Consider the following 57137-nt stretch of genomic DNA (forward strand, 5'->3'; position numbering starts at 1 on the left):
GCCCGGCATTTTGCTGCAACCACTGCTTATAGGGCACCTCAAGATACACAATCTTCACTTTTGCCCGATAAGCCGTAAACAGTTCAACTAATTGACTACGCAATTGCCGGGTGATATTGGTTGCATTCCATACAAAAGGTTCGCCTCGGCGTAACAGCGCTTTTGCCTGCTGTTTGGCCTGCTGCACCACCCACCCCGTGGCGTTTTTATCCGCTGGAGACAACCGATGCTGGCGGCGGATATCGTCTAGGCCGATCGCCGTCATCCCTAAAGCATGCTGCGCGATGTAGCGATCCTTCCCCATCCCCGGCAACCCACACAGCAGGATCACTTCGCTGCGAAATTGTTCGTAAGGCGCAAAATCAACGCTGGCCTGCGGGTGCGTCAGATAGTGATAACGCTGGTAATCACTGGCAAAAGGACGCGCCTGCCCCCAACATTGCTGCTCTTGGCAAAACAGTTCGAACAGCTCGATATTATCCAGCAAACTGGCCTGATCTGCACAGTCACGCCCCATTACATCCGCCCGTGCCAACATTGCCAACAGCCGCGTATCCAGCCGTAATGCGGCTGATAATAGCGCCCGTTCAGGCGCAGGGCGTGCCATAATCCACAACGGCAAACCATGAAATCGCACCAAAGCCGCAATCTGTTCACGCAGTTGAAACGGCGTGACGATGTCGCGATACAGAATCGAGCGCGTAGTCAGTTCACCGCGCTTGGCATGATTCGGGGAGGTGACTGAACCGTCGGCCTCGACGCGCGTGGTGCTACGCTTTTCTACATCGTGCAGCAATGCGGCGGCCCAGAGCAGTTCCTGTTGCTGCGAAGGCAACGCGGCGAACTCCTTCGCCCCGGTCAGTGCAGCCAGTACGCGTTGGGTATGGATCGCAACATCCCCTTCGGCATGGTGCCGGGGATCCTGCGGCACCTGATGCATATCGGCCACCCAGCGAAACTTTTCCGCCAGCCTGGCCCACTGTTTATCCTCACTTAAGCACCACATGGCCTTCCTCCTGACGGTACTCATGCGCCATGCGGGCTCGTTGCCAGTTCACTCTCCAGTGACGATCCGTCTTCACATGGTTTTTACGCACGTATTTAAAGACCTGATGGGGAAATTGAACAACCGGGAATTCTGCCGCATTACGTGTGACGATCCCTTCCATGCTACAGGGCAAACCAGTATGAACATCATGCGGTGCAAAACAGCCCATCTCTTTTGCCTGTTCAATGATAGCCAATCGGTATTCTGCCTCTGTCTGGTTTTGAGTATTCAGCGGCAGCTCAGGCACACAGGCAAAATCAAATAACGCAGCATAGAACTTCACTTCCTCCCAGCTCAGCCACATATCTTTGCAGCGTACCGCAAATAAGTAGAAGTCCTGTTCCAAAGCTCGATATTCAATAGAGTGAGTGGCATATAAGTTCTCGCCAAACAGCTCAATATCGCCAAGATCGTTTTTGATCTGTTGCCAACGCTGGCGGATCTGACGCGTCCAGGCAGAAACCGTCGGCGTCGCATGAGATCGCGCGAACACACCGTATTGATTCAGGCAGTTATTTTCACCATCGAGTTTTTCAGTGTGTATTAATCGCTTAATTAACTGAATGTCTTGCCAGTATTCTTTGTTGATCCGATCGTCACTGGTGGTTCCCGGTGAGAAAGGATAATGGTACGTTCGACCATATTTTCTTTGCATATCCATGATTTTTCTTCTTGTTATTAGCCTATCGGGTTATTCCATCAGCCGATAGGCTATTTATTACTACTCGCCGTTAACGCGCTGATTATTGCGATGGCGTAAAGTCATTCCCTTTAAAAATGCGCACTGGCGCCCCTCGAACATTTTGATGATGAAACAGACGCCGTTGTGCACGTTGTTCATCCAACCGCTGTTGCTTGAGTTGTTCCAGCCGGTGCGCAATCAGTAAACACGCCAAGCGTTTGTTCGCATGCTGGCTACGTTCCGTCTGCACCTTAACGCTAATTCCACTGGCCAGATGGGTGGCACGAATCGCCGATTCCGTTTTATTCACGTGTTGCCCGCCAGGGCCGGATGACTTCAAGGTTTCAAACCGAATTTCGCTTTCTTTTGGCATGGCTGCCGGAGAAAAACGTGCGGCACCGATAAACCAGTTCTTTCTGGCACGTCCTTTACGCCACGGGCTTTCGCAGATCCATTGCAATGTTCCGCACCAGCGCTCGGCCAATTGCTCAGCCGATTCACCGTTAAGCGCCAGCAGCACCGAGCGCAATGTGCCCGCCAGGCGGCCACTTTCCCGCTCAATTTCGTGCAGTTCTACCTGCAGAGCATCGGCCTCTTGGTAAAACTGCCGCAGCGCCAGGCTGACTGCCAGACAACATTCATCGGGCCCATGGGCAGCAGAAATCTGTAATAGAATCATTCCCGCCCTCCGCTGGTTTTGTACGTCAGCACCGGCTTCAGACGCGCCAGCAGGGTGACTAATCCAGCCTGCTGCAACGCCCCGACTACGCTATCAATAGGTTTGTAAGCTTCTGGCGCTTCCTGATAGATCAGTTGCCGATCGCGGCAAATCACCCTGCTGCCGAAACGCGTTCTGGCCAGTTGTTCTACGCTAAAACGTGCAGAAAGACGCTCTTTACACTCTGCTCGCATCCATTTGCGCCCGGCACCATGCGCCAGTGAGAACAGACTGCTGGCTGCCGGCAGTGGCTGAACCACATAGCTGTAATCACCGCGCGAACCCGGGATCACCACCAGCCCTTCATCTGAAGGCGTGGCACCTTTACGATGCAGCCAGCCCTGTACACCTTCAATATTGGCGGGTGCCAACAGATTGTGATGAATATCCAGCAGACAATTGCCCGCAGTGCGCAAACGCTTCAGTATCCGCCCGGCAATCAATTGCCGATTGAAAGCGGCAAACTCCAGCGCCTGCTGATGCTGTTGCAGATAATCCCCAGCCTCTTCGCTACTTTCCAACAGGCCATGGTGCCCATGAGCACGAACATGCTGTTCCAATATCATCTGGCCCAGCCCCCGCGAACCGCTGTGCACCAGCAGCATCAGGCGTTTTTTATCAAGGGCGATATCGGGTTGGTATATTTCATCGGCCTGTAAAAGCTCGGCAAAATGGTTACCGCCACCGATGGTTCCCAAGCTGTGTGCATAAGGTGCCAGCGCCGGTGGAATAGCGCCTAGGCTGTCTTCATCCAATGGGCCATCAATATTGCCCAGATTTTTTTCTAATTTATCCAACGACTGTTTCATCGCGGTTAAATCTGTTTGCCATAACGACATACCGCAACCGATATCATTACCGATTAACGCTGGATAAAAACGATGTTGTGAAAAGAAAGCGGCGCCAACGGGATAACCGCGGCCCGGATGTAAATCAGGCATCCCGACAACGCGTACCATATCTGGCAGCTTGGCCGTAATTTCTAATTGCTGGATTGCATTTCCTTCAATCCAGGTGTGTTGCGACGCGATCAATGAAACGCGCGGCGCAACGGAGCGTATAATATTGCCCATAACCAATCCTGATGATTAATTAATATAATTTGGATGTGGCAGGCCGGAGCCAGGGCAATACCTGTACGGCTACGCGGAAAACAGGAAATTAAGCCTGAGGATACGACCTGCAAAGGGTAAACAGTGCTTGATAATTCATGATGTACCTCCTTTGCATAATGTGAATGGAAAAAAACGCCGCGATAGTAGCGATAAATTTTCCAGATAGCAAGCCAATAAAAAACGGGGCCCCAAAGGCCCCCGCGAATATTAAAACCGTTTACTGAATTACACCGCAGTCTGGAAAATCACACCGTCGGCTTTTTCAGTATACTGGCTCAGTTGATCGAAGTTCAGGTAGCGATAGGTATCCGCTGCCGTTTTGTCGACCTGCGCCATGTAAGTTTGGTACTCATCAGGTGTTGGCAAGCGGCCCAGCAGCGATGCCACTGCCGCCAGCTCTGCGGATGCCAGATAAACGTTAGCACCATTCCCCAAACGGTTCGGGAAGTTACGCGTGGAGGTAGAAACCACCGTGGCACCATCGGCTACGCGTGCCTGGTTACCCATGCACAGTGAACAGCCTGGGATCTCGATACGCGCCCCGCTCTTGCCAAAGACGCTGTAATAGCCCTCTTCGGTCAGTTGAGCCGCATCCATCTTGGTCGGTGGCGCAACCCACAAGCGGGTTGGCAGTTGGCCTTTGTGCTGATCCAGCAGTTTACCCGCCGCGCGGAAGTGGCCGATATTGGTCATGCAGGAACCGATGAACACTTCATCGATCTTGCTGTTGGCCACATCGGACAACAGGCGAGCGTCGTCCGGATCGTTAGGCGCACAGAGGATCGGTTGCTTGATATCGGCCAGATCGATTTCGATCACTGCCGCATATTCGGCATCCGCATCGCCTTCCAGCAGTTGCGGATCCGCCAACCATTTTTCCATACCCTGAATACGGCGTTCCAGCGTACGGCGATCGCCATAACCTTCAGCGATCATCCACTTCAGCATCACGATATTGGAGCTCAGATACTCCTGGATCGGTGCTTTATCCAGTTTGATGGTACAACCGGCGGCAGAACGCTCAGCAGAGGCGTCCGCCAGTTCGAATGCCTGTTCGACTTTCAGCTCTGGTAAGCCTTCGATCTCCAGAATGCGGCCAGAGAAGATGTTTTTCTTGCCTTTCTTCTCAACGGTCAGCAGCCCCTGCTGGATCGCATAGTAAGGAATAGCATGCACCAGATCGCGCAGGGTGATACCCGGCTGCATTTTACCTTTGAAGCGCACCAGAACTGACTCTGGCATATCCAGCGGCATCACGCCGGTCGCGGCAGCAAATGCCACCAGGCCGGAACCTGCCGGGAAGGAAATCCCAATGGGGAAGCGGGTATGAGAATCACCACCGGTGCCCACGGTATCCGGCAACAGCATGCGGTTCAGCCAGGAATGAATAATGCCGTCGCCCGGGCGCAGCGAAACGCCGCCACGGTTCATGATAAAGTCCGGCAAAGTGTGGTGCGTGGTCACGTCAACCGGCTTAGGATAAGCGGCGGTATGGCAGAAGGACTGCATCACCAGATCGGCAGAGAAGCCCAAGCAAGCCAGATCTTTCAGCTCATCGCGGGTCATCGGGCCGGTGGTATCCTGTGAACCCACAGAGGTCATCTTCGGCTCACAGTATTCACCAGGGCGCACGCCCGCCACGCCACAGGCGCGGCCAACCATTTTCTGCGCCAGTGAGAAACCTTTGTTGCTTGCCGCAACCGGCTTGGCAATACGGAAGACTTCGCTGTGCGGCAAGCCCAGCGCTTCACGCGCTTTGGTGGTCAGGCCACGGCCGATAATCAGTGGAATACGGCCACCGGCACGCACTTCGTCCAGCAGCACGTCGGTTTTCAGTTCAAAGCTGGCCAGCAGTTCGCCGGTGTGGTGGTTACGCACTTCGCCTTTGTACGGGAAGATGTCAATGACATCGCCCATGTTCAGATTGGATACGTCCACTTCGATCGGCAATGCACCGGCATCTTCCATGGTGTTGAAGAAGATTGGCGCAATTTTACCACCCAGCACTACGCCGCCAGCGCGCTTGTTCGGTACGTAAGGAATGTCGTCCCCCATAAACCACAGCACCGAGTTGGTGGCGGATTTACGAGAAGAACCGGTACCGACCACATCACCAACGTAGGCCAGCGGGAAACCCTTCTTGTTCAACTGTTCGATCTGCTTGATCGGGCCCACGCTGCCCGGCTGATCGGGGGTAATACCGTCACGCTCGTTTTTCAGCATCGCCAGCGCGTGCAGTGGGATGTCCGGGCGCGACCAGGCGTCCTGGGCTGGTGACAGATCGTCAGTGTTGGTTTCACCGGTCACTTTGAACACGGTAACGGTGAGCTTTTCTGCCAGCGGCGGGCGTGACAGATACCATTCGGCATCCGCCCAAGACTGCATGACCTGCTTGGCATGCGGGTTGCCCGCTTTGGCTTTCTCTTCCACGTCGTAGAAGTTATCAAACATCAGCAGCGTGTGGGACAAGGCTTTGGCAGCGATCGGTGCCAGTTTGGCGTTATCCAGCGCGTCGATCAGTGGATGAATGTTATAACCACCCTGCATGGTGCCTAACAGTTCAACGGCTTTTTCGGGGGTAACCAGGGGAGAAGTGGCATCACCTTTGGCGATAGCAGCCAGAAAACCTGCTTTGACATAGGCGGCTTCATCGACGCCCGGTGGTACACGGTTAATCAGCAGGTCTAACAGAAATTCTTCTTCGCCTTTTGGCGGATTTTTTAATGATTCAACCAGCGCTGCCATTTGTGTCGCATCTAATGGCTTAGGGACGATGCCCTCTGCAGCACGCTCGGCCACGTGCTTACGGTATTCTTCTAGCACGACTTTCTCCTCGCTCTCATTGTCATTTATGGTGCCTGGCGTTTTATACCCTTCATCGTTCGAGTTGCGCTGTTTTGGCTGCAAAATATGAAAGGCATAAATCTGACGGGGCACTGCTGTCGATATCCTGGACTGTAAGGTACAGTGCCCGGTTCCGCTCGGCCAGCATATCAGGATCTGAAACGCTTGTTAATTCGTTCACATAAAAGCAACATTAAATCTTTGCTGAATCGTTGAGCGCAGCGTAATCGGCTGCAACGCAGGCGGGACGTTCGTTACGGTCCAAAAGCTCAGCCAGATGAGCACAACACAACATCCATACTTTTACAATGGTTATTGATTGCATCGAGGGGAGATTTGCAAGCAGCAGATACAAAAAAACCGCCAATTACGACGGTTCTTTTGTATCCATACGGTGTTAGCAGGCACCGAACGGATTTTTTACATCGTCAGAAACGATACAAGCACTACCAAGCAACAACATTGTGCGTAAAATTGGTTAAAAAATCAACCAACCGGATGTAAAGAATCTGTCTTTTATGTACCCTGATTTCGGGTCTGTTCTGTTGGTTTAGCAGCCGATCATCGGGCTTGAGAGCAGTGCTGCAACTACTGCGATACTAGCACTACCAAGTGCTTGTTCCACCGGAGCTTTCCCGGTGAAGTCGCGGTGGTCATGGTCCCACAAGGAACGCGCAATGAAAAGGAGTTCTTTCTTTATCCTGCTCATTGTACTGGGTTTAGCGTTTGGGGTCAGTAATGGCGGCTGGTCAGTTTCCGGCAACCATCTCAACTTCAACGTTATAATCCAGAACAAGTAAGCTACTGGCCGCTTTTCGAAGCGGCCTTTTACTGGAACGAATCCAATAAAAACGGCCCCTCAACAGGAGCCGCTTTATCAACCGCTCAAACCATACCCTTCATACTTCAAGTTGCTTGGGTGTTGGCTGCGTTACTCGGCCCATGCTGGGCCTCGCCCCTTCGGGGCCGCTGCAAGCAGCGTTCAAATATGCTTTCGCAGATTTGTCACTCACCCCAGTCACTTACTTAAGTAAGCTCCCGGGGATTCATTCAGTTGCCGCCTACAAGCAACTCGAATTATTTTGGGTACAGAAGAATTACTTCTTTTTGGCTTTCGGGTTTGGCAGATCGGTGATGCTGCCTTCGTAGATCTCCGCGGCCAAGCCGACGGATTCGTGCAAGGTCGGGTGAGCGTGGATGGTCAACGCGATATCTTCTGCGTCGCAACCCATCTCAATTGCCAGGCCGATCTCACCCAGCAGTTCACCGCCGTTGGTGCCGACAATTGCGCCACCGATAATACGGTGAGTTTCTTTGTCGAAGATCAGTTTGGTCATGCCGTCTGCACAGTCAGAGGCGATCGCACGGCCAGAAGCCGCCCACGGGAAGGTGGAGGTTTCGTAGCTGATGCCTTTCTCTTTCGCTTCTTTCTCGGTCAAGCCAACCCACGCCACTTCCGGCTCGGTGTAAGCGATGGATGGGATCACTTTCGGATCGAAGTAGTGCTTCATGCCAGCGATAACTTCTGCCGCAACGTGGCCTTCATGCACGCCTTTGTGTGCCAGCATTGGCTGGCCGACGATGTCACCGATAGCAAAGATGTGCGGCATGTTGGTGCGCAGCTGTTTGTCGACGTGGATAAAGCCACGTTCGTCAACCTCTACACCGGCTTTGCCTGCATCCAGCAGTTTACCGTTTGGCACACGGCCAATCGCCACCAGCACGGCGTCGTAACGCTGTGGTTCTGCCGGAGCCTTTTTGCCTTCCATCGTAACGTAGATGCCGTCTTCTTTGGCTTCTACCGCCGTCACTTTGGTTTCCAGCATCAGGTTGAACTGCTTGCTGATGCGCTTGGTGAAGACTTTCACCACGTCTTTATCAGCGGCTGGAATCACCTGATCGGCCATTTCAACCACGTCGATCTTAGAGCCCAGCGCATGGTATACGGTACCCATTTCCAGGCCGATGATACCGCCACCCATCACCAGCAAACGCTCTGGAACGGTTTTCAGCGCCAGCGCATCGGTGGAGTCCCACACGCGTGGATCTTCATGAGGAATAAAGGGCAGTTGAATCGGACGGGAACCTGCAGCAATGATGGCATTGTCGAAGTTGATGGTAGTCGCACCATTTTCGCCTTCAACAACCAGGGTGTTAGCGCCGGTGAACTTACCTTGGCCGTTAACCACTTTCACTTTACGGCCTTTCGCCATACCAGCCAGGCCACCGGTCAGCTGATTGATGACTTTTTCTTTCCAGATGCGAACTTTGTCGATATCGGTTTTCGGCTCACCGAAAACGATGCCGTGCTCAGCCAGCGCTTTGGCTTCTTCGATCACTTTAGCAACGTGCAGCAGTGCTTTGGAAGGGATACAGCCCACGTTCAGGCATACCCCACCCAAAGTGGAATAACGCTCTACCAGAACGGTTTCAAGACCTAAGTCAGCGCAACGAAAGGCAGCAGAGTAACCTGCTGGGCCCGCCCCAAGTACCACGACCTGAGTTTTAATTTCAGTACTCATCATGACCTCTTAATTGTTTGTCCGGCGGGTCAGACGTCATTTTTATACCCTTCGTCTTTCACCTTGCAGCGTTGTTGGCTTCACTCGCTCACCCCAGTCACTTACTTGTGTAAGCTCCTCGGGATTATAAGCCTCATGACTGAGGCTCCCCCTTCGGGCCAGCGCTAGCGCTGTTCAAATCGGTCAGCAACCGATTTGCCACGAACTTGCCGCCTAGCTGCAACGTGAAATCCATTGGGTATATTATTAATCAATCTCATAACGCCCTTCATCCACCGGGACGCTTACACCGCGAGCAGTTTACAGAATTGTTAATAGTCTGCAAAGCGCGTTCAGGTGACCCGTGTCTCAACAATTCTGTCGAGTCATGCAACAACCCGACAAAACCGGTAGTAGGATTGACAGGGGCGCTACCAGAGCACCCCTAAACAGTTACATCACCAGACGGCGGATATCAGCCAGCATATTGTTGATAATGGTGATAAAGCGCGCACCATCAGCACCGTCAATCACACGGTGGTCGAAGGAGAGCGACATCGGCATCATCAGACGCGGCGTGAACTCCTTACCGTTCCAGACCGGCTCGATAGCAGACTTGGAAACGCCCAAGATCGCCACTTCCGGTGCGTTAACGATCGGTGCAAAATGGGTTGTCCCGATCCCACCCAGGCTGGAGATGGTAAAGCAACCGCCCTGCATTTCGCCTGCGGTCAGCTTGCCGTCACGCGCTTTTTTGGAGATCGTCATCAGTTCGCGCGACAGCTCGGTGATGCTCTTCTTGTTCACATCTTTGAACACCGGAACCACCAGACCATTTGGCGTATCAACCGCCACGCCGATGTTGATGTATTTTTTCAGCGTCAGCTTCTGGCCATCTTCAGACAGCGAGCTGTTGAAGCGCGGCATCTGCTCCAAAGCGGCAGCAACGGCTTTCATGATGAACACCACCGGGGTGAACTTCACGTCCAGCTTACGCTTGGCGGCTTCTTCGTTCTGCTGCTTACGGAACGCTTCCAGATCGGTGATATCCGTTTTGTCGAAGTGAGTCACGTGCGGGATCATCACCCAGTTACGGCTCAGGTTGGCACCCGAGATTTTCTGGATGCGGCCCATTTCGACTTCTTCGATCTCACCAAACTTGCTGAAGTCCACCTTCGGCCATGGCAGCATGCCCGGCAGACCACCGCCGGTTGCCGCAGGAGCAGCTTCGGCACGTTTAACCGCGTCTTTCACATAAGCCTGAACGTCTTCGCGCAGGATACGGCCTTTACGACCGGTACCTTTCACTTTCGCCAGGTTTACGCCGAATTCACGCGCCAGGCGGCGAATGACCGGTGTAGCGTGAACGTAAGCATCGTTCTCAGCGAACTCGTTCTTGCCTGCGGCAGCGGCCGGAGCTGCGGCCGGTGCCTCCTGCTTGGCCGGAGCCGGTGCAGCCTCTGCTTTTGGCGCTGGAGCGGCGGCAGGTGCTGCCCCTTCTACTTCAAACACCATAATCAGTGAGCCGGTTTTCACCTTAGCGCCAGTGCTGATTTTGATCTCTTTCACGGTACCCGCGAAAGGTGCCGGCACTTCCATCGAAGCCTTGTCGCCTTCAACGGTGATCAGCGACTGCTCAGCGGCAACTTTGTCGCCCACTTTCACCATCACTTCGGTCACTTCAACTTCGTCGCCACCGATATCTGGCACTTCAACGTTTTTAACTGCGCTGGCGGCCGGTGCAGCGGCAGGCGCTGCTGATGCTGCCACAGCCACCGGGGCCGAGCCAGCCACGTCGAACACCATGATCAGCGAGCCGGTTTTCACTTTAGCGCCGGTGTTGATTTTGATCTCTTTCACGGTACCGGCGAACGGCGCTGGCACTTCCATAGAGGCTTTATCGCCCTCGACGGTGATCAGCGACTGCTCGGCAGCAACGGTATCGCCGACTTTCACCAGGATCTCGGTGACTTCAACTTCGTCAGCACCGATATCCGGTACGGCAACGTCTTTGGCGGCGCTGGCGGCAGCGGCTACCGGAGCCGCCGCAGGTTTTTCTTCTGCCTTGGCCGCCGGTGCTGCTGCACCTTCTGCTTCAAAAATCATCAGCAGCTTGCCGGTTTCGGTTTTATCACCCACGGCAACCTTGATCTCTTTCACCACACCCGCCTGCGGGGATGGCACTTCCATAGAGGCCTTGTCGCCTTCCACGGTGATCAGCGATTGCTCAACGGCCACTTTATCGCCAACCTTCACCAGGATCTCGGTGATTTCAACTTCGTCTGCACCGATGTCCGGCACTTTGATTTCGATAGACATTCTATTTACCTCTTATGCCAGACGTGGGTTGACTTTTTCTGGGTTGATGCCGAATTTCTTAATTGCATCAGCGACCACAGAAGCGTCAATCTCACCGCGTTTAGCCAGTTCGCCCAGTGCAGCAACCACCACGTAAGAAGCATCAACTTCAAAGTGGTGACGCAGATTTTCGCGGCTGTCAGAACGGCCGAAACCGTCAGTGCCCAGAACGCGATAATCGCTGGCAGGAACGTAAGTGCGAACCTGTTCTGCGAACAGCTTCATGTAGTCGGTAGACGCCACCGCTGGCGCATCGTTCATCACCTGAGCGATGTAAGGCACGCGCGGAGTTTCGGTTGGGTGCAGCATGTTCCAACGCTCACAGTCCTGGCCATCACGCGCCAGTTCGGTGAAGGAAGTCACGCTGTAGGTGTCAGAACCCACGCCGTAGTCTTTCGCCAGGATCTGCGCTGCTTCACGCACATGACGCAGAATCGCACCGGAACCCAGCAACTGCACTTTACCTTTGCTACCCGCCAAGGTTTCCAGCTTGTAGATACCTTTACGGATACCCTCTTCTGCGCCCTGCGGCATCGCTGGCATATGGTAGTTTTCGTTCAGCGTGGTCAGGTAGTAGTAGACGTTTTCCTGCGCGTCGCCGTACATACGCACCAGGCCGTCATGCATGATCACCGCCACTTCATAGGCATAAGCCGGATCGTAGGAGATACAGTTAGGAATAGTCAGCGACTGAATGTGGCTGTGGCCATCTTCGTGCTGCAGACCTTCGCCGTTCAGGGTAGTACGGCCTGAAGTCCCACCGATCAGGAAGCCGCGCGCCTGTTGGTCACCGGCTAACCAGCACAGATCGCCGATACGCTGGAACCCGAACATCGAGTAATAGATGTAGAACGGGATCATTGGCAGATCGTTGGTGCTGTAGGAAGTCGCTGCCGCCAGCCAGGAAGAGGCCGCGCCCAGTTCGTTGATCCCTTCCTGCAGGATCTGACCTTTTTCGTCTTCTTTGTAGTACGCCACCTGCTCACGATCCTGCGGGGTGTACTGCTGGCCGTTCGGGCTGTAGATGCCGATCTGGCGGAACAGGCCTTCCATCCCGAAGGTACGCGCTTCGTCGGCGATGATGGGCACCAGACGATCTTTGATCGACGGGTTCTTCAGCATCACGTTCAGGGCACGCACGAAGGCGATGGTGGTAGAGATTTCTTTGTTCTGCTCTTCCAACAGGGAGTTGAAGTCAGACAGCGCTGGCATTTCCAGCTTCTGGGTGAACGCAGGCAGGCGGCTTGGCACATAGCCGTGCAGCGCCTGACGGCGTTCGTGCAGATACTTGTATTCTTCGGAGTCTTTATCGAAGGTGATAAATGGCAGTTTTTCGATATCAGCATCAGCAACCGGCACATTGAAACGATCGCGGAAGTGGTGAACCCCTTCCATGTTCATTTTCTTCACCTGGTGAGCGATGTTTTTACCTTCCGCCGTTTCACCCATGCCGTAACCTTTGATGGTATGAGCCAGAATGACGGTGGCTTTACCTTTGGTTTCGCGCGCTTTTTTCAGTGCAGCATAGATCTTCTTCGGATCGTGGCCACCACGGTTCAGTGCCCAGATCTCGTCGTCGGTCATGTCTTTCACCAACGCAGCGGTTTCCGGGTAGCGACCGAAGAAGTGCTCACGCACGTAAGCGCCGTCTTTGGATTTGAAGGTCTGATAGTCGCCGTCCAACGTTTCGCCCATCAGTTGCACCAGCTTACCGCTGGTGTCTTTACGCAGCAGTTCATCCCAACGGCCACCCCAGATCACTTTCAGCACTTGCCAGCCAGCACCGGCGAAGATGCCTTCCAGCTCGTTGATGATCTTGCCATTACCGGTAACCGGGCCGTCCAGGCGCTGCAGGTTACAGTTGATGACGAATACCAGGTTGTCCAGCTTCTCGCGGGTCGCGATAGTGATCGCCCCTTTGGATTCCGGCTCGTCCATCTCGCCGTCGCCCAGGAAGGCATAAACGGTTTGGCCAGAGGTGTCTTTCAGGCCACGGTGCTCCAGATACTTGAGGAATTTAGCCTGATAGATGGCGCTGATTGGGCCCAGACCCATGGAAACGGTCGGGAACTGCCAGAATTCTGGCATCAGCTTTGGATGCGGATAAGAAGACAGGCCTTTGCCATGCACTTCCTGGCGGAAGTTATTCATTTGCTCTTCGGTCAGGCGGCCTTCAAGGAAGGCACGTGCATAAACGCCCGGAGAGATGTGGCCCTGGAAGTACACCAGATCGCCGCCGTCTTTCTCGTTGCGCGCACGGAAGAAGTGGTTAAAGCAGACTTCATAGAAGGTCGCGGAAGACTGGAAAGAAGCCATGTGGCCGCCCAGTTCCAGATCTTTTTTGGAGGCACGCAGAACGGTCATTACGGCGTTCCAGCGGATCGCTGAACGAATGCGGCGTTCCAGATCCAGGTTACCCGGGTATTCAGGTTCGTCTTCTACCGCGATGGTGTTGACATAGTGGTTGGCTGCCGAGCCTGCCGCAACCTTCACGCCGCCTTTGCGCGCTTCTCCCAGCACCTGATCAATCAGAAACTGAGCTCGCTCAACACCCTCTTCACGGATGACCGATTCGATCGCCTGCAGCCAGTCGCGGGTTTCGATCGGATCCACGTCATTGTTTAAACGTTCTGACATGGTGGTATTCCTTATCTGTCTAATGGTTTGTTTGGAGCCTGTCTTCCTGCGTTCTGCAGCAAAACACACGAAGACAGGCTCATCAGTTTAGTTGCCGCTTAAGTACTTAACTAAGTACCACGAGCTTTATCTCGGCAGACTGGTGTTACCCTGCCGAGAACCACTCTTAATCTTTACGTTGCTGGAGCCGCCGAAGCGATCTCTCGCGCCGGGTATGTTCTCTGCTGAGATCCAGCAAAACTTCCTCGATAAACGCCAAATGGCGGTGCGAGGCTTCACGGGCCTTTTCCGGCTCGCGTGCCACAATCGCCTCAAAAATCCCGGCGCGATGGCTGCTCACCGTTGCCAACATCTCACGGCGCGAGTAGAGCAATTCAAAGTTCTGACGCACGTTCTGTTCCAGCATCGGCCCCATACAGCGCAGCAGGTGCAGTAACACAACGTTATGGGCAGCTTCGGTCACGGCGATTTGATACTGCATGACCGCATCGGCTTCGGCGTCGAGATCGCCGCTGTCCTGAGCCTGCTGAATCACATGGTGACAATCGCGAATGCGCGCCAGATCTTCGTCGGTGCCGCGCAGCGCTGCGTAATAGGCGGCGATACCTTCAAGGGCATGACGGGTTTCGAGCAGATCGAATTGTGATTCTGGATGGTCAGCCAGCAGTTCAGCCAGCGGATCGCTGAAGCTCTGCCACAGATTAGTTTGTACAAAGGTGCCGCCGCCCTGACGGCGTAAGAGCAGCCCTTTAGCTTCAAGGCGCTGAATCGCCTCTCTCAGAGAAGGGCGGGAAACATCAAATTGTTTCGCCAGTTCGCGCTCCGGAGGCAATTTTTCACCTGGATGCAACGTCCCCTCAAGGATCAGATATTCAAGCTGCTGCTCGATGACGTCTGACAACTTGGGTTGGCGGATTTTGCTGTAGGCCATGAGTGATTTCTTCTCTGCGAATGGCGCGTAGTCAATTGGTAATACCAATTTCAAAAACGTGACGGTAAAGTAACAAAGTATTCACCTGCTGTCCATATCGGCCTTGATTGAAATCATAGTTTCCCGCACATTTTAACAACTCAGACCATAGGCCGTCGCAAGCTGATAACGCTGTCTTGGTAATACCATTTACGAGGTAGATAGCGGATTTAACGTTTATGAAACGTTTGGTTAGGGATATTGTGTCCCCTCGCCAGGCGGTTATCCGACGATAGCCGGGCAATAAAGCCTAGCCACTTTCAATGGCGGCTGTTCGCTCATTATTTCGGCAGAGGAAATGTGTATTTTTGCGCATTCTGTGATTTATTGCTTACTTCATGCACAAAGTTCCTTCTCTTGTCACACAACCCGCATTTTGTTGCCTAAACTGCTGCAATCTTAATCATTCATACAATAAAGCAGGTGCAAACTTTTTCGCTTAACATTATTCTTTGCCGAGCGGTAGCGGCCACGCGTAATTAATCCCCACAAGACCGTAAACAAAATATAACACATATCGTAATCACAGCTTTACAGCTGTGAAGTTATGCACCAACAGAGGGTTTATTGATGGATGGTCAACAACATGGCGATCAGCTAAAGCGCGGCCTGAAAAACCGCCATATTCAGCTGATTGCCTTAGGTGGCGCTATCGGTACCGGGCTATTCCTCGGTATCGCTCAAACAATAAAAATGGCCGGTCCGTCGGTCATTCTTGGCTATGCGATTGGTGGTTTTATTGCCTTCTTGATCATGCGTCAGCTGGGTGAAATGGTCGTGGAAGAGCCGGTTGCCGGTTCCTTCAGCCACTTTGCCTATAAATACTGGGGGAGTTTTGCCGGTTTCGCATCAGGCTGGAACTATTGGGTGCTGTATGTGCTGGTCGCGATGGCAGAACTGACCGCCGTCGGCATTTATGTGCAGTACTGGTGGCCAGAAATCCCGACCTGGGTTTCTGCCGCGGTATTTTTCCTCGCCATTAACGCCATTAATCTGTCCAACGTAAAAGTGTATGGCGAGATGGAATTCTGGTTTGCCATCATCAAAGTGATCGCCATCATCGGTATGATCGTGTTTGGCGCCTACCTGCTGTTCAGCGGCCTGGGCGGGCCAGAAGCCAGCATCACCAACCTGTGGGCACAAGGCGGGTTCTTCCCGAATGGCACCATGGGGCTGCTGATGGCGATGGCGGTGATCATGTTCTCCTTCGGCGGACTGGAGCTGGTGGGTATCACCGCCGCCGAAGCCGATCACCCGGAAACCAGCATCCCAAAAGCCACTAACCAGGTGATTTACCGTATTCTGCTGTTTTATATCGGTTCCCTGACCATTCTGCTGTCACTCTACCCGTGGGGCAAAGTGGTTGAAGGCGGCAGTCCGTTTGTGCTGATCTTCCATGCGTTGAACAGCAACCTGGTAGCCACCGTACTGAACATCGTGGTGCTGACGGCGGCGCTGTCGGTGTACAACAGCTGCGTTTACTGCAACAGCCGCATGCTGTACGGCCTGGCAAAACAGGGCAATGGCCCGAAAGCCTTGTTGAAAGTAGATGGCCGCGGTGTTCCCGTGATTGCGATTGGCCTCTCTTCGCTGGCCACCGCGCTGTGTGTGCTGATTAACTACCTGATCCCAGGCCGTGCCTTCGAACTGCTGATGGCGCTGGTGGTTTCTGCTCTGGTGATCAACTGGGCGATGATCAGCCTGGCACACTTGAAATTCCGCGCAGCCAAAAACCGTGAAGGGGTACAGCCGAAGTTCAAAGCCTTCTGGTATCCGTTCAGCAACTATCTGTGTCTGGCATTTTTGGCTGGGATTCTGGTGATCATGTACTTTACGCCGGGCATCCAGATTTCCGTCTTGTTGATCCCGGTCTGGGTTGCCATTCTTGGTATCGGTTACGTTGTCAAACAGCATAGCCAACGGGCATCAAGCACAACAGTGCGCTGAGCTCGCCATCATTTAACAGGCTCGCACTCGCGAGCCTGTTTCCTTCTCTTGGCGTTACCGCCTTTTCCTTTATTAATAGAATATGGCTCTATTTGATTAAACGATTTTTGATCACTTTCTTGCCATCAACCGAAAACTCAGCATAACCACTCTCCTTTATGTCATTAACGGCAAGACGCCCCGCGACATCAACACGCAATTGGTGTTTATTACTAAAGGTTCCTGGTGAGCTTAAACGTACACCGGTCCAGGCAAATTTTGAGTAATGTGCACTCAAATTTTTCTCCTGACTCTCCATGAACGCAGGAAGGGGCGAGAGATTGATCTTATCAAGAGCAATCAAATAATTATTTAAATCGAATTTTGATGAGTCGCCGCTCACGCGGATCTCCACCTGAAGAGGTTTTTTAAACTCGCCAGTTCTGGTATCCATGCTCATACTCAACAATCTCTTCGAGTTTTCCGGGTTCTGATAAGAGACGGTACAAGTTGTCATCACACCTTGTGGCCTATTAGCACTACGAGGATCGATTTCACTGCCAGAAGCAAAAAACGAGCTTATCGTTGAAACTTTTGTCTCTTCGCCAAGTTTTTCTTTAATCTTTTTAAAACAAATATCTGCCCCATCTGACAGCGAATACTTATAAATTTTTACTGCATCATTAGCATACAAAGGGGAATGCACTAACATTGTCATCCCTATAATGACCGATAATACGTTCAATTTAGCCGATATCTTCATGAAAAACCTCGCAAAAAAACAGAAAGTAAAATTTTGAGCCGCCAAGCGGGTCTTAAGCAGAAACCCTAACCATTTTGGGAATGGCTATGAATATACCGTTTACTTCAGTTCTTTTTCATATGTACGCTCAAAGAATCATGAGATATACATGCCAGCATATTATTTTTATTTCAGTGGCAAACGCAAGAAGATGTATTTATATATTTTATTTCCACAGTTATATAAACAAAAATAATCAGATAAAAAGATATTTTATTCTACTTAATAAATGTGAAAGGTGATTATTAATTTAGATAGATAGTAGGGGCGAATATGCGTTATAACGGTTTATAGCCCCCTTTTCAGGGGGCCTTATCAGAAAAGAGTTACTTCACACAGCGTGCACACTGCGATTCCTGGATCTTCTGGAAGAAGTCATTGCCCTTATCATCCACCAGGATGAATGCCGGGAAGTCTTCCACTTCAATTTTCCAGATCGCTTCCATCCCCAGTTCAGGATATTCCACGCATTCCAGGCTCTTGATGCTCTGCTGTGCCAACACGGCGGCCGGGCCACCGATGCTGCCAAGGTAGAACCCACCGTGTTTATGGCAGGCATCGGTCACCTGCTGGCTGCGGTTGCCTTTGGCCAGCATGATCATGCTGCCGCCGTGCGACTGCAGCAGATCGACGTATGAATCCATACGGCCGGCGGTGGTTGGCCCCAACGAACCGGAAGCATAGCCCTCTGGGGTTTTGGCCGGGCCCGCGTAGTAGATCGGGTGATCTTTCACGTATTGTGGCAAACCTTCACCGCGATCCAGGCGCTCTTTCAGTTTGGCGTGCGCAATGTCGCGCCCGACGATGATGGTTCCGCTCAGGGAAAGACGGGTCGAGACCGGATACTGCGACAGTTGCTTCAGGATTTCTGCCATCGGGCGGTTAAGATCGACCTTGATCGCTTCACCTTCACCGGCCTGACGCAGCTCCTGCGGAATGAATTTGCCTGGGTTATGTTCCAATTTTTCCAGCCAGATCCCTTCACGGTTGATCTTGCCTTTGATATTACGGTCGGCCGAGCAGGACACCCCCATGCCAACCGGGCAGGATGCACCGTGACGCGGCAGGCGCACCACACGGACATCGTGCGCGAAATACTTACCACCAAACTGAGCACCCAGCCCCAGGTTTTGCGCTTCTTTCAGCAGTTCCTGTTCCAGCGCCACATCGCGGAATGCCTGACCATGTTCGTTACCTTCGGTTGGCAGGCCATCGTAGTATTTGGTCGAAGCCAGTTTCACGGTTTTCAGCGTAGCTTCCGCTGAAGTGCCGCCAATGACAAAGGCAACGTGGTACGGTGGGCACGCAGCAGTGCCAAGCGTGCGCATTTTATCCACCAGATAATCTTTCAGCTTGCCCGGCGACAGCAGCGCCTTGGTTTCCTGATACAGATAGGTCTTGTTGGCTGAACCACCGCCTTTGGCGATGCACAGGAATTTATACTCTTCGCCATCCACGCTGTAGAGATCGATTTGCGCCGGCAGGTTGCTGCCGGTATTGACCTCTTTATACATATCCAGCGCGGCGTTTTGCGAATAACGCAGGTTGTCTTCGATAAAGGTGTTGTACACCCCGCGCGACAGGGCTTCTTCATCCCCACCGCCGGTCCAGACACGTTGGCCTTTTTTGCCGACGATGATCGCGGTGCCGGTATCCTGGCAGGTTGGCAAAATACCCTTGGCGGCGATTTCTGAATTACGTAAAAATTGCAGCGCAACGTACTTATCGTTTTCACTGGCTTCAGGATCGCTGAGGATATCCGCCACCTGCTGCTGATGCGCCGGGCGCAACATAAATGACGCGTCGTGGAAAGCGTGCTGGGCGAGGAGGGTCAGAGCCTGTGGGGCAACTTTGAGGATTTCCTGGCCTTCAAACTCGCCGACAGAAACGTGCTCACGGCTTAACAGATAATATTCGGTATCGTCTTTTTTCAGCGGGAACGGATCTTGATAGTGGAACGGTTTATTCGACATTAATCTCTCACTTGCAACATCGGCTGCGTTAAATTCACACTCACTCAGCGTACTCGGGGTACGCTGCGTCAAAAAACTCCCCACACCTTACGTATTTTTAGGTAGCCAGTTATTGCGCCAAATCGCAAAACAACCGCTATACCCTTATTAACGTAGGGAATTAAGACTGCTGGAGGCTTTCTGACCTCATCCGGTGAGCACTGCGGGTACAGACTCATCATGCACGCTTTATTATCCCGCAGTTAACACATTGATTACAATCCTGTGGGTCGATCGGGTTATCATTGTCGGGAAATAACCGCCTGCAATAGCTTCTGCTGTTAGCTGTTGCCAGCCGTTGCGCCATTGCTTAAGCTAGCCACAATGAACAGAGTAAGAATCCCCATTGCGCTGCAACAGGCGGTGATGCGCTGCCTGCGGGCAAAACTGCAGCTGGCATCTCAGCATTTTGCCCGCGAATTCCCGGAACCGAAGATCGTCTACCAGCAACGCGGCACCAGCGCGGGTACGGCTTGGCTGCAAGCCTGGGAAATCCGCCTCAACCCCGTGCTGCTGATAGAAAACCAACAGCCGTTTATCGACGAGGTTGTCCCCCATGAACTGGCCCATCTGCTGGTATTTCGCCAGTTTGGCCGCGTGCCACCGCATGGTCACGAATGGCGCTGGATGATGGAAAGCGTGCTGCAGGTACCCGCCAGCCGCACTCATCAGTTTGCAATCAGTTCGGTACAGAGCAAAACCTTCCCCTATCAGTGCGCCTGCCAGCAGCACCAGTTAACCGTACGCCGCCATAATCGCGTGTTGCGTGGCGAAAGTGAGTATCGCTGCCGCCAATGCGGCGAAAAACTGCGTTTTTTTGGTTAACGAAAACCGTTAGTAAACAGAGTTAACCGCGAAGATCAGCAAACCTTTCCCTGATTTGCACCTGTAGGTCACTTCCGTTACCCTGCCCGCTTTTCCGCTTTTGGGTTATTTTGGAATATGCTTCGCAAAATTTTATTTATGATGCTCTTGACCACCTCGAGTAACGTACTGGCGCAAATCAATAACTTCACTCAAGCCAAGGCTGCCGCGGCCAAGATTAACCAGGATGCCCCCGGCAGTTTTTACTGCGGCTGCAAGATCAACTGGCAAGGTAAGCAAGGCATTCCCGATCTCAGCAGTTGTGGCTATCAGGTGCGTAAAAATACCCAGCGCGCCGAACGCATTGAATGGGAACACGTCGTCCCCGCCTGGCAATTCGGCCATCAGTTACAGTGCTGGCAAGAGGGCGGACGCAAAAACTGCAACAAAAACCCGCTTTACCGCCAAATCGAAACCGACCTGCACAACCTGCAGCCTGCTATTGGTGAAGTGAACGGCGATCGCAACAATTTCATGTTCAGCCAATGGCGCGGCGGTGAGGGGCAGTATGGTCAGTGCCCGATGAAGGTCGACTTCAAGAACAAACAGGCCGAGCCACCGGCACGTGCGCGCGGTGCCATTGCGCGTACCTATTTCTATATGCGCGATCGCTATCAGTTGCAGCTTTCGCGCCAGCAAACCCAATTGCTTGAAGCCTGGGATCGCCAATATCCAGTGACCGCCTGGGAATGTACGCGGGAAGCACGTATCGCACTGATCCAAGGCAACCATAACTCTTATATTCAACAAGCTTGTCAGCAGAGAAACGGCTGACCTACTATAGTAGTTTCGCGCTGCCTGCTGGCAGCGCCGTATCAATGAGCCAGGATCCGATAATCATTATGCGTATACCCCGCATCTATCATCCGCAACCCTTGAGCGCCAATGCTGAAATCGCGTTGAGCGAAGATGCCGCTAACCATGTTGGCCGCGTGTTGCGTATGAGCCCCGGGCAGGCGCTGCAACTGTTTGATGGCAGCAATCAGGTGTTCGACGCCGAAATCACCCAGGTAAATAAAAAGAACGTTGTGGTCCGCGTCAGTGCCGGGCAGATTGAGGATCGCGAATCGCCGCTCGATCTGCATCTTGGCCAGGTGATCTCACGCGGTGAAAAGATGGAATTCACCATTCAGAAATCCATTGAGCTGGGTGTGAACGTGATTACCCCGCTGTTTTCCGAGCGTTGTGGCGTTAAATTGGATGGCGAACGCTTAGAGAAAAAGCTGCAACAATGGCAGAAGATTGCCATTGCCGCCTGTGAACAATGCGGCCGTAACCGCATCCCGGAAATCCGCACAGCGATGCCGTTGAGAGCCTGGTGCGCAGAGCAGGACGGCAGCCTGAAGCTGAACCTGCACCCGCGGGCCAGCCAGAGCATCAACACGCTGCCGCTGCCGGTAGACCATGTTCGCCTGTTGATTGGGCCGGAAGGCGGGCTATCCGCCGAAGAAATCGCCATGACTACAGATTACGGATTTACTGATATTCTGCTGGGGCCACGCGTTTTGCGTACGGAAACCACAGCGCTTACCGCAATTACCGCTTTGCAGGTCCGTTTCGGCGACCTGGGCTAAGAGCCTGTTAATACCGGCTCGTAAGGAGAAGAGATGATCAAGCTCGGCATCGTGATGGACCCTATCGCATCCATCAATATCAAGAAAGACACCAGCTTCGCCATGCTGCTCGAAGCGCAGCGCCGTGGCTGGGAGCTGCACTATATGGAGATGAACGATCTCTACCTGCACGCCGGTGATGGCCGCGCCCGCACGCGTCTGTTAAGCGTAAAAGAGGATAAAGAGAGTTGGTTCAGCTTTAGCGCCGAACAGGACCTGGCTTTGCAGGATCTGGATGTGATCCTGATGCGCAAAGATCCGCCTTTCGATACCGAATACATCTACGCCACCTACATTCTGGAACGCGCCGAAGTGAAAGGCACGCTGGTGGTCAACAAACCGCAGAGCCTGCGTGACTGCAACGAAAAACTGTTCACCGCCTGGTTCCCGGAACTGACGCCAGACACGCTGGTCAGCCGCAGCGCAGCGCATATCCGTAAATTCCACCAGCAGCATGGCGACATCATCCTCAAGCCGCTGGACGGGATGGGCGGTGCCTCGATCTTCCGCGTGAAACAGGACGATCCTAACCTGTCGGTAATTATCGAAACCCTGACCGAGCACGGCAGCCGTTTCTGCATGGCGCAAAACTTCCTGCCAGCCATCAAGGAGGGGGATAAACGTATTCTGGTGGTGGACGGCGAACCGGTGCCATACTGCCTAGCACGTATTCCCGCCCAAGGTGAAACCCGTGGCAACCTGGCTGCCGGTGGCCGTGGTGAACCTCGCCCGCTGAGCGAAAGTGACTGGAAGATTGCCCGTGCGGTTGCACCAACGCTGAAAGAAAAGGGCCTGATTTTCGTTGGGTTAGATGTGATCGGCGATCGTCTCACCGAAATCAACGTCACCAGCCCAACCTGCGCCCGTGAAATTGAAGCCGCCTTCCCCGTTTCCGTCACCGGTATGTTGATGGATGCCATTGAAAAACGTCTTGCCGCAAGATAAGCAGACGCTACCCCATAGTTTCTAGCTGCACGTGAGCCTTTTTAGGCTCACGTGCAGCTCCCAATATCACCGCTTGAAGTATGACGGGTATAGCCGCATACTGGCGGCTGTTTACTTTCCAATCGATAACACCTTGTATAACGACATGAATTTACAGCACCACTTCCTTATTGCCATGCCTGGAATGCAAGATCCACGCTTCAAACGTTCGGTGATATACGTTTGTGAGCATAATGAAAGCGGCGCCATGGGGTTAGTCATCAACAAACCCGTGGAGCAGTTCACGGTCGAGTCGGTGTTGAGCAAACTCAAAATCAAGCCTTCACCGCGCGATCCCGCTATCAGCCTGGATAAACCGGTGTTGGCCGGTGGGCCACTGGCCGACGATCGCGGTTTTATTCTGCATTCGCCGCATGAAGGATTCGCCTCAAGCATTCAGATATCGCCGCAGACCATGATCACCACGTCCAAAGACGTATTGGAAACCCTGGGAACCCCGGATCAGCCTAAAGATGTCCTGGTGGCTCTTGGTTATGCAGGCTGGGAACAAGGCCAACTGGAACAAGAGGTCTTGGAGAATGCCTGGCTGACGACCGAGGCCGACATCGATATTCTGTTCCATACGCCGATCGCCAACCGCTGGCGCGAGGCGGCAAAGCGCTTGGGTATCGACATCCGCAACATTGCCAACCAAGCAGGACACGCCTGATGAGCAACCGCACCATTCTTGCCTTCGACTTCGGCACCAAGAGCATCGGCGCCGCCATCGGCCAGGAGATTACCGGTACGGCACGGGCGCTAGCCGCCTTTAAAGCCCAAGACGGCACACCCGACTGGCAAAAGATTGAACGGTTGCTGAAAGAGTGGCAGCCGGATCTGGTGGTGGTCGGCCTGCCGCTGAATATGGACGGCACCGAACAACCGCTGACCGAACGCGCACGTAAATTTGCCAACCGCCTGCATGGCCGTTTTGGCGTGCAAATCGCTCTGCAAGATGAACGCCTGAGCACCGTTGAAGCCCGTGCTCATCTGTTCGATCGCGGTGGTTTCCGCGCGTTGGACAAGGGCAGCGTTGACTCGGCCTCCGCAGTAGTGATTCTGGAAAGCTGGTTCGAACAACAACTGGGTTAACCATCTCACCTAAGCTGCCCCACTGAGCAAACCGGCCTGAATACGTTGCTGCAACCCCTGTTCAAAGGTCTGCATGCCTGACTGCGCACCGGTTTGCAACACGCTGGCAAGCTGGTGCGTTTTGCCTTCACGGATCATGCTGCTTACTGCGGCGGTGGCCGTGAGGATCTCATAGATCGCCACCCGCCCTCCCCCTGGTTTACTCAGCAACTTTTGCGCAATCACCGCCTGCAGGCTGCTGGCCAACTGTGCGCGGACATAGGGCTTTTCTTCTGCCGGGAACACATCCACCAGCCGTTCTACCGCCTGCGGTGCGCTGCGGGTATGCAGCGTGGCCAGAACCAGATGGCCGGTTTCCGCTGCGGTCAGCGCCAGGCGGATGGTGGTGGTATCGCGCAGTTCCCCCAGCAGGATCACGTCAGGATCTTCACGCAGTGCCGCCCGCAACGCGTCGTCAAAACTGTGAGTATCACGCCCCAGTTCGCGCTGTTGGATCAGCGATCGCTGGCTGTGATGGATGAATTCGATCGGATCTTCCAGCGTCAGGATATGGCGGCGCTGACGCTGATTGATAAAATCGATCATCGCCGCCAGCGTGGTGGACTTGCCGCTGCCGGTAGCGCCGGTAACCAGGATCAGGCCATCTTCCCGCTGCACCAGCGCCGGGACGATCTCGGGAGTGCCCAGTTCGGCCAAGGTCGGGCACTCGCTGGCAATCCGGCGTAACGCCACGGACACCCCACCGTTTTGCAGAAAGAAATTGGCGCGCAGGCGAATCCCCCCTGCCAACGCCAGCGCCAGATCGAGCTGGCCATTCTGCTGTAGCTGCTGCCGCTGCGCCTGAGTCAACAAGGCGTCACACCAGATTGCCATCTGCGCTGGCGCAACGCTTTCTGCCTCTGCCACGGCCCGGAGTTCACCATCTATGCGTAACATGGGCCGATGACCGGTACAAAGGTGCAGATCGGAGGCATTATGCTTTACACTAAGAGCCACAAATTCATCGATATCCATATCAATCTCCTGGGTCAACAATGAGCACTATCCAACAGAACCTGCAGGATGTCAGGAGCCGTATTGCTGCAGCAGCTCAACGCTGCGCACGTGCTCCAGAAGAAGTGGTATTGCTTGCAGTCAGTAAAACCAAGCCTGTAGCGGCGATCGCAGAAGCCATCGCCGCTGGCCAGCACGCCTTCGGCGAAAATTACGTGCAGGAAGGCGTGGATAAGATCCAGCATTTTGCCCAATTGCCAGAGGGAGCCGGGCTGGAGTGGCACTTTATCGGGCCATTGCAATCCAACAAAAGCAAACTGGTGGCAGAAAACTTTGCCTGGTGTCATACCCTTGAGCGCCAGCGCATTGCCCAACGCCTGAACGATCAACGCCCAGCAGGCATGCCGCCGCTGAATGTACTGATCCAAATAAATATCAGCGATGAGCAGAGCAAATCTGGCATTGTATTAGGTGAACTACCGGCGCTCGCTGAGGCCGTCGCCGCCTTGCCTAACCTCAGGTTGCGCGGCCTGATGGCCATCCCGGCTCCAGAAGCGGATTATCAGCGTCAACTGGCCGTTTTTGGCCAGATGCATAAAGCGTTCCTGGCCCTGAAACAGCGCTATCAGCAGGTGGATACGCTATCGATGGGCATGACCGACGATATGGCCGCGGCGATCGCGGCTGGCAGCACCATGGTGCGTATCGGCACCGCCATTTTCGGGGCCCGTGATTATTCTCAGGCCTGACAGGCACAACTGAATTAACGAGGGATTTGATGCAACATCGCAAGATTACCTTTATTGGTGCCGGTAATATGGCACGCGCTATCATTGCAGGCCTGGTTGCGGGGGGCTATCCGGCGACATCCATCAGCGTTTGCGCTCCTTCGCCGAAAAATCGCGATGCGCTGGCCGCTGACTATGGCGTAATCAGTAGCGCGGATAACATCCGTTGCGCACAGGCCGCCGATGTGGTGGTGTTGGCGGTCAAACCGCAGATGATGGCGGAGGTGTGCAAGCCCTTGCAGGAGCAGGTTAATTTTTCCGGCAAGCTGGTGCTGTCCATCGCCGCTGGTATTCGGGTCAGCCGTTTCTATCAGATGTTGGGTGAACCGCTGAATATTGTACGCATCATGCCTAATACCCCTTCTTTGGTGGGCAAAGGTATGAGCGGGCTGTATGCTGCGCCGCAAGTCAGCCAGCAGGATCGCGATTACACCCGCGACCTGATGAGTTCGGTCGGCAAAGTATGCTGGGTTGATGACGAAAACGGTATCAACGGGGTGATTGCCGCCGCAGGCAGCGCACCGGCCTATTTCTTTCTGTTTATGGATGCGATGCAGCAGGAAGCCGAACGCATGGGCTTCAGCAGCACAGCAGCACGCGAACTGGTGCAGCAGGCCGCCATCGGTGCCGCGGCACTGGCCGCAGCCAACCCGGCAGTCCCTTTGTCGACGCTGCGCGAACAGGTGACATCCAAAGGGGGAACCACCGCCGAAGCGCTGCGGGTGTTCAACGAACAGCAACTGCCTGACACCGTTGCCAAAGCGATGCAGGCCGCCGTTTCCCGCGCGCAGGAAATGGAAAAGTTATTTTAACGTTCCCCAATGCGCTTCAGGCAGCCAGTGCCTGCAAGACTGAGGGGATAACCAAGAATTAAGGAGAAGGGTAACTCACATGCTAACGCTGACTTTCCTGGTCAAGACCGTTGTTGATCTTTACGTGATGGTGCTGTTGCTGCGCATTTGGATGCAATTGACGCGCACCGACTTTTATAACCCGTTCTCGCAGTTCGTAGTGAAAATTACCCAGCCGATCGTCGGCCCGCTGCGCCGCATCATTCCTTCGCTGGGGCCGGTAGACAGCGCTTCGCTGCTGGTGGCGTTTTTACTGATGACCGTCAAATACCCACTGCTGCTGTTGATTCAGGGTGGGGCGATGTCACTCAGCCCATACAATCTGTTATTTGGCCTGATCTCACTGATCAAATCCGCCGGTTATCTGATCTTCTGGGTGATGATTATCCGCGCCCTGATGAGCTGGATCAGCCAGGGCCGCAGCCCGATCGATTATGTGATGTACCAGCTTACCGAGCCGCTGATGGCACCGATCCGCCGCGTGATCCCGGCAATGGGCGGCATTGATTTCTCCGCCATGGTGGTGATTCTGATCCTGTATCTCATCAACTACCTGGGGATGGATCTGTTCGGCGAGCTCTGGTTCCTGCTGTGAGTGCAGTCACCCCCGTGCTCGACGGGCTGGTTATCAGGCTTTATATTCAGCCGAAAGCCAGCCGCGATCAGATCATTGGGCTGCATGGCGACGAGATCAAAGTCGCCATTACCGCCCCGCCGGTCGACGGCCAGGCCAACGCCCACTTGATCAAGTTTATCGCCAAGCAATTTAAGGTGGCGAAGAGCAGCGTTATCATCGAGAAAGGTGAATTGGGGCGGCATAAGCAGTTACGCATCATTAATCCGCAACAGATCCCTGCCGCGATCGTCGCGCTTATCGAATAATTTTCAAGGTAATCATCATGCAAAAAGTCGTTCTTGCCACCGGCAACCCCGGAAAAGTGCGTGAACTCGCCAGCCTGCTCGCCGATTTCGGCCTGGACGTGGTGGCACAAACCGAGCTGGGCGTAGATTCTGCTGAGGAAACTGGCCTGACGTTTATTGAAAACGCCATTCTGAAAGCCCGCCACGCCGCGCAGGTTACCGGCCTGCCGGCCATTGCCGACGATTCCGGCCTGGCGGTGGATGCACTCGGCGGCGCACCGGGGATTTATTCCGCTCGTTACGCCGGTGTCGACGCCAGCGATCAACAGAATCTGGATAAGCTGCTGGTGACGCTGAAAGACGTGCCAGCAGGCCAACGCGCGGCGCAGTTCCACTGTGTGCTGGTCTATATGCGCCATGCAGAAGATCCAACCCCGCTGGTGTTCCACGGTACCTGGGCCGGTGAGGTGACCTTTGAATCCGCCGGTGAAGGCGGCTTTGGCTACGATCCTATCTTCTACGTGCCGGAATTGGGCTGCACGGCGGCTGAGCTGTCGCGCGAGAAAAAAAGTGCAATATCACATCGTGGTCAGGCATTGAAACTGATGCTGGAAGCCCTGCGTAATGCCAGCTAACCCCGTGCAATTGCCGCCGCTCAGCCTGTATATCCATATTCCCTGGTGCGTGCAGAAATGCCCGTACTGCGACTTCAACTCGCACGCTTTAAAGGGCGAAGTGCCGCATCAGGAATATGTCGATCATCTGCTGGCCGATCTGGATGCCGATCTGCCGCTCACCAGCGGCCGTGAAATCAGCACTATCTTTATTGGCGGCGGCACGCCAAGCCTGCTGAGCGCCGAAGCCATGCAGGCCTTGCTGGACGGGGTGCGCGCCCGCATTCACGTGGCCACCGATGCGGAGATCACCATGGAGGCCAACCCCGGCACCGTGGAGGCCGATCGCTTCAGCGGCTATCAGCGCGCCGGGGTGAACCGCATTTCGATTGGCGTGCAGAGCTTCAGCGCCGAGAAGCTAACCCGCCTGGGGCGGATCCACGGGCCGGATGAGGCCAAACGCGCCGCACATCTGGCCACCGGTTTGGGCCTGCGCAGCTTCAACCTCGATCTGATGCACGGCCTGCCGGATCAATCGTTGGAAGAAGCCTTGGACGATCTGCGCCAGGCGATTGCCCTGAATCCGCCGCATCTGTCGTGGTACCAGCTCACCATTGAGCCAAATACGCTGTTCAGCTCGCGCCCGCCGCTGCTGCCGGATGATGACGCGCTGTGGGATATCTATCAGCAAGGGCACGAACTGCTGAGCGCCGCTGGCTATCAGCAGTATGAAACATCGGCCTATGCCAAGCCGGGTTATCAGTGCCAGCACAACCTCAACTACTGGCGTTTCGGCGACTATCTGGGGATTGGCTGCGGCGCACACGGCAAGCTGACCTTTGCCGATGGCCGCATTCTGCGCACCAGCAAAACCAAGCATCCACGCGGCTTTATGCGCGGCGAATACCGTGACAAGCTGCATGAAGTGGCAGAGCATGACCGGCCCTTCGAGTTCTTTATGAACCGTTTCCGCTTGCTGGAAGCCGCTCCGCGCGCGGAATTCGCCCGCTACACTGGGTTGGATGAAAGCGTGATCCGCACGCAATTGGACGCAGCGCTGGCGCAAGGTTACCTGGCAGAGACGGCAGAACACTGGCAGATCACCGAGAAAGGCAAGCTGTTCCTCAACTCACTGCTGGAGCTTTTTCTACCGGAAGAGTAACGAGAAAGCGCTGAGAGTTCAGCGCTTTTTATCTGTCAATTCATTCAGGCAGCATGATGTGGACGACGAGTTATATCACCCCACCCTTTGAGAAGCCCCTCGACAGAGATGTCCTCATCAAGCTCCTCCCAATGAATGCCCCGAGCACTGAGCTCATAATTGGCTAGTTGTTCAGCACTCGCCTGTAAAAGACGCGGAAACCAAGCCAAAGGCACGCCAATAGTTCTGGCATCATTAAGCTCAACCCACATATTGAGCTCATCAAAACGAACACTCTTAGCTGAAATAGTCATTCCAAGCCTCCAGAAACTGAGCGCGATGCAGTTCCGCTACTTCGAGCAGCTCTTTCAACACCTTCGCATTAAAACCATCATTACGGGCCAAATGAACTTCAGGCATTAACCAAAACTTTGCCTCAAATTGAACATCCCTGACATGAATATGGGCAGGTTCACGTGGAATCCCTTCATTTGAATAGAAAAAAAAACTTATAGCCTCTGAAGCGCAATATTACTGGCATCAACGCAAATCCTTTCACTGATTGATTATAGTTTAACCAGATTGCCAGTTCTCCTCTAAGGCGTCAAAAGTTGAGTTCCATCAAATACCTTTTACTTCAACGCGTTAATCAGACTCTTACGCTGAGTTTCCAGCGCCGTCACACGGTTGCACACATCGCGGCCAAAGTTCTGGAAGCTCTGCTCCTGCTTGCTCCACTCGCCCTGAATCGCCTGCTGCAGGCCACCCAGGTTACCCATCAGTGCCTGTAGCGGATTACCGTTAGCATTGGCAGCCTGTTTAATGCCCATTTCGTTCAGGCTATCTTGCAGCACACCGCCCATGCTCTGCTGCACCAGGTTGCGCCCGTCCTGTTCCACCTGTGCGATCGCCTTATGGTGGAACGCCAGGCCGTCGCTACGATGCTCGATAATACGCCCCATCTGCTGTTTAAGCTGCGTATTGAGCGTGGTCAGGCGGTTACGCACGTTACTGCTGCTGCCCAGTTGCTGCACAATCACGTTATCCAACGCGACGCGCGCCTTTTCCAAATGCTGTTGCGCCCCCTGATCGATCCAGGGCAAATCTTTGCGTAACGCACTCTGGTAGCTGAAGGCCTTCTGGCGTTGGCTATCATTCAGGCTAAGTACCTGCCCGTTGCGCGTGACATCACCATCGCGGGAAATCAGCAGGTTACCGCTGGCACCGGCCACCTGTACGCTTTGCGGGCTGATGATCACGTCATCCTGGGGGTTAACGTTGCATTGATATTCGGCATGCACCTGTGAAGCCACCAGCAACAGCAAGGCCAACCCGGTTTTCTTTAACATCATTTCTCCTGACTCCTTTCCACCCGCATCTGCGCTGGAGTTAAAAAATCGAACGGCTAATGCGCTGAGACAACAGCTCCAGTGCTGCAGTTCCCGCCAACGAGTTACCAGAGGTATCCAACTCCGGCGACCAAACGGCAATCGACAATTCGTCCGGCACAATCGCAATAATGCCGCCCCCGACACCAGACTTGCCCGGCATCCCTACCCGGTAAGCAAATTCACCGGCACCGTCATACATACCGCTGGTCATCATCAGGGCGTTAATCTGCCTTGCCTGTAATGGGCTGATGACCTCATCGCCGTTAAGCGCACGCCCTTGATTAGCCAGATAGACAAAACTGCGTGCCAGCTCCACGCAGCTCATACGCAGCGCACAATAGTGGAAATAGGTTTGCAGCACGGTCAGCACATCATTTTCGAAGTTGCCAAACGACTTCATCAGATAGGCAATGGCGGCATTGCGATCGGAGTGTTCGAATTCCGAACGCGCTACGCGAGCGTCGTACGCCAGGTCATTCTCCCCCGCCAACTGGCGTACCACTTCCAGCATGCGCTGCTTGGGGGCGCTGAGCCGCGTCTGCAGCATATCGCACACCACCAGAGCACCTGGGTTGATAAACGGATTACGCGGTTTCCCCTGTTCCATTTCCAGTTGCAGCAACGAATTAAACGGCAAGCCGGAAGGTTCTTTGCCTACCCGCTGCCAGATTTCGCTTTCCTGATAACGCGTCAGCGCCAGCGTCAGGCTGAAAACTTTGGAGATTGATTGAATGGAAAATCGTTCCGTGGCATCCCCCGCCTGGAACAGTTCGCCATTGACGGTGCAGACGGCAATCGCCAGGCGATCGGCTGCCACTGCCGCCAACGCCGGGATATAGTCCGCGACTTTACCCTGGCCAATCAGCGGGCGCGCCTGTTGCAAGATCTCATCCAGCAATGCGTTATCCAAGGTTGTTACCACGGTGCTTGCACTCCAGATAAAGCAAAGGTGCCACTGAGGCACCTTGAATCAACACTTATCGGGCAGAAATCAATCCCACCAGATATCGAACAGATCGCTGACTTTTACGTCACTCAGCTTACGCGCTTCCAGCCAGTTTTTGACTAATTCACGCTGTTCGTCGGTGCAATTGCCGATCTTCTGCAGGCAGATCAACCCTTCCCACTGCAGGTAGCCGCTGCCGTCAAACGCCAAACCATTCGGCTCGATCACTTCGTCGATAAAAGCATCTACCGCGCTATCGATATCGTCAACATCGGTGCCTTCGGCAAAACGCCAGGCAACGGAGAAACCCAGCTCCTGAAACTCTTCAATGTGCATCTTTTTACGTAAACGACGACTGCGATTCTTAGCCATTATTCCACCCTCTCAAACATCAGATCCCAAACGCCATGTCCCAGACGCTGGCCACGTAATTCAAATTTCGTCACCGGGCGTGAGTCTGGGCGCGGCACGTAATCATTGCTCTCGGAAAGATTACGATATCCTGCGCTGCCGTTCATCACTTCCAGCATGTGTTCCGCATAGGGTTGCCAGTCGGTGGCCATATGGAATACGCCACCCACCTTTAATTTGCTCAGCACCAGTTCCACAAACGGCGTCTGCACGATGCGGCGTTTGTTGTGGCGCGCTTTGTGCCATGGATCCGGGAAGAACAGTTGCACCATGTCCAGCGAGCCATTCGGGATCATATTCTGCAGCACTTCTACCGCGTCGTGGCACATGATCCGCAGGTTGGTCAATTCGGCTTCATGGGCGTCTGCCAGGCAGGCACCTACGCCTGGTGAATGCACCTCAATCCCCAAGAAGTTCTGCTGCGGGTTATTACCCGCCATGGTGACCAATGAAGCCCCCATGCCAAAACCGATCTCCAGCACGGTTGGCGCCTCGCGCCCGAACAGGGTAGAGATATCGACAGGTTCAGCCTGATATTCCACGCCCATCTGCTGCCAATAGTGGTCCAGCGCATATTGCTGGCCTTTGGTCAACCGCCCCTGGCGGCGAACAAAACTGCGGATACGGCGCATCGCGCGGCCGTTCTCATCAAATTCCGGAGAGATGACGTCATTAATCATAGTGCTTTCTGTCTGTTTGGCTGCCAATTGGGAAAGGCGCATTATGCAAAGATACCCTGGTTTAGCAAGCGTTCATCGTATGCTACGGCGGAAAGTTCCAGTTTACAGCACTCTCACACTATGCTGGAATCGCGCATCAAATATCAGACGGACAGCGAAACCCGCTTATGATGCAAGCGCAACAGTTCTCGCACGTGGTACTTGACTGGTACCAGCGCTACGGCCGCAAAACGCTGCCGTGGCAACTCGATAAAACGCCTTATCAAGTATGGCTCTCTGAGGTGATGTTGCAACAAACTCAGGTTGCCACCGTGATTCCTTATTTTCAGCGATTTATGACACGTTTTCCGCACGTGCGCGCGCTCGCCGAAGCGCCGCTGGATGAAGTGCTGCATCTGTGGACCGGGCTGGGTTACTACGCCCGCGCCAGAAACCTGCATAAAGCGGCTCAGACCATTGTCGCACAGCACGGCGGTGAGTTCCCGACAACCTTTGCAGAAATTGTCGATCTGCCCGGCGTAGGCCGCTCAACCGCCGGGGCAATTCTCTCTTTGGCGCTGGGGCAGCATTACCCGATCCTCGACGGCAACGTAAAACGCGTGCTGGCTCGCTGTTACGCCGTGGAAGGCTGGCCGGGCAAGAAAGAGGTGGAAAACCGCCTGTGGCAAATCAGTGAAGAAGTGACTCCCGCGCAAGGCGTGGGGCAGTTCAACCAGGCGATGATGGATCTGGGGGCGATGGTTTGCACCCGTTCCAAGCCGAAATGCGAGTTATGCCCGCTCAATACCGGCTGCATCGCTAACGGCAACAGTAGTTGGGCCAAGTATCCCGGCAAAAAACCCAAGCAGACGCTGCCGGAAAAAACCGCCTACTTTTTACTGCTGCAGCACGGCGACGGCGTTTGGCTCGAGCAGCGCCCAGGCAGCGGGTTATGGGGCGGCCTGTTCTGCTTTCCGCAGTTCACAACCCGCATCGACCTGGAGTTGTGGTTGCAGCAGCGCGGCCTGAAGGGAGATCGTCTGGAGCAACTGACCGCTTTCCGCCACACCTTCAGCCATTTCCATCTGGATATTGTGCCAATGTGGCTGAATCTCGACAAAGCCACCAGCGCCATGGATGAGGGTGCCGGTCTCTGGTATAACTTAGCGCAGCCGCCATCGGTCGGGCTGGCCGCACCGGTTGAACGCCTGTTGCAACAACTGGCGAAACAGTCACCGATCCAACAAGGTTTATTTGGCAACAGCGCCATTGACGAGGAATTAGCATGAGCAGAACCATTTTTTGTACCTTCCTGCAGCGCGACGCCGAGGGGCAGGACTTTCAGCTCTATCCAGGCGACGTCGGCAAGCGCATCTTCAATGAGATCTCCAAAGAAGCCTGGGGCGAATGGATGAAAAAGCAAACCATGCTGATCAACGAGAAAAAACTCAACATGATGAACGTTGATGATCGTAAGCTGCTGGAAGCAGAGATGATTCGTTTTCTGTTTGAGGGGCATGACGTCCATATCGAAGGTTACACACCGCCAAGCGAATAATATTTTCCGGGCCAGACGCTGGCCCTTTCCACCTCTCCTATCATTCTTCGCGTATACGGCTTTAAGATGAAGAAAATTTTAGCTTTGCTCGTCATAGCACCTTTGCTGATCTCCTGCTCAGGCAAAAAAAATGAAGAGGTCAACGAAGCCTTGGTGAAAGATACCAACGCCTTCGACATTTTAATGGGCCAGTTTGCCCACAATATTGAGAACATCTGGGGCTTGAGCGAAGTGTTGATCGCTGGGCCAAAAGATTACGTGAAATACACCGACCAATATCAGACCCGCAGCCACATCAACTTTGACGCGGGCACCATCACGGTCGAAACCATTGCCACCACCGATCCTGCCACACGCCTGCGCCAGGCGATTATCAGCACCCTGCTGATGGGCGACGATCCGGGCTCTATCGACCTTTATTCCGACGTTAACGATATCCAGATCAGTAAAGAGCCGTTCCTGTATGGCCAGGTGCTGGATAACAACGGCCAGCCGATCCGCTGGGAATGGCGTGCGGCACATTTCGCCGATTACCTGCTGCAAACCCGCTTGCAAAAACGCACCTCTGGCCTGCACGTGATCACCTCGGTTACCATCCAACTGGTGCCTAACCACCTGGATAAACGTGCACACAAATACCTGCCGATGGTACGTAAAGCCTCTCAGAAATACGGCATTGAAGAGTCGCTGATCCTGGCCATCATGCAGACCGAATCGAGCTTCAACCCGTATGCGGTGAGCGGTTCCGATGCGCTGGGCCTGATGCAGGTGGTGCAGCACACCGCCGGTAAAGACGTGTTCCAGATGAAGGGCAAATGGGGAACGCCAAGCCGCAGCTATCTGTTCGATCCGGAAAACAATATCGATACCGGTACGGCATACTTAGCCATTCTGCAGAACAACTATCTGGGGGGCATTCAGAACCCGACCTCACGCCGCTATGCAGTCATTACCGCTTACAACGGCGGAGCGGGCAGCGTGCTGCGGGTGTTCCACAGCGATAAAGCCAAGGCGGTGACGATTATCAACGGTATGCAGCCGGGTGATATTTATCAAACGCTGACCACCAAGCACCCGGCGAGTGAATCACGCCGCTACCTGGTGAAGGTAAATAACGCGCAGAAGAGTTATCGCCGCAAGTAACGTTGTGCAGGGCCGATGCGTCATTCATCGGCCTTGCTGTTTTACTGCTTGATCATATAGCCGAAAATCCGCTTCCAGCCGTGATCTTTCTTCTCGATATACACGCCTTGCAACTCAGGAGAAAAGCCCGGCAAGCGGTTGATGCCCTCTTCCAGCGCCAGAAAATAGCGCTGCACCGCCCCGCCCCACACTTCCCCCGGCACCACACACAGCACACCAGGCGGGTACGGCAGCGCACCTTCCGCCGCAATGCGCCCTTCCGCTTGGCCGATAGGCACCAGTTCGACGTTGTCGCGGATAAACTCCACGTTGGCATCTTGCGGGTTCATCACCACCGGCGGGAAATGCTCCTGGCGGAACATCTCTTTCTGCAGTTGCTTCACGTCGAAGCTGACGTACAGATCGTGCATCTCTTGGCACAGTTGGCGGATGGTGTAACCGCGGTAGCGTTGCTCGTTCTTGCGATATACCGTTGGCAGGACTTCGCTCAACGGCGCATCCTGCTCAATATAGCGCTCGAACTGCACCAGCATATCCACCAGATTGTCCATCTTCGCCGGGCTTTCCGCCGGGGTCAGCAGGAACAGGATCGAGTTAAGATCGCATTTTTCCGGCACAATGCCGTTTTCGCGCAGGAAGTTGGCCAGAATGGTGGCCGGTATGCCAAATTCAGTGTATTGCCCGGTTGCGGCATCAATACCCGGCGTGGTCAGCAGCAGTTTGCAAGGATCCACCAGATACTGATCCTGCGCATAACCTTCAAAACCGTGCCATTCCTCGCCCGGCACAAAGTTAAAGAAACGCGCATCGTTGGCGATAAGCTCGGTATCGTAATCTTGCCAGTCTTTGCCAGCCACCTGCTGCGGAATAAAGGGTTTTAACTGCGTACAGCGTGCCAGCAACTGTTTGCGCGTCTCAATCCCCAACTTGACGCACTCCATCCACATGCGGCGGCCTGCTGCCCCGGCGTGCATTTTGGCGTTGACGTCCAACGCGGCAAACAGCGGGTAGAACGGGCTGGTCGAGGCATGCAGCATAAACGCATTGTTGAGATGCTTGTGATTGCAGTGGCGTTTCTGGCCTTTGATATGATCGTCTTTCTTGTGGATCTGTGACGTCTGCGAGAACCCAGCCTGCTGTTTATGCACCGACTGCGTAACGAAAATGCCGGGATCAAGTTCATCCAACTCCAGCAACAGCGGCGAGCACTCTTTCAGCATCGGGATAAAGCCTTCGTAACCCACCCAGGCAGAATCAAACAGGATGTAATCACACAGGTGGCCAATGGTGTCGATCACCTGGCGGGCGTTATAGATCGTGCCGTCGTAGGTGCCAAGCTGGATGATCGCCAAACGGAAAGGCCGCGCCGTATTGGCCTTCTCTGGCGCGATGTCACGGATTTGCTCGCGCAGATAGCGCTCATCAAAACAACGAGAGTCGATCCCACCGATAAAACCAAACGGGTTGCGCGCGGTTTCCAGATATACCGGCGTTGCTCCGGCCTGGATCAGCGCACCATGATGGTTGGATTTATGGTTGTTACGATCGAACAGCACCAGATCGCCACGCGTCAGCAACGCATTGGTCACCACTTTATTCGCCGCCGAGGTGCCGTTCAGTACAAAGTAGGTTTTATCGGCATTGAACACTTTGGCTGCGTGCTTTTGTGCGTCTTTCGCTGAACCTTCGTGGATCAGCAGATCGCCGAGTTTTACATCGGCGTTGCACATGTCCGAACGGAAAATCGTTTCACCATAAAATTCAAAAAACTTGCGCCCCGCCGGATGCTTGCGGAAAAACTCACCGCCTTGATGCCCTGGGCAGGCAAAGGTCGAATTCTTCATTTCCACATAGGTTTTCAGCGTTTTGAAAAAAGGTGGCAGCAACGCCTGCTCGTAAGCATCGGCAGCGGCTTCCAACTGTGCCATATAAAACGCTTTAGTCGCAGCCGACAACGCAAACACCCCGCTGATTAACGGCAGGTAATCCGGGGAGAGATGTTCATCCCCCTCAACAGCAACAAACGTCGGGATGCCAAAACCGGTCGCCTTAAGTATTTCGAGAATGCCAGCATTCACGTCCTCGACGGACACCACCACCGCCGCCACATCGGTATAGTCAGTCTGTTCCACGCGAACGATCTGGCGCAGAGTTTCGATACTGGCGATCAGGCTGGTGCTTGTTGCTATTTTCAGTTCTTTCATAGTGCTGACTCTCAAACGGTTAAGGATGAGGGTGTGCCACAAGGCACATAATGAGATAACCAAGATTATCCCGGCAAAGTGATGTCCTGCATTGCAGCATGAGATGCAAAAAGGGTCGGCTGATGCGGGTTAACATCAGGCAGCTATCGCGGGCTGGGATCGGCAGCGACCGATAGACATCAGTAAAATCAGAGCCGCAGCTCTATTTTTAATAATGCCTAACAGCGAGCATCAGGTAGCGTTACCGCATGGTGTGCAGCGATAAGCGCGAAGACGACAGATGGGAATAACCACGGCGGGATAACGGCATCATCAGATGTCTGGCGCACAGCAATGCTTGAGTAATGAAACCAGTCATGCCTGTAACCCCCTGATTTTGATGAGCGTGATCGCCATTGTGTGATGGATGGATAACAAAATTCGCGCAATGATTGCATGTTTTTTTATGGGGTTCAAGTAACAATTATCGAAGTAAACCCCAGGGCACTTACAATGATAACCCTTTGTAATATATAACGATAATAGAAAAGACAAAGAACAATAAAATTGTATAAATACACGAATTTATTGCATATCTATTTATCTCACGCAGAAAAATGCAGTTGCTGGCACCCACTTTCTGAATGAAATTAGAGCAACCGATCGGGTTTGTGATAGAAAGCGATTGACGACATACGGCCAAATACGGTTTAATGCGCCCCGTTGCCCGGATAGCTCAGTCGGTAGAGCAGGGGATTGAAAATCCCCGTGTCCTTGGTTCGATTCCGAGTCCGGGCACCATCATTCAGAAGCGCTTGTCAATTTCTCAGGATGAAAAAATGACAGGTTCTAAAGTGAGTCCAAATACGCAAAAACCTAGGGTTTGGTTAAATGATGTCACACTGTGATATCACGACCCGGTTGCTGTGAAAAGGCTCTTGAAAGGCCCGCATGTTGCCACATGCGGGTTTTTTCGCGTCTGATTTTTACAGACTTCGTATGTAAATGTCAAATTTTGTCAAGGGGATACCCTTTCTCGGCATATCATGGCGACTCATCTCATCAGTTCCTGCTCCAGAAGCTCTCTCAGAGAATCAATGTCCTCATCAATGTACTCCAGCGTAGACCGTAAACTGGAATGCCCCAGCAGACGCTTGACCGCCTGAATATTGCGATCTGGGAATTTCATCAGGTTGGTGGCCACCGTATGCCGAAAGCGATGGGGGCTGACGACAAACCGGCACTCCCTGGAGACTCGCCGAAAGAATGCCCGTATCGGATAGATACCCATATTTGAGTCATGCTCCCCGGGTGCTGATTGGGCTATTCTTTTCAGATCAAAACGGTTTACATTGAATAGCTGCTCGTCTAACTCTGCCCCTGCTGCCAATGAACGCTCCAGTATCTCCGCTAATCGCGGATGTAAGGCAGAAGTAATTGGCACTCGGAACTCGCGGTGGTTCTTTGACCCCTCGGAAATCACATCAATCCAGCGTTCTTCAAGATTGACATCACGCAGCCGTACATGAAGGAGCTGGTTTTGGCGCATCCCGGTACAGCTCAATGTGTCCAATACGGCCAACCAGAACCAGGCAGGATAGCAAGCATTAGCCCGCGAGCTTATGGAGTAGGATTGCGGAAAGCGGCGTTCCAGTTCCTGGTGTTGCTCCATCAAGCGATAAACCGTTTTTACCTGCGCCTTTGACAGCGTTTTTTTCTTCTTTTTCCCTACCCGAACGACCGCTTTGTTAAAAGGATTTTCTTTATGGGGTAACAATCCTTTTTTCATACCAAAATTAAATAGCGCTCGCATATGGGTCACTTTATTGTTCCATGTACAGGCTTCCAGTTTCAATTCTTTAAGAACAAATATTCGCCATTCCAAAACCAACTCATTACTCACATCAGCAGGTAATTCTTGCGTATATTTCTTAAAAGTTCGAACAACTTTTTGGTAACTCCATTCCGTTGCTGGCCGAATAGAATGATTAAAAAAATACTGCTCCATCAATTGTTCAAACGTCACATCGGGCATGCCATAACTCCCTATAAGCACTAAGATTTAATTACCAAGAATGGGTTACCCGCTGGAATGTCATGGTCTTTATACAATTTTTTGGCAGCAATAAGGTACCCCGCCATTTTCTGAAACCGCCCCTCTCCAGTCTTATTTTGGTAAATATGACAGGTATACATCACGCCTTTATCCTGCCTATGCCTCCCTAATCGTTCAAACGCATTTTGTAAGCCAGTTTTATCTTCGGAGTATTCTTGGTTTTCTAACAAAAACTGATGAAATATATTGGGTGCACGAATAAAGACATAACCTGAAAAAATATGTATCCGAGAGTTGGCAGTATTGACCGAAAAAGTGGCTGTAATACATCCCTCACTTAACCACTGCCAAAATCGTTCACCAATATCCTGTGGTGCAGAGTCAATACCCTGTTCCGCTTTTGTTTCCACAGGCCCACCTTCCCTACCGGGATCACTCGCGGCAGAAAGCCCCATGACCGCCAGCAAGTCCCCCGTAGCATCCTCACGTTGAACCACAGGTTCAGCACCAGCATCGCAGGGAGTGTTATCACTCACCGCGCTGTCCAGTGAAGAGTCCAGGTTGACCACCGTTAAATGCTCAACAGGTTGAATCGAGGGAGCCTGTAGCGGTAAACATTCGGGATCAGTGATCTCCTTCGGCAACGTTGCCTCTTGGCCGGTTGTTACCTGGGGGGCCGTCAGGACCGTAGGAATCGTGTTTCCTACCGAGGTTCTAATGGCTTCGGCGACGATGGTATTGATAATCCCTGACTGGTGACGAAACCCCGTCAAATACAGCGACAAGGTTTTCAGCACTTCTGGCCAAGCACTCAGCCAAAGTAATGCTTTGTCTGGAATGACCTTCCAGGCAAGCATTGCACTCAGGCTCTGAACCTTCAGCGCATCTGTAATCGGGCTGAAACGAAAACGGTACGGCTCTTCAGGTTCGGCATCAAGCGGTAGCCAACGCCGTCCGCTTTCCAGTTCAACCTCAATATGGCACAGCCCATCAAGTGCCTGCAGCATCGCGGCATAGACAATCACCGCGTTCCAGGCGGCCCCCTGCGATGCCTGTTCTTCCGGTGGTGCGCCAACCGGAAGTAAATAGTTTTTCGATAGTCGTGCTGCGTAAGCGACTGTTTCCAACAGGTGATCCACCATGCCACCGAGGTACGCATGGTGGCCGTTCTCGGTAGCCGGAAACTGCTGCATCAGGGTGATGCAGCGCTCAAGCGGTTGCAGGTAATACTGTTGATACAGATCTTTTGGTAGCGAGGAGTAGTCCCACAGCATTTGCAGCCATTGTCCACGCAGGGGTGTTGCCAACTGTTCACGGGCCGACATCGGTGCGTGATAACCATCAGGTACCGTTAGCACTGTAATGGAACTCGCCCCCTGCCCCCCATTGTTTCTGGCCTTTTCCGACGAAACAGGCAGATATTTCAGCAGCGACCTCAACATAAGTTACTCTGCTGACAGGTTGTTTCACCGGGGTTGACCAATTTCTGCCTATCTTCTGATCTCTGCACGTTCACCCAAGGCTTTACTATCCAGAACTGGCGTACCACCGCTTCCTCTTCGCCCATCATCCAATACCGGTAATTGCTTCGAGAGGGGCCTGCAGAAGGTTTGCGATACGCTGTTGCTCCTGTTTCTCCAGGGCCTCTTGCTCGGCAATATCTACCTGCCAAAGTTGTACCAGGTGCATACTTTGGTAGTTAGCAAGACTAAGGAAGTGTGAAGTAACCAGCGCCAGTATTTTTTCAGCAAGCAGCCGTTGTCTTTGCTCAAATACCTCGACTTCAGAAACCCAGTCTGGTTTACCGCATTTTTTAGGGTGGTGCATAGAGTGGCCTTATTCTGGTGATCGATAGGTGCTCCACTCTATAAAGGCAAGTTACGTCAACAACAAAAAACTCTATATGAAAGTTTAAAAATTTCTCCCAACCATGAAAAACGCCTCGATATCGAGGCGCTTGACTGGATATTATGCTGCCGTTTTTTCGTTCTCCGAACGCATGATACGTAAAATATTAGTCCTGAACTTGAATATCAGTGATCTTGTAACCGTCGGGCCTACCTTTAAAAGAGTTGATGATAGCCTGAAGCCTCCAACTTTCCCCAGGCGCAATATTTGATGCAATATCAATCGTCTCACCAATCGCCGTATTCCCCTGATAAAGGTTAAATCTGACGAAAACATTCTTCAGTACGTTGTTGGTAGTGTTACGCCCCTCACCCACTATTGCCTGAAGGCCATTGGACGTATTTTCAATGCGTAAGTCAGATAAAGTCACTTTGTCCAATGCCAACGTGGAAGTAGAAAAAAACATCACTGCCAAGCCGAGCGCCAGCAGTCCGTGCTTTAACGTAATCCCTATTCTCTCAATATTGCCTCTTTTCCTGTTCCTGAGTAGTGGTACCTTTAACGGCTCCAGTGAGAGGGCTAGCCATTGCCAGTTATCCCAAACGATTGTTAATAAAATTATTCTGATATCAATCTGACATTTTTCATTACATATCAAATCTAGTCGCCAATGATGCGCTTGCCCTGGCCTCCAGCTATATAGGCCCATTAAGCCAATGCCACCAGTTTGCAGCCATCAGGACAGCCGCAAGCCACTTTGTGCCCATCGGGTCAAGTATTCAATGTGTTGATTGCAGTGTACAATCTCCGATTTTTGATGTGGGGATAGAATGGCTAAAGTTGATGTGCGGTGTCCGTTTTGTGAACAGAAAAAGCCCGTGAAGAAACACGGTTATGGCAAAAGTGGTCATCAGCGTTACCGTTGTCAGGCCTGCAAACGCACCTTCCAGCTCGATTATGCCTATCGCGCCTGCCAACCTGGAATGAAAGCTCAACTCGTTGACTTGGCGATGAATAATGCCGGTATTCGCGACACTGCGCGGGCGTTACATATCAGTATCAATGCCGTCGTGCGCACTTTAAAAAACTCTCACCTCGGAATGTCACCACGCTGCCACTGGATAACCTGCAAATTCAACTGATTTGCGAGGTGGATGAGATATGGTCATTTATCGGTAACAAGAAACGACAGCGCTGGCTGTGGTACGCATGGGAGCCGCGTTTGAAGCGGATTATCGCTCACGTTTTTGGTTCTCGAAGCAAGAAAACGCTGTGTAAGTTGTTGAAACTGCTCTCGGGTTTTAAAGTGGCCTTTTGGTGCACTGATGGCTACAGGGCTTACAACGACGAACTTCCACAAGCAAAACATATTGTTGGCAAGCTGTATACACAGCGTATTGAGCGTGAAAATCTGACGTTGCGTAACCGACTGAAACGCCTCAATCGTAAGACGCTGGGGTATTCAAAATCACCCGAAATGCACGACAGGATCATCGGCACTTTCATCGAACGTGAGTATTACGTTTGATGCGGTATCAACTCATTGAATATATGACACACTCCTTTGTTTACTCGCGATTGCTAAAAAAGTCTTGGTATTTTTTCCGTTTTACAAGCGGACGCCATTTAGGTTTAAGTCACAACCATAATATTCTGTTTCCTTTTTTTATCAACCATATCGACAAGAGCTTCAATTAAAACCTTAATATAGGATTGAGGACATGCATAATTCACTCTAAAAAAGTTTACGCCATCCTCTCCAAAATTAATTCCATCTTCAAGTATAATATTATAATCTTTCAACAAAGTGTTTGCCAAGGCTAAATTATCACTAGAAAAACCAGTAAAGTCTAGCCATGCAAAATATGTTGCTTCTGAAGGATACACTTTTATTTCAGGCTCACAAAAAAGCAATTCTTTCTTCAGGAAAAAAAAGTTGGCTTTCAAATATGAGATAACTTCATCTAACCAGGAATCACATTTATTATATGCCATTTCTAAAGCATGAAGACCAAAGGTATTTGGTGTGCCTTGCCCATAAAGATTTATAGCCTTGGTTGCTTTAATTCTTATATCATCGTTAGGAATTATTAAATATGAAGTTTGAAGTCCACTAATGTTAAACGTTTTACCCGGAGACATAAAGTATATGACGTTATCATTTATTCTATGATCAATTAGACTGGCAGGAGTATAATTAGCATTGGAATCAATAACCAGATCACTATGAATATCATCAGAGAAAAGCAACGCATTTCTTTCCACGCAAACATTGATGATTTTTTGCATTTCCTTCTCTCTCCATAACAACCCTATAGGATTGTGCGGATTACAAAGAAAAAATGAATGAATTTCATCTTCTTTTTCAATCAAATCTATTGAGCATTCCTGCATTAGCGTTAAGCTTATTTTATGTTCTATTAACTGACAAGCCTTGATTATCTTAGGGAACAAACTGTAAGATGGTGTAAAATATAAAGAATGCTCATGAGGCGATGTTAATTCCTTTGCTAAAATCAACATTGCTGTCTTTATTGAGCCACACGGTAGTATCCATTTATCATCTACCAACCAGTTGTGTCTTTTTTTTAACCAACCAACACAGGATTTAATATAACTATCGTCAACATCATTATACCCTAATACTCCGTGTTCAATTGGTTTTTTTAACGCATCCAATACGCACTGAGGTGTCATATAGTCCATATCAGCAACAGTAAAAACCAGAGGGTTTATATTGTTGGCATCTCTTGCATATGAATTACTCCATTTAGATGAAAACATGCCCCATCTATTTATTTCTTTTGAAAAATCCACATATCGCTCCATTGCTCCGCCTCAGTAGAAGTAAAGATATTCTTATGCTCACATGGTATTTCTTCAATAATTTTAACGATCTCTCGAACCTGTTGTGCAGTAAAATACTTGGGTATTGAAATGATCGCACCTCCTTTTTTTAATTTACTCTCCGCATTGGTATCCAATCCAAACTGAAGAATATCGTTAGCATTAAACAAGACGCGTCGAGAATTTAAAAGTGGCGACAAATAATATAACGTAGGAACAACTTTTTCATTTTTCATCATGCACACTCCTGTCATTGTTGGCAACTAATAGCAATCATATTAGTTAGCATGATTACTATGCGTGGTTATAAAAAATAAATAAAGATTAAATTATAGTATACAAATAGTGTTTGTGCAAACTTTCATCGAAAGTAAATCGTCAGCATTATTATTTAAAGCTCAAAAATTGAACTATGTCATAAAAATGTAATAAGTTTATTTAAAATAAATACATAATGTGTTTGTTTGTTTCAAGACATAGGATGTATATAAATTTTAATTAAAAATGTAAGAAATAAGCGAGGGATTGGTCATTATGAAATCAAAATTCACGTTTACGTTGCCCAATAATAAAACACTAGATATAAAAAAATATATCGAACCATTAAGGATAAGTGAAAACGATGTTGTCATTGTCTGTGGAACACTGATTGAAAACATTGGTAATGAATTTTCTGATATAGACGTATATATTATTACCGAACACTACAGAACATCGAATAACATTGACATAAGTAGTTATTTCCGCGTTATAAGCACAAATAAAGAAATAATTAAAGAGAAGTCAGAAGAGGATATACTATTAGTTCATCTTCCCGTCGAGGAGACAGGGGTTAAAATTGATATTGAATTTAAAAAATTCAACGATATAGATAAGCTAAGTGACACTCTTAATGAATATTATCATTATGCAATAAATAATCATATTCTTTTAACAAAAGAAATGTCTGAGCGTAATTTGTCCTTTATACATAGGATTCATAATGGTATCTGCATACACAATGAAGAAAGGTTGACTTCCTTAAAAAACAAACTCAACCAGAACATATTTAATTATTATCTTTATAGATTAAATGCATCAGATTATGCTGATCTTTTGGATATAATAGGTGCATGGAGAAAAGGTGAGTTGGAGCGGTGTTTTGATCTAGCTAGAGAGAATTTAATAAAGCAGATGTTAGCATATGTTTGCTTGATAGGAAACACTGACTATAAAAGAAAGTGGATATTAACACGAATCAAGCAATTTAAGGTGCAAAAGATATTAGCGGATAATTTTTGTGAATTGTTTTTGGTTTCAGATAATAAAACTTTAAAAGAATACATTATCGACACATTAGATTGCGTTGATGAGATATACTATCTCTCGTCCATATTCTTTAGGGACAATGTTAACACTGCATTTCCAAGTGCGGAATCTGTTATTGCATGGCTTAAAACTGAAAGAAATAAAGTTACGAAACCTTATGAAATAATGGAAATTGAATATAGAGCCAGAGCATACTTAGTTGAAAACAATTGGTCTACCAAAGAATTATTAGATAGGGTATACGAATGACTCAACCTATAATTGGTGTGGTGTGTTGCGCTCGAATGATCGACAATGACTCAGACCTTCATCACATAGTTTTTCGCAGTTATATAGATTATATTAAAAATGATCTTAAAGCAATTCCAATTCTTATACCAGCAATTATCACTCGTAATGATGATGATCTGGCAAGAAAAATTTTGAATTCTGTTGACGGTATATTCCTTCCTGGTTCTCCTTCAAATGTTTCACTTCGGAGAGTAATTTCAGATCGGCCTTTTTCTTTTGATTCAGTTAATACCGTTGGAAGCAAGGATTTAAATAGAGATATGACAGTTATGAAAATTCTTGAACATGCATATCATCTTGACAAACCGGTCTTAGGGGTATGCAGAGGGCTACAGGAAATCAATATTTTTTTCGGAGGGGATTTATATCCTGAATTGCATTGTATTACTGGAAAAATAGACCACCGTTCGGACAAGAGTAAACCTTTAGAATCAAGATATGATGTGTCTCATAGAGTTAGTATTGAGGATAACTCATTAATGGGGGAATTAATAAATAAAACTGCAATTAATAGAAGTGAACTATTTGTTAACTCGCTTCATTCTCAAGGAATATCAAAATTAGGAAGAGATTTGCTAGTTGAATGTCGTGCTTCTGATAACACAATAGAAGCAATAAGACATGCTGAAGCTTCATTTATATATGGTGTTCAGTGGCATACGGAATGGCTTAAATCCCCACTGGATAAAGTTATTGCTGATGCTTTTATTATGGAATGTTCTAAAAATGCTTAGATAAGGAGTTATGCCATGGTTATTAAATGTAACAAAATCCCATCAGATAAAGATTGGAAGCGGCTTTCAATTTTTGGTTCTAAGAAAAATTATTTTAATACAGAAACTTACTTTAGAGAAAGTTGGTTTGATGGGTATCAAGAGTTTTCAACTGACTTCACAAATAAGTTAACTAGATTAGCTGTAGTTGTACTTAAACCAGAGGTTTTTGCAGCAAGGAGAGCACGTGACGTTCTTATGCTGATTGAACGTCATAATTTTAAGCTTAGAGTTGCTTATAAGGTTAAGTATAATCGGCATAAGATTCGGGAGACGTGGAGATACCAATATAGTGAAGCAACAATAGATAGAATGTCTCTGGTTGATCATCTCTATTGTCTAGGTGATGCTATGATGGTTATATTTGAAGATGTATCACCTGAAATTACAATGCCAGCAAGTGCTAGGTTGCATAAACTGAAGGGGGCTTCAGAGGAACGATTGAGAACAGCAGAGTCGTTGAGGAGTATAGTGAAAATCCCTAATGGAGTTGTTCGATTTTTTCATATTCCAGACGAACCAGCAGATATTGTTAGAGAGTTTGGAATTCTGTTTGATAGACAAAACCGTTTTAATATTTATCAAGATATAAAGTCCAGTTTAGTTCATGATTATAGCTTTATAGATGAAATGATTTCAACTCTTGAAAGTCAACATACAGAGCATGACTTTTGCTTGGCGAAGAGTTGGGATAATATACTTTCTAACATTCACGGGTACAAAGAAGATAAAATAGAACTTATTCTAGATCTAAAAAATAAAGTTGACGCACGTGAGGAGGTTGGTTGGGAAGATATCTATAAATTACTGTCGTCGTGCAATTGTAATATTTATGATATTATTACGATAGCATCACATGTAATAAAGCAAGATGTTGATGATGAATTTCATCTCATTGATGGGGACGCGTTAAGAGGATGGGACTCAAGATATTTCTCTAACCTGTGAAATTAATTAACCGTGTTATAAATTGTGGTTAAAAATGACAAGGGTGTGTCTAATGGTTTCAAATAAAAATTTTAATAACTTTCTTTTTAGCTCAGCATTTTCTTTGCTGGGAATTGAAGTCTTCCATTTAGCCATACCCTTGGTTGCATTAAGCCTGGGTTTTACCGCGATAGAAATTGGATGGTGTACCTTCTCATTCTTCCTACCTGTTATTATTATCAAGATTATTTCATCTGCAGTTATTGAGAAAAATAACAAAAAAAACACATTAATTTATAGCGAACTAGGTAGGCTTGCAAGCACTATAATATTTATTATTGGCCTATACTTATTTAAAGATAATGGATTGTATTGGTTTATTCCTATTTCTTTCATTTTCGGCACATTTACAGTTTTCACGGAAATAACTGAACCTACAGCATTAAAAATGCTACTCCAAGGAAAGGACTCCGTTTCAATTTTATCTCGCTATGAAATAAGAACAAGATCTATACAACTTGTAGCACCTGTTATTTGTGGCACGCTTGTTACTTTAAGTATTTTTTATCCATTCCTAATTATTATTTTAATTTCTATGTTGTCTTTTTATTTTTTACTAAAAACACATTTACACCATAATGAAAAGAATGTTTCTAATAATGTCGGGGTATTTAAAGACATAAATTCTGCATTTCGTTGGATGCGGGAACATCGTTTTTTTAGTTTAATGGTTACACTAACTTCAATTAATAATTTCTTACATCCAATACTATATTTAGGAGTTATATTGTCCTTACAAGGAAATGAGTTTGGGTTTGACACTACTGGGGCTATTCTGTCCGGACTTGGTATTGGTGGAATTTTAGGTAGCCTGATATCCAGGAGTGTAATTTCCCGGTTTTCATTTAGAACTCTAGTTTTAGGGGTTAATTCATTAAGGATATTAGTCTTTATTGGCTTTTTACTTTTTCATGAGCCTATAGCATATTTTATACTATTCATTATGAAGTCCATATTAGGCGGCTTATGGAATGTAAGTTACAGCATTTATTCCATTAAGGAAATGCCCGATAGTTACGTAGCTAGAATATCTGCTATCAGTGGTTTAATGATAAAAGCAAGTGCTGCTATAGGTAGCCTTTTAGCTGGGTATCTAATAGATTTTACGGGAATTAATGTAACATTCTTCATTCTTGTAGCGCTTACGATTATTATGCTTATTTGCTCATTACCATATAAGAATGAATATGAAAAAATCGATTTAAAACGGAATGAATCGCTTATCACATGATGTGGGTTGCGAGAACGGCACCTGATTGAACTAAGCAGTACAAAATTACGAAAAACCTCATAACGATGGTGATAACGGGCCGTCTGGTTAAATAATGAAATAAATTCCGCAACATGCGGATTAGGATTTGCCATAGGGATGTTTCCTGAAATAAAAGGGGAAACATCCCCCCAGGGAAATGTTTCCCCTGGGGAGTGGCAGGTTATTGACTAACCTTGGGTGAAAAGTCAGTGCTGGTTCGGTCTATCGCCCGTTTCATCGCTACGGACAAGCTGGACGTTCTCCGGCACGGTCTCCAAGACGGCCACCATAAAGTGGCTCGCGGTCAACAACGGGCTCCGGGGAGACCAGGCGTTCTGGTCTATCCGGTCCAGGTGGTATTTCTCCACCAGTTGGTTAATCGCTTCAAACACCGGCACGTTAAGCTCGACCAGTGCCTGTACAACGGCATCGTCATGCAGGTTGGTGTCGTTCAGAGTCAGCCCGAAGTGTTTCTCCAGGAGAAACGCCGCTATCTTTTGGTATTCGCGAATTGCAGTCGTGTCCATCATGTCTTCCTCCAACAGCGGTTCAGGCAGCAGCCAGGGCCTGTTCACGTAAGATAAGGTACTCAAAGGCTTCTCGAGCAAAACGGCTTGCCTGGAAGATGGCCTTCTTGTCTTCCTTCAGTGCTTTCAGCCAGGAAGCGATATAGCTTTCATGCTGAACATCACCCTGGATACCCAGTTCGGCGCACAAAAATGCCGAACCGATTTCCGCCACCAGTTCTTCAAACGCATACACCGGGTCACCAAACCGACGGGTTGAAGACGTAATGCCTTCTCGCGCCAGCCGGGAGATATGACCGGTGGAGTGCATCAGTTCATGCAGCAACGTGCTGTAGTAATCTGCCGGGCAGTTGAACTGCACGGCCTCCGGCATGGTGATTCGGTCAGCAACCGGGCTATAAAACGCCCGGTCCTGATACCGATGCACCACTGGCACACCGCTGCAGGTGACCACCTGTTCGGCCCGCTGGATACGCTCAATATCGTCTTGCTCAGGTAATTCCTCTGCCTCACCGGCCACACTCACCGGCGTCAGCAGTTTCTCGGGTAAATTCTCGCACTGCTCGACGTTGAACAGATGAAAGCTGGTCATGAAATTCCGCTGGGAAACCACGGCGTTCCCTTGTTCGTCAAACAGCGGTTTGCCCTGCTCGTCCGTCTCTTTCTTCTCGAACGGCTTGAACAACGTTACCAGTGTCGATTTCTCGCCCTTGCGAACGTTACCGCCCACGTCCAGTGCCTGCTTGAACGTCAGCCAACGGTGAGAGGTAAACCCCTTGTCCGCCGCATCAATCCACAACAACAGCACGTTGATGCCGCTGTAGGCACGCCCTGTCACCGCATTAGCCGGTAATCCGCGCATACTGCCCGTGTGGCCACCGGCGACGGTTTTCCACGGCTTGCGCCAGGGAGGTGTCCCCTTCTCCAGCGCGGCGATGATTTTATCCGTCACCACCTGGAACAGGTCCGCTTTATCCTGGCGACGTGATGCCGCCTTTTTCTTGGTGTGTTTCGTTGTCATGGTCAGTCCTCGCCATAAAAAAACGGGGATTGACCCCCTTGCGGGAATAAATCCCCACAAGGGTTGTCAGTGCTACCGTCGCGTTAATCGACCATAGCGTCAGTCTGTTGAAAGTCCGGGCGGCAGTATCACCGCCAGGTCAAGATGCGTGTTGAGCCAGTCAGCCACCTGCTGCCACTCGGTACGCGCCACCGTCGAACGAATGCCGTAGCACCCAGGACAACAGTGGCTGGCCAGCAGCAGGACTGCCATCACCAGAAAATCGTAGGGATGATGGCCGGTATCGCATTGACCTTGCTGCCGTTCGACAGAGAACGAACGTACCAGGCAGAACGGGTCACCCGACAGGCCTGCGTCAAAATCACCGTTAAAGGCGATAACGCCGATGCCAATCAGGCTGTCGTCATACCTCAACGGTTGGGTGCCAGTGAGGTCACAAACGACCAACGGCCTTCCCAACCAGCGAAAGTCCGGCTCATTGCGCACCTGATGATGTACTCGAGTTGTTGCACGACACAACTCGCGCCAGGCCTCATGGGAAGCGGCCTGGTAGTGGATAAACGAATGACGTCGATTCATCACCATCCCGCCGCGGCTGCTGCCGAATCTCTCTGGCCTACGCTGAAAAAGTAGTCCCAGGCTCCCGGACAAATCGTTCTGCCCAGCGCAACAACATCGTCGAACAAATCCTTGCAGGAAGGATGTGTATAGCGAGGTGAATCTCCCCCACATTCCCAGGCAAGCGTTTCGGCCAGATGGCCAACCGCCCAGATATTATCGGTAAAATTATCTTCATCCGAGTGGGTGCCAATGCCCAACCTCTCGTAAGCTGCAATGACCAACAGGTCACCTTCAAGGTTCGCCAGGTCGCGCAGGTCATCTATCATCGTCATGGTCAGTCTCCAGAATAAAAAAACGGGGACTGACCACCCAAAGGGAAGTCACTCCCCTGTGGGTGGGTAAAATACCGGGCGGGTTAACGCCGTGGGTGGCACTAATCAATGGCACCGGCAATCGCCATGCCTTCGGGATGCGCCAGGGCAAAACCGCGTAGCCGATGGTAGCTCTCGATGAAAAAGTCATGGCCAGACTCCGCCAGGACGCACAGGGCATAGAGTGACACCGTCAGCCCCAACGCCTGGGCGCTCATCTCACCCTGGTAATAGTTTGAGGTAACCTCGATCCGATAGGTTTTCTCAGTCTGCGGACAGATAAAGAACCCGCCATCGGATTGGGTATACCAGTGCCAAAAATCACCGCCATAGTCCTGACTGAATTGACGGGCATAGGCGTAGCACATCTCGGTAAAGCTATACACATGGCGAGTCGCACTGTCCGGGGAAAAACCCTGTTGGACGAGCACCGAAGCCAGGCGGTAGTAACCGGTCATCCAGTCCGTGAGCGCCGCCGTGACGACGGGGGTATCTGCTTTTGTCGTTAGTGTCATTTCAGGTCTTCTCCAAAAATGAGCGGGACCTGTCCTTTGGGGACGGGGCCCGCAAAGGATTGAGTTAAATCAGGTTACAGCAGGGTCATATTGAGCCAACCACGCTCGGCAAACGACACCGCCTCACCATGACCGATCACAATGTGATCCAGCACGCGCACATCAATTAATGACAGCGCAGCGGTCACCGTTTCCGTCACGGTTCTGTCTGCCTGGCTGGGCTCAGCCATCCCCGAAGGATGGTTGTGCGCCAGGATCACCGCAGCGGCATTGTAGGCCAGGGCCTGCTTGACGATTTCCCTGGGATAAACATTGACCGAGGCCAACGTGCCGGTAAAGGGCGTTTCACACGCGATCAACCGGTGCTGGTTATCCAGATACATCACCATAAACACCTCGCGCTCCTGCCTTTCCAGTTGCAGACGCAGATAACGGCGAACCGCATCGGGTTGTGTTAGCACCACCGTGCGGGCCTGCAGTTGTCGTTCCAACAACCCGATAGCCTGGGTGATGATATGTTGCTCATGAGACTCATAGTGCATAGGGTACTCCAGAGAGATCGGCGTACGCCTGCCCTGTCGGGCAGAGGTCGACCCGATCAGGTGAAGATCATGAAGGGTGTAAAATGCAGACGGTACCGGGTTAGCGATCCACCACTACCGAGGTCGGTAACAGCACCTCACCGTGCGGATCCACCATGGCAATACGTTCACGCAGAAGCTGACAGGCTCGGGTAAAACAGCGCCGGTCACGCTCACTCGCCCGCTTGCAGCCCAGGTTTTCCAGTTCAGCAAGATGGCGTTGCGCACAACTGCGCCAGGAACGCCGTTCACTGTGGGTCACACACGCATAAAAATGCGCGTTGGCCAACGTCAACAGACGGTCTGTGGCGTTACGGTAGTCTGCTACCAGAACAAACGTCGTCATCAGTCACTCCTGTTTGTTCGGTTTAGTGATAACGGTAACGAAGCGTCGCCAGTTGCTCAGCCAACAGGCAGGCTTCACGAAATACCCGGTGACGACGGGGCCCCGCATTCAGGCCCACACGGCACCATTCGTAGGTATATTCACCAGCATGCCAACCGGTACGGCACAGTATCGCCATCCCCCAGGTTCCCGCCTCAAGCGGAAAGACCTCGGCACGGTAGCTGACACGCCCGGTTTTATTGGCGATCCAATCACCGTGACGCGCTTCCTTCCGTTCAGGAAAAAGCCGATCAAACAGGGGAAAAGCCCCACGGGTGACGGATGCAGCATGACGCTGGGTAAAGGTTTGCATGATGTTCTCCATAAAAAAAGGGAACATCACCGCCCTGAAGGGAAGCGTGTTCCCTCAAGGGTGAGTCAATCAGACGGGATGCCATTCAAGGCATGTTGGATAAGTGCACCTTCATCGCAGTGAACTGCGATCCCCGCTTTCAAAGGTTCAGGGGGGTTACCGCTCTAGAGCGCGTCCTCTCAGGTTAAGGTCGCTTTGGCTTGTGATTGCCCGAAGGCGTCCTTCTCAAATCACCAGGACATTGGCTGTTGTCGTAGACAACGGGTTAGCCTGAAAAATCGTACACAATTCAAACGTAGTCGACAAGCCCCATTCGGCATAAATACTCACCGTTGATGCCGTCAGGACTCATCATCACTCACACGGTTATACACTCTGGCAACATAATGCCCGCGCCCGTCCCCATGCCCCAAATCCATTGAAACCATTGCCTCGGCCTCTTTTCGACTCAATCCCTTATCCATATGATATTCCGTTGCCTCTCGAGAATAGGCGTAACGCAAACTGTGGGGGGATTCCTTTCCCGTTAATCCGGCCTCTTTCAGCGTATTGCGATAGCGGTCGATAGCCGAATGCAATGTGGGTTTATCAATTAATCGTCCGCCATGCTGATTGGCATATTTAATTGCTTCACTCACTGCGTGAATAACCTGGTCACGATTTACAATCGTCGTATCTCGCGGTCGACCACCTTTAGTGCCAAATACAATACGCAGCCGTTCATCGCCCTTATTCAATGCCTGCTGCCAGGTTTTTAATGATTTGGCAGACTGCACGGCTTCTTCCGTTCTTAATCCTAAATAACGCGCCAATTGCATAGCGGCGGCAACACCGTCGTCTTTTTCACGTATCTGGACGAGCGCTGCGTGATAGCGCTCGTCCGAAATAGCGACTTTAGATCCGTCACGACTGGCCCCGGATAAGCCGAGCGCTGAATTACTTAATCGTTCATGGTTCGGATCGGCGAGTTTCGTCCTGCCTGCCGTGGTGAGTATCGCCCGGATAGCCGCCATTTCATTTTGCATTGTCCGTTTAGAGATATTTTCAGACTGACGACTTTTAATATACAACTCAATGTGGTGGGTCTTGATATTACTCACGTCGCGGATCTGAATATTTAATTTCAGCATACTCGCCGCCAATCGGGACGCTATTCTGGCGCGATCTGAAACTGTTTTAAAACTCCCCCCTGACTGTCGGGCCAAGGTGATCAATTGCTTACTTAACTGCTTATTGGCTCTCGACATCCCCCTACTCCCTTCGTCCTGAAAAACGCACGACATTACCGCCTTCGCCTCGAAGGATGAAGGACGTACCGAACTGCATTTTTGATATACGACAAAACGTCTGAACAACGTTCAGCACGACAGTTATACATCCTGGCCCCGACGACACGGTGTGATTTGCGCTTCCTGCGGCTCGACTGATAACTGTGCATCGGGGTGGCAAAATGTTGAGTTCTTGTGAGGTATCCACAGCTCGCTGAGCTGCTTGCGGCTTTCGCCGGTTCCTGACCGTTGTCAGGTCACCTCCATCCGTCAGCCTTGACTGACGTTGCCATCGTTACCGAGTCGATTGTTCTCCTTCATTTCATGGGTAAGCGTCTTCATAGGGGATCCCCGTTTTTATGACGCGTGGGTTTAAAAAATGGCCTTTTACTGTTCTGGACGTTCCGTAGCCCGAGGTTCGGCCAGGGTACTACGTGTCGGTCAGAGCGTAGAAGACGTTGGTAAAGCCCGTATGACGTGGGTTCGTCCGTTATGCGCTTTGCGCGTCACTTGGTATATGCTTCGCAATGACACAAGTGACGCGCTGCGCAACTCCCGCGCCAAATGCAGCTCTCGCAGATGCCAAATGTTCCAATTGGCCTTGCAGAGAGCAGCAAATGTTGCCGGGATTGCTGGACGTCGGTCCAAAAAGATAGGGGCATAGACGTGGTGTTTCTCCGGGTAATGGAGAAACTGCCCCGCCGGGAAGTTTCCCGCTGGGGTGCCAGTTGTCGTGATGAAACTGACTGTCTGTGAGTGGATAAGTGCACCTTCATCGCAGAGAACTGCGATCCCCGCTCTCAAAGGTTCAGGGGGGTTACCGCTCGAAAGCGCGTCCTTTCAGGTTTAGGTCGCATTGGCTGTGGTCGCTCGAAAGCGTCAGTCTCAGACCACACTTCTCTCCGTATGACTTTGGCTGTGTGATCACCCGAAGGCGCTTCTCTCAGATCACTTGCGCACTCCATGCGCTGAAGCATTGGCTGTTGTCATCGACAACGGTAGGACAGGAGGATGATAAATGAGAGTTCGAGAACCTTCAAACAAAAAAGAAATGGTGGCCAGGCATCTTTGCTGCTCATTAAGAGTCAGCTTCGTGCCAGAGGCGGACGTAACTTTATATTTCCAAAAAATATTGTTATCCAGATTATCTCATTAAGAGGTGGTCTGTTCCTTAGTGAGCTGATAAACATCATACATGGATGAACTTTTCATCGGTTTTACCGCCCAATGAAAACGCACCCCTTTGCCAATCATGATAGCGCTACGAATTTCGCTAGTTGGCTGAAACTCGTGATTCGACTTTTGAAATTCCATTTGCCTGTTGCGCAATGGAGCCGCGCCGTAAATTTCTCGAAACTCATGAATTAGCATCGCTTCGAATTCAGAATAAACCTTTGAGACGTTTCTCGCCCGAGGGAAACAATAGCCAATGAGGAACTCATACTCGCCTTGCAGGTCCGCGAGATCCATCAGCCAGTTCTTATGCTGAGTAATGCGTTGTTCAAAGTTTCCTTCGCCGATGTAGACCGTGGGGGAAATACCGCGTGGGTACTCAATAGCGAATAGACCATTGAGCCTGATGACATAAACGCAGCGTTTAAGATCCTCCTGACTAACGCCTCTGCTTTGTAATACTGGAAGAACATCTTTTTTCCAAGTCTGACGGCAGTTCCACTGCAGCCAGTCCCACTTAATTTGTACTACTGCCACTTAATCACTCCTTATCAAGGTTGTTTTGCTCGCGTTGCATCGGTCAGTTGAATTCACGGCTTAAATTTATCTGGCGATAGTCAACGAAGTTGTAACAAATGGATAGCTAGGTGCAAATGCTCACTTACCACCCTGAATAAATATCCATGTAATATCAGCAAAAAGCTACTTTCATGAGCAGTTATTTTGAGCTACGTGGGACGCATAACCAGATTGTGGTTCAGTCAATAGCCATCCGTCCGCTGTTCGCTCATAGCGGCCCTATGACAGCTATGAGCGAGGAGCAGACATCATACAATTACTTGTTGAGCAGCCTGGCTGAAGACGTGTATGCTTTCTGTACACACGAAAAGTGAAAGAGACATATATGCTAGTTACTTCAGGAATACCGCAGTTGTCATATGTTTCAGAGGGAAGGGGCCCATTAGTTATAATGCTTCACGGTCTTCTGATGGACGGAAAATCATGGACAGACAATGGGATGAGCTCATTTTTCAGTCCATTTTTCCACGTTGTTTGTCCGGACCTTTTAGGCCACGGAAAAAGCGTAAAGCCGCACGTACAAAGTTTATATACACAAGAAAATCAGGCATTATCCATTGTGAAAATTATGGACGCGCTGGATTACGAGAAAGCGCATGTCATCGGTTATTCTTCTGGCGCATGGGTAGGATTGGGGCTGCTGAATCACTATCCAGAACGACTTAACTCCGCTGTATTAGGCGGGTGGGACTTCAGCAATGGCCTTCCGGAAACGCCTAACGGCAAACTGACTTTTGATATGTTTATATCTTTTGCAAGGACCACAGCACCTGAAC

General features: G+C 50.9%; 57 protein-coding genes, 1 tRNA gene and 1 pseudogene (2 of these 59 running past the window's edge). 24 read left to right on the top strand and 35 right to left on the bottom strand.

Features of this window, described 5'->3' with window-relative positions; all coding sequences use genetic code 11:
* The 5 genes from BMI79_RS17615 to acnB form a co-directional block, all read right to left on the bottom strand.
* Positions 1–1006, bottom strand: partial view of an AAA family ATPase gene (locus tag BMI79_RS17615; protein WP_076943402.1) — the 5' portion only. It extends 110 nt beyond the left edge of the window; only the first 1006 of its 1116 coding nucleotides appear in the window; it begins with the start codon at positions 1004–1006; its stop codon lies off the left edge, out of view.
* Positions 990–1709 (bottom strand): RNA ligase family protein, encoded by a 720-nt coding sequence (locus tag BMI79_RS17620; RefSeq protein WP_076943403.1) that lies wholly within the window; start codon positions 1707–1709, stop codon positions 990–992. The genes BMI79_RS17615 and BMI79_RS17620 overlap by 17 nt, the downstream gene beginning before the upstream one ends.
* An 82-nt stretch (positions 1710–1791) precedes the next feature.
* Positions 1792–2409, bottom strand: coding sequence for a peptide chain release factor H (prfH, locus tag BMI79_RS17625; RefSeq protein WP_076943404.1), 618 nt, complete (start codon positions 2407–2409; stop codon positions 1792–1794).
* Positions 2406–3521, bottom strand: a complete 1116-nt coding sequence (locus BMI79_RS17630; RefSeq protein ID WP_076943405.1) for an RNA ligase RtcB family protein — start codon at positions 3519–3521, stop codon at positions 2406–2408. The genes prfH and BMI79_RS17630 overlap by 4 nt, the downstream gene beginning before the upstream one ends.
* A 267-nt stretch (positions 3522–3788) precedes the next feature.
* Positions 3789–6386, bottom strand: coding sequence for a bifunctional aconitate hydratase 2/2-methylisocitrate dehydratase (gene acnB / locus BMI79_RS17635; RefSeq protein WP_076943478.1), 2598 nt, complete (start codon positions 6384–6386; stop codon positions 3789–3791).
* Positions 6387–7084: 698 nt separating this feature from the next.
* On the opposite strand from acnB, the gene BMI79_RS24415 reads away from it, so the two are divergent.
* Positions 7085–7207 carry a hypothetical protein gene (locus BMI79_RS24415; RefSeq protein ID WP_279626680.1) on the top strand — a complete coding sequence of 41 codons (123 nt, stop codon included), beginning with the start codon at positions 7085–7087 and terminating at the stop codon, positions 7205–7207.
* A 297-nt stretch (positions 7208–7504) separates the two neighbouring features.
* Here the strand turns inward: BMI79_RS24415 and lpdA are convergent, their stop codons facing one another.
* From lpdA to pdhR, 4 genes are all read right to left on the bottom strand, one after another.
* A complete protein-coding gene (gene lpdA / locus BMI79_RS17645; protein WP_167370524.1) occupies positions 7505–8929 on the bottom strand; it encodes a dihydrolipoyl dehydrogenase in 1425 nt (474 codons plus the stop codon).
* 432 nt (positions 8930–9361) lie between these two features.
* The gene (gene aceF, locus BMI79_RS17650) at positions 9362–11227 is read right to left on the bottom strand and encodes a pyruvate dehydrogenase complex dihydrolipoyllysine-residue acetyltransferase (RefSeq protein ID WP_076943408.1); all 1866 of its coding nucleotides are present in this window, start codon (positions 11225–11227) and stop codon (positions 9362–9364) included.
* A 12-nt stretch (positions 11228–11239) separates the two neighbouring features.
* Positions 11240–13903, bottom strand: coding sequence for a pyruvate dehydrogenase (acetyl-transferring), homodimeric type (gene aceE, locus BMI79_RS17655; protein WP_076943409.1), 2664 nt, complete (start codon positions 13901–13903; stop codon positions 11240–11242).
* Positions 13904–14069: 166 nt separating this feature from the next.
* A complete protein-coding gene (pdhR, locus tag BMI79_RS17660; RefSeq protein WP_076943410.1) occupies positions 14070–14834 on the bottom strand; it encodes a pyruvate dehydrogenase complex transcriptional repressor PdhR in 765 nt (254 codons plus the stop codon).
* A 609-nt stretch (positions 14835–15443) separates the two neighbouring features.
* Here pdhR and BMI79_RS17670 point away from each other — a divergent pair.
* On the top strand, positions 15444–16820 hold the full coding sequence (locus tag BMI79_RS17670) for an amino acid permease (RefSeq protein ID WP_076943412.1): 1377 nt from the start codon (positions 15444–15446) through the stop codon (positions 16818–16820).
* A gap of 88 nt (positions 16821–16908) precedes the next feature.
* Here the strand turns inward: BMI79_RS17670 and BMI79_RS17675 are convergent, their stop codons facing one another.
* Together BMI79_RS17675 and fumA are read right to left on the bottom strand one after the other, a co-directional pair.
* A complete protein-coding gene (locus BMI79_RS17675; protein ID WP_125828839.1) occupies positions 16909–17511 on the bottom strand; it encodes a hypothetical protein in 603 nt (200 codons plus the stop codon).
* A 416-nt stretch (positions 17512–17927) separates the two neighbouring features.
* Positions 17928–19574, bottom strand: a complete 1647-nt coding sequence (gene fumA, locus BMI79_RS17680) for a class I fumarate hydratase FumA (RefSeq protein WP_076943414.1) — start codon at positions 19572–19574, stop codon at positions 17928–17930.
* Positions 19575–19937: 363 nt separating this feature from the next.
* Between fumA and BMI79_RS17685 the strand changes: the two genes are divergently transcribed.
* The 6 genes from BMI79_RS17685 (at position 19938) to ruvX (ending at position 24166) form a co-directional block, all read left to right on the top strand.
* Positions 19938–20438: a SprT family zinc-dependent metalloprotease gene (locus BMI79_RS17685; RefSeq protein WP_076943415.1), complete on the top strand. Its 501-nt coding sequence runs from the start codon at positions 19938–19940 to the stop codon at positions 20436–20438.
* Positions 20439–20555: 117 nt separating this feature from the next.
* Positions 20556–21251 (top strand): deoxyribonuclease I, encoded by a 696-nt coding sequence (gene endA, locus BMI79_RS17690; RefSeq protein WP_076943416.1) that lies wholly within the window; start codon positions 20556–20558, stop codon positions 21249–21251.
* A gap of 68 nt (positions 21252–21319) precedes the next feature.
* Positions 21320–22051 carry a 16S rRNA (uracil(1498)-N(3))-methyltransferase gene (gene rsmE, locus BMI79_RS17695; RefSeq protein ID WP_076943479.1) on the top strand — a complete coding sequence of 244 codons (732 nt, stop codon included), beginning with the start codon at positions 21320–21322 and terminating at the stop codon, positions 22049–22051.
* A 33-nt stretch (positions 22052–22084) separates the two neighbouring features.
* Positions 22085–23035 carry a glutathione synthase gene (gene gshB / locus BMI79_RS17700; protein ID WP_076943417.1) on the top strand — a complete coding sequence of 317 codons (951 nt, stop codon included), beginning with the start codon at positions 22085–22087 and terminating at the stop codon, positions 23033–23035.
* Between the two features lie 145 nt (positions 23036–23180).
* Positions 23181–23744, top strand: coding sequence for a YqgE/AlgH family protein (locus BMI79_RS17705; protein WP_076943418.1), 564 nt, complete (start codon positions 23181–23183; stop codon positions 23742–23744).
* Positions 23744–24166, top strand: a complete 423-nt coding sequence (gene ruvX / locus BMI79_RS17710; RefSeq protein WP_076943419.1) for a Holliday junction resolvase RuvX — start codon at positions 23744–23746, stop codon at positions 24164–24166. Before BMI79_RS17705 ends, ruvX begins: the two co-directional genes overlap by 1 nt.
* 9 nt (positions 24167–24175) lie before the next feature.
* Here the strand turns inward: ruvX and BMI79_RS17715 are convergent, their stop codons facing one another.
* A complete protein-coding gene (locus BMI79_RS17715) occupies positions 24176–25180 on the bottom strand; it encodes a type IV pilus twitching motility protein PilT (RefSeq protein WP_076943420.1) in 1005 nt (334 codons plus the stop codon).
* 20 nt (positions 25181–25200) lie between these two features.
* Here BMI79_RS17715 and BMI79_RS17720 point away from each other — a divergent pair, with 20 nt between their 5' ends.
* From BMI79_RS17720 to hemW, 6 genes are all read left to right on the top strand, one after another.
* Entirely contained in the window at positions 25201–25908 is a 708-nt protein-coding gene (locus tag BMI79_RS17720) for a YggS family pyridoxal phosphate-dependent enzyme (protein WP_076943421.1), read from the top strand.
* A gap of 29 nt (positions 25909–25937) precedes the next feature.
* Positions 25938–26759: a pyrroline-5-carboxylate reductase gene (gene proC, locus BMI79_RS17725; RefSeq protein WP_076943422.1), complete on the top strand. Its 822-nt coding sequence runs from the start codon at positions 25938–25940 to the stop codon at positions 26757–26759.
* Positions 26760–26838: 79 nt separating this feature from the next.
* A complete protein-coding gene (locus tag BMI79_RS17730) occupies positions 26839–27393 on the top strand; it encodes a YggT family protein (RefSeq protein WP_076943423.1) in 555 nt (184 codons plus the stop codon).
* Positions 27390–27680 (top strand): DUF167 family protein YggU, encoded by a 291-nt coding sequence (gene yggU / locus BMI79_RS17735; RefSeq protein WP_076943424.1) that lies wholly within the window; start codon positions 27390–27392, stop codon positions 27678–27680. The genes BMI79_RS17730 and yggU overlap by 4 nt, the downstream gene beginning before the upstream one ends.
* A gap of 17 nt (positions 27681–27697) precedes the next feature.
* On the top strand, positions 27698–28294 hold the full coding sequence (locus tag BMI79_RS17740; RefSeq protein ID WP_076943425.1) for an XTP/dITP diphosphatase: 597 nt from the start codon (positions 27698–27700) through the stop codon (positions 28292–28294).
* A complete protein-coding gene (hemW, locus tag BMI79_RS17745; protein ID WP_076943426.1) occupies positions 28284–29435 on the top strand; it encodes a radical SAM family heme chaperone HemW in 1152 nt (383 codons plus the stop codon). The genes BMI79_RS17740 and hemW overlap by 11 nt, the downstream gene beginning before the upstream one ends.
* 44 nt (positions 29436–29479) lie before the next feature.
* Here the strand turns inward: hemW and BMI79_RS17750 are convergent, their stop codons facing one another.
* From BMI79_RS17750 to trmB, 6 genes and pseudogenes are all read right to left on the bottom strand, one after another.
* Positions 29480–29728 (bottom strand): DUF2442 domain-containing protein, encoded by a 249-nt coding sequence (locus tag BMI79_RS17750; RefSeq protein WP_076943427.1) that lies wholly within the window; start codon positions 29726–29728, stop codon positions 29480–29482.
* Positions 29712–29955, bottom strand: a pseudogene (locus BMI79_RS17755) (DUF4160 domain-containing protein). Before BMI79_RS17755 ends, BMI79_RS17750 begins: the two are co-directional and overlap by 17 nt.
* Positions 29956–30046: 91 nt before the next feature.
* The gene (locus BMI79_RS17760) at positions 30047–30763 is read right to left on the bottom strand and encodes a YggN family protein (RefSeq protein ID WP_076943480.1); all 717 of its coding nucleotides are present in this window, start codon (positions 30761–30763) and stop codon (positions 30047–30049) included.
* A gap of 40 nt (positions 30764–30803) precedes the next feature.
* The gene (glsB, locus tag BMI79_RS17765; protein ID WP_076943428.1) at positions 30804–31727 is read right to left on the bottom strand and encodes a glutaminase B; all 924 of its coding nucleotides are present in this window, start codon (positions 31725–31727) and stop codon (positions 30804–30806) included.
* 69 nt (positions 31728–31796) lie between these two features.
* Entirely contained in the window at positions 31797–32123 is a 327-nt protein-coding gene (locus BMI79_RS17770) for a YggL family protein (RefSeq protein ID WP_076943429.1), read from the bottom strand.
* Positions 32123–32842, bottom strand: coding sequence for a tRNA (guanosine(46)-N7)-methyltransferase TrmB (gene trmB / locus BMI79_RS17775; protein ID WP_076943481.1), 720 nt, complete (start codon positions 32840–32842; stop codon positions 32123–32125). Before trmB ends, BMI79_RS17770 begins: the two co-directional genes overlap by 1 nt.
* Before the next feature lie 167 nt (positions 32843–33009).
* On the opposite strand from trmB, the gene mutY reads away from it, so the two are divergent.
* The 3 genes from mutY (at position 33010) to mltC (ending at position 35522) form a co-directional block, all read left to right on the top strand.
* On the top strand, positions 33010–34110 hold the full coding sequence (gene mutY, locus BMI79_RS17780; RefSeq protein ID WP_076943430.1) for an A/G-specific adenine glycosylase: 1101 nt from the start codon (positions 33010–33012) through the stop codon (positions 34108–34110).
* Positions 34107–34379: an oxidative damage protection protein gene (locus BMI79_RS17785; RefSeq protein ID WP_076943431.1), complete on the top strand. Its 273-nt coding sequence runs from the start codon at positions 34107–34109 to the stop codon at positions 34377–34379. Before mutY ends, BMI79_RS17785 begins: the two co-directional genes overlap by 4 nt.
* 66 nt (positions 34380–34445) lie before the next feature.
* Positions 34446–35522, top strand: a complete 1077-nt coding sequence (mltC, locus tag BMI79_RS17790) for a membrane-bound lytic murein transglycosylase MltC (protein ID WP_076943432.1) — start codon at positions 34446–34448, stop codon at positions 35520–35522.
* Between the two features lie 41 nt (positions 35523–35563).
* Here mltC and speF read toward each other — a convergent pair whose 3' ends face one another.
* Positions 35564–37726 (bottom strand): ornithine decarboxylase SpeF, encoded by a 2163-nt coding sequence (gene speF / locus BMI79_RS17795; RefSeq protein WP_076943433.1) that lies wholly within the window; start codon positions 37724–37726, stop codon positions 35564–35566.
* A gap of 704 nt (positions 37727–38430) precedes the next feature.
* Here speF and BMI79_RS17800 point away from each other — a divergent pair.
* Positions 38431–38506 (top strand) — tRNA-Phe (locus BMI79_RS17800).
* A 253-nt stretch (positions 38507–38759) separates the two neighbouring features.
* Here the strand turns inward: BMI79_RS17800 and BMI79_RS17805 are convergent.
* The 4 genes from BMI79_RS17805 to BMI79_RS23160 form a co-directional block, all read right to left on the bottom strand.
* Positions 38760–39740, bottom strand: a complete 981-nt coding sequence (locus BMI79_RS17805) for a tyrosine-type recombinase/integrase (RefSeq protein ID WP_076943434.1) — start codon at positions 39738–39740, stop codon at positions 38760–38762.
* Between the two features lie 20 nt (positions 39741–39760).
* On the bottom strand, positions 39761–41203 hold the full coding sequence (locus tag BMI79_RS17810) for a TraI domain-containing protein (protein WP_076943435.1): 1443 nt from the start codon (positions 41201–41203) through the stop codon (positions 39761–39763).
* A gap of 124 nt (positions 41204–41327) precedes the next feature.
* Positions 41328–41588, bottom strand: coding sequence for a hypothetical protein (locus BMI79_RS17815; protein ID WP_076943436.1), 261 nt, complete (start codon positions 41586–41588; stop codon positions 41328–41330).
* 187 nt (positions 41589–41775) lie between these two features.
* Positions 41776–42318 (bottom strand): FxLYD domain-containing protein, encoded by a 543-nt coding sequence (locus tag BMI79_RS23160; RefSeq protein WP_083704476.1) that lies wholly within the window; start codon positions 42316–42318, stop codon positions 41776–41778.
* 121 nt (positions 42319–42439) lie between these two features.
* Between BMI79_RS23160 and BMI79_RS23165 the strand changes: the two genes are divergently transcribed.
* Positions 42440–43137 (top strand): IS1 family transposase gene (locus tag BMI79_RS23165; protein WP_095996155.1). Its coding sequence is split into 2 segments (ribosomal slippage): positions 42440–42689 and positions 42689–43137, totalling 699 coding nucleotides; the frame shifts between segments, so codons are not numbered across the junction.
* A gap of 104 nt (positions 43138–43241) precedes the next feature.
* On the opposite strand, the gene BMI79_RS17835 is transcribed toward BMI79_RS23165, so the two are convergent.
* Complete coding sequence (locus BMI79_RS17835) at positions 43242–44426, bottom strand: MalY/PatB family protein (RefSeq protein ID WP_076943437.1); 1185 nt, start codon at positions 44424–44426, stop codon at positions 43242–43244.
* Positions 44405–44695: a hypothetical protein gene (locus BMI79_RS17840; protein WP_076943438.1), complete on the bottom strand. Its 291-nt coding sequence runs from the start codon at positions 44693–44695 to the stop codon at positions 44405–44407. Before BMI79_RS17840 ends, BMI79_RS17835 begins: the two co-directional genes overlap by 22 nt.
* Positions 44696–44990: 295 nt before the next feature.
* Here BMI79_RS17840 and BMI79_RS17845 point away from each other — a divergent pair, with 295 nt between their 5' ends.
* Genes BMI79_RS17845 through BMI79_RS17860 form a run of 4 tightly spaced genes read left to right on the top strand, consistent with a single transcriptional unit; the run spans position 44991 to position 49046 of the window.
* Positions 44991–46013, top strand: coding sequence for a hypothetical protein (locus BMI79_RS17845; RefSeq protein ID WP_076943439.1), 1023 nt, complete (start codon positions 44991–44993; stop codon positions 46011–46013).
* Positions 46010–46789 (top strand): gamma-glutamyl-gamma-aminobutyrate hydrolase family protein, encoded by a 780-nt coding sequence (locus BMI79_RS17850; RefSeq protein WP_076943440.1) that lies wholly within the window; start codon positions 46010–46012, stop codon positions 46787–46789. The genes BMI79_RS17845 and BMI79_RS17850 overlap by 4 nt, the downstream gene beginning before the upstream one ends.
* A gap of 15 nt (positions 46790–46804) precedes the next feature.
* Complete coding sequence (locus tag BMI79_RS17855) at positions 46805–47776, top strand: nucleoside-diphosphate kinase (RefSeq protein WP_076943441.1); 972 nt, start codon at positions 46805–46807, stop codon at positions 47774–47776.
* A gap of 52 nt (positions 47777–47828) precedes the next feature.
* Positions 47829–49046, top strand: coding sequence for an MFS transporter (locus BMI79_RS17860; protein WP_076943442.1), 1218 nt, complete (start codon positions 47829–47831; stop codon positions 49044–49046).
* A 227-nt stretch (positions 49047–49273) separates the two neighbouring features.
* On the opposite strand, the gene BMI79_RS17865 is transcribed toward BMI79_RS17860, so the two are convergent.
* The 10 genes from BMI79_RS17865 to BMI79_RS17910 all read right to left on the bottom strand — a co-directional run bounded on the left by BMI79_RS17865 (position 49274) and on the right by BMI79_RS17910 (position 56319).
* Entirely contained in the window at positions 49274–49597 is a 324-nt protein-coding gene (locus BMI79_RS17865) for a TA system toxin CbtA family protein (RefSeq protein ID WP_244157359.1), read from the bottom strand.
* Positions 49598–49616: 19 nt separating this feature from the next.
* A complete protein-coding gene (locus tag BMI79_RS17870; RefSeq protein ID WP_076943444.1) occupies positions 49617–50615 on the bottom strand; it encodes an ArdC family protein in 999 nt (332 codons plus the stop codon).
* 99 nt (positions 50616–50714) lie between these two features.
* The gene (locus BMI79_RS17875) at positions 50715–51194 is read right to left on the bottom strand and encodes a hypothetical protein (RefSeq protein WP_125828843.1); all 480 of its coding nucleotides are present in this window, start codon (positions 51192–51194) and stop codon (positions 50715–50717) included.
* Positions 51194–51508 carry a hypothetical protein gene (locus BMI79_RS17880; RefSeq protein WP_076943446.1) on the bottom strand — a complete coding sequence of 105 codons (315 nt, stop codon included), beginning with the start codon at positions 51506–51508 and terminating at the stop codon, positions 51194–51196. The genes BMI79_RS17875 and BMI79_RS17880 overlap by 1 nt, the downstream gene beginning before the upstream one ends.
* A gap of 101 nt (positions 51509–51609) precedes the next feature.
* Complete coding sequence (locus BMI79_RS17885; RefSeq protein ID WP_083704479.1) at positions 51610–52062, bottom strand: antirestriction protein; 453 nt, start codon at positions 52060–52062, stop codon at positions 51610–51612.
* Positions 52063–52136: 74 nt separating this feature from the next.
* Positions 52137–52604, bottom strand: coding sequence for a RadC family protein (gene radC, locus BMI79_RS17890; protein ID WP_076943447.1), 468 nt, complete (start codon positions 52602–52604; stop codon positions 52137–52139).
* 100 nt (positions 52605–52704) lie between these two features.
* The gene (locus tag BMI79_RS17895; protein ID WP_076943448.1) at positions 52705–52989 is read right to left on the bottom strand and encodes a hypothetical protein; all 285 of its coding nucleotides are present in this window, start codon (positions 52987–52989) and stop codon (positions 52705–52707) included.
* A 22-nt stretch (positions 52990–53011) separates the two neighbouring features.
* Complete coding sequence (locus BMI79_RS17900; RefSeq protein ID WP_076943449.1) at positions 53012–53341, bottom strand: hypothetical protein; 330 nt, start codon at positions 53339–53341, stop codon at positions 53012–53014.
* Between the two features lie 341 nt (positions 53342–53682).
* On the bottom strand, positions 53683–54588 hold the full coding sequence (locus BMI79_RS17905) for an integrase domain-containing protein (protein WP_076943450.1): 906 nt from the start codon (positions 54586–54588) through the stop codon (positions 53683–53685).
* A gap of 1173 nt (positions 54589–55761) precedes the next feature.
* A complete protein-coding gene (locus BMI79_RS17910) occupies positions 55762–56319 on the bottom strand; it encodes a hypothetical protein (protein ID WP_076943451.1) in 558 nt (185 codons plus the stop codon).
* A gap of 367 nt (positions 56320–56686) precedes the next feature.
* On the opposite strand from BMI79_RS17910, the gene BMI79_RS17915 reads away from it, so the two are divergent.
* Positions 56687–57137, top strand: partial view of an alpha/beta fold hydrolase gene (locus BMI79_RS17915; RefSeq protein ID WP_076943452.1) — the 5' portion only. Its footprint extends 281 nt past the window's final position; only the first 451 of its 732 coding nucleotides appear in the window; the start codon lies at positions 56687–56689; the stop codon falls past the right edge of the window.

The sequence above is a fragment of the Serratia oryzae genome, assembly GCF_001976145.1.
In the GTDB taxonomy this organism is placed as follows: domain Bacteria; phylum Pseudomonadota; class Gammaproteobacteria; order Enterobacterales; family Enterobacteriaceae; genus Chania; species Chania oryzae.

What these genes read in the sequence shown, in the direction of transcription:
- BMI79_RS17900 (WP_076943449.1), bottom strand. Translation starts at nt 53,341, where the DNA reads ATGCAAACCTTTACCCAGCGTCATGCTGCATCCGTCACCCGTGGGGCT.
- BMI79_RS17740 (WP_076943425.1), top strand. Translation starts at nt 27,698, where the DNA reads ATGCAAAAAGTCGTTCTTGCCACCGGCAACCCCGGAAAAGTGCGTGAA.
- BMI79_RS17905 (WP_076943450.1), bottom strand. Translation starts at nt 54,588, where the DNA reads ATGTCGAGAGCCAATAAGCAGTTAAGTAAGCAATTGATCACCTTGGCC.
- speF (WP_076943433.1), bottom strand. Translation starts at nt 37,726, where the DNA reads ATGAAAGAACTGAAAATAGCAACAAGCACCAGCCTGATCGCCAGTATC.
- BMI79_RS17860 (WP_076943442.1), top strand. Translation starts at nt 47,829, where the DNA reads ATGGTTTCAAATAAAAATTTTAATAACTTTCTTTTTAGCTCAGCATTT.
- rsmE (WP_076943479.1), top strand. Translation starts at nt 21,320, where the DNA reads ATGCGTATACCCCGCATCTATCATCCGCAACCCTTGAGCGCCAATGCT.
- BMI79_RS17880 (WP_076943446.1), bottom strand. Translation starts at nt 51,508, where the DNA reads ATGACGATGATAGATGACCTGCGCGACCTGGCGAACCTTGAAGGTGAC.
- BMI79_RS17805 (WP_076943434.1), bottom strand. Translation starts at nt 39,740, where the DNA reads ATGCCCGATGTGACGTTTGAACAATTGATGGAGCAGTATTTTTTTAAT.
- BMI79_RS17815 (WP_076943436.1), bottom strand. Translation starts at nt 41,588, where the DNA reads ATGCACCACCCTAAAAAATGCGGTAAACCAGACTGGGTTTCTGAAGTC.
- BMI79_RS17845 (WP_076943439.1), top strand. Translation starts at nt 44,991, where the DNA reads ATGAAATCAAAATTCACGTTTACGTTGCCCAATAATAAAACACTAGAT.
- BMI79_RS17730 (WP_076943423.1), top strand. Translation starts at nt 26,839, where the DNA reads ATGCTAACGCTGACTTTCCTGGTCAAGACCGTTGTTGATCTTTACGTG.
- BMI79_RS17875 (WP_125828843.1), bottom strand. Translation starts at nt 51,194, where the DNA reads ATGAATCGACGTCATTCGTTTATCCACTACCAGGCCGCTTCCCATGAG.
- gshB (WP_076943417.1), top strand. Translation starts at nt 22,085, where the DNA reads ATGATCAAGCTCGGCATCGTGATGGACCCTATCGCATCCATCAATATC.
- BMI79_RS17840 (WP_076943438.1), bottom strand. Translation starts at nt 44,695, where the DNA reads ATGATGAAAAATGAAAAAGTTGTTCCTACGTTATATTATTTGTCGCCA.
- endA (WP_076943416.1), top strand. Translation starts at nt 20,556, where the DNA reads ATGCTTCGCAAAATTTTATTTATGATGCTCTTGACCACCTCGAGTAAC.
- aceF (WP_076943408.1), bottom strand. Translation starts at nt 11,227, where the DNA reads ATGTCTATCGAAATCAAAGTGCCGGACATCGGTGCAGACGAAGTTGAA.
- aceE (WP_076943409.1), bottom strand. Translation starts at nt 13,903, where the DNA reads ATGTCAGAACGTTTAAACAATGACGTGGATCCGATCGAAACCCGCGAC.
- BMI79_RS17750 (WP_076943427.1), bottom strand. Translation starts at nt 29,728, where the DNA reads ATGACTATTTCAGCTAAGAGTGTTCGTTTTGATGAGCTCAATATGTGG.
- BMI79_RS17705 (WP_076943418.1), top strand. Translation starts at nt 23,181, where the DNA reads ATGAATTTACAGCACCACTTCCTTATTGCCATGCCTGGAATGCAAGAT.
- BMI79_RS17810 (WP_076943435.1), bottom strand. Translation starts at nt 41,203, where the DNA reads ATGTTGAGGTCGCTGCTGAAATATCTGCCTGTTTCGTCGGAAAAGGCC.
- proC (WP_076943422.1), top strand. Translation starts at nt 25,938, where the DNA reads ATGCAACATCGCAAGATTACCTTTATTGGTGCCGGTAATATGGCACGC.
- fumA (WP_076943414.1), bottom strand. Translation starts at nt 19,574, where the DNA reads ATGTCGAATAAACCGTTCCACTATCAAGATCCGTTCCCGCTGAAAAAA.
- BMI79_RS17760 (WP_076943480.1), bottom strand. Translation starts at nt 30,763, where the DNA reads ATGTTAAAGAAAACCGGGTTGGCCTTGCTGTTGCTGGTGGCTTCACAG.
- BMI79_RS17630 (WP_076943405.1), bottom strand. Translation starts at nt 3,521, where the DNA reads ATGGGCAATATTATACGCTCCGTTGCGCCGCGCGTTTCATTGATCGCG.
- BMI79_RS17885 (WP_083704479.1), bottom strand. Translation starts at nt 52,062, where the DNA reads ATGACACTAACGACAAAAGCAGATACCCCCGTCGTCACGGCGGCGCTC.
- BMI79_RS17850 (WP_076943440.1), top strand. Translation starts at nt 46,010, where the DNA reads ATGACTCAACCTATAATTGGTGTGGTGTGTTGCGCTCGAATGATCGAC.
- BMI79_RS17675 (WP_125828839.1), bottom strand. Translation starts at nt 17,511, where the DNA reads ATGTTAGTGCATTCCCCTTTGTATGCTAATGATGCAGTAAAAATTTAT.
- mutY (WP_076943430.1), top strand. Translation starts at nt 33,010, where the DNA reads ATGATGCAAGCGCAACAGTTCTCGCACGTGGTACTTGACTGGTACCAG.
- hemW (WP_076943426.1), top strand. Translation starts at nt 28,284, where the DNA reads ATGCCAGCTAACCCCGTGCAATTGCCGCCGCTCAGCCTGTATATCCAT.
- BMI79_RS17870 (WP_076943444.1), bottom strand. Translation starts at nt 50,615, where the DNA reads ATGACAACGAAACACACCAAGAAAAAGGCGGCATCACGTCGCCAGGAT.
- BMI79_RS17785 (WP_076943431.1), top strand. Translation starts at nt 34,107, where the DNA reads ATGAGCAGAACCATTTTTTGTACCTTCCTGCAGCGCGACGCCGAGGGG.
- ruvX (WP_076943419.1), top strand. Translation starts at nt 23,744, where the DNA reads ATGAGCAACCGCACCATTCTTGCCTTCGACTTCGGCACCAAGAGCATC.
- BMI79_RS23160 (WP_083704476.1), bottom strand. Translation starts at nt 42,318, where the DNA reads ATGGGCCTATATAGCTGGAGGCCAGGGCAAGCGCATCATTGGCGACTA.
- BMI79_RS17670 (WP_076943412.1), top strand. Translation starts at nt 15,444, where the DNA reads ATGGATGGTCAACAACATGGCGATCAGCTAAAGCGCGGCCTGAAAAAC.
- BMI79_RS17720 (WP_076943421.1), top strand. Translation starts at nt 25,201, where the DNA reads ATGAGCACTATCCAACAGAACCTGCAGGATGTCAGGAGCCGTATTGCT.
- lpdA (WP_167370524.1), bottom strand. Translation starts at nt 8,929, where the DNA reads ATGAGTACTGAAATTAAAACTCAGGTCGTGGTACTTGGGGCGGGCCCA.
- BMI79_RS17895 (WP_076943448.1), bottom strand. Translation starts at nt 52,989, where the DNA reads ATGACGACGTTTGTTCTGGTAGCAGACTACCGTAACGCCACAGACCGT.
- BMI79_RS17685 (WP_076943415.1), top strand. Translation starts at nt 19,938, where the DNA reads ATGAACAGAGTAAGAATCCCCATTGCGCTGCAACAGGCGGTGATGCGC.
- trmB (WP_076943481.1), bottom strand. Translation starts at nt 32,842, where the DNA reads ATGATTAATGACGTCATCTCTCCGGAATTTGATGAGAACGGCCGCGCG.
- BMI79_RS17770 (WP_076943429.1), bottom strand. Translation starts at nt 32,123, where the DNA reads ATGGCTAAGAATCGCAGTCGTCGTTTACGTAAAAAGATGCACATTGAA.
- BMI79_RS17620 (WP_076943403.1), bottom strand. Translation starts at nt 1,709, where the DNA reads ATGGATATGCAAAGAAAATATGGTCGAACGTACCATTATCCTTTCTCA.
- pdhR (WP_076943410.1), bottom strand. Translation starts at nt 14,834, where the DNA reads ATGGCCTACAGCAAAATCCGCCAACCCAAGTTGTCAGACGTCATCGAG.
- BMI79_RS17855 (WP_076943441.1), top strand. Translation starts at nt 46,805, where the DNA reads ATGGTTATTAAATGTAACAAAATCCCATCAGATAAAGATTGGAAGCGG.
- BMI79_RS24415 (WP_279626680.1), top strand. Translation starts at nt 7,085, where the DNA reads ATGAAAAGGAGTTCTTTCTTTATCCTGCTCATTGTACTGGGTTTAGCG.
- BMI79_RS17715 (WP_076943420.1), bottom strand. Translation starts at nt 25,180, where the DNA reads ATGGATATCGATGAATTTGTGGCTCTTAGTGTAAAGCATAATGCCTCC.
- mltC (WP_076943432.1), top strand. Translation starts at nt 34,446, where the DNA reads ATGAAGAAAATTTTAGCTTTGCTCGTCATAGCACCTTTGCTGATCTCC.
- BMI79_RS17865 (WP_244157359.1), bottom strand. Translation starts at nt 49,597, where the DNA reads ATGATGGACACGACTGCAATTCGCGAATACCAAAAGATAGCGGCGTTT.
- prfH (WP_076943404.1), bottom strand. Translation starts at nt 2,409, where the DNA reads ATGATTCTATTACAGATTTCTGCTGCCCATGGGCCCGATGAATGTTGT.
- radC (WP_076943447.1), bottom strand. Translation starts at nt 52,604, where the DNA reads ATGCACTATGAGTCTCATGAGCAACATATCATCACCCAGGCTATCGGG.